This is a genomic window from Shewanella glacialimarina (assembly GCF_020511155.1).
Taxonomy (GTDB): Bacteria; Pseudomonadota; Gammaproteobacteria; order Enterobacterales; family Shewanellaceae; genus Shewanella; species Shewanella glacialimarina.
In genome coordinates, this window is record NZ_CP041216.1 from 57,672 (window position 1) to 115,342 (window position 57,671).

Annotated in this window: 54 protein-coding genes and 1 riboswitch (2 of these 55 cut by a window edge); of the genes, 39 read left to right on the forward strand and 15 right to left on the reverse strand. The window is 42.2% G+C overall.

The window, feature by feature from the left end; genetic code table 11:
• Nucleotides 1–1,175, reverse strand: partial view of a DUF885 domain-containing protein gene (locus tag FJ709_RS00230; protein WP_226412338.1) — the 5' portion only. The gene continues 646 nt to the left of window position 1, outside the view; 1,175 of the gene's 1,821 nt are visible here — the first part of the coding sequence; its start codon is at nucleotides 1,173–1,175; its stop codon lies beyond the left edge, outside the window.
• Nucleotides 1,176–1,399: 224 nt separating this feature from the next.
• Here FJ709_RS00230 and add point away from each other — a divergent pair, with 224 nt between their 5' ends.
• On the forward strand, nucleotides 1,400–2,395 hold the full coding sequence (gene add / locus FJ709_RS00235; protein ID WP_226412340.1) for an adenosine deaminase: 996 nt from the start codon (nucleotides 1,400–1,402) through the stop codon (nucleotides 2,393–2,395).
• 79 nt (nucleotides 2,396–2,474) lie between these two features.
• Here add and hemN read toward each other — a convergent pair whose 3' ends face one another.
• From hemN to FJ709_RS00250, 3 genes are all read right to left on the reverse strand, one after another.
• Entirely contained in the window at nucleotides 2,475–3,815 is a 1,341-nt protein-coding gene (hemN, locus tag FJ709_RS00240; protein WP_226412342.1) for an oxygen-independent coproporphyrinogen III oxidase, read from the reverse strand.
• A gap of 189 nt (nucleotides 3,816–4,004) precedes the next feature.
• Complete coding sequence (locus tag FJ709_RS00245) at nucleotides 4,005–4,775, reverse strand: NRDE family protein (RefSeq protein WP_226412344.1); 771 nt, start codon at nucleotides 4,773–4,775, stop codon at nucleotides 4,005–4,007.
• Between the two features lie 51 nt (nucleotides 4,776–4,826).
• Nucleotides 4,827–6,383, reverse strand: a complete 1,557-nt coding sequence (locus FJ709_RS00250; protein WP_226412346.1) for a metal transporter — start codon at nucleotides 6,381–6,383, stop codon at nucleotides 4,827–4,829.
• A gap of 272 nt (nucleotides 6,384–6,655) precedes the next feature.
• Between FJ709_RS00250 and FJ709_RS00255 the strand changes: the two genes are divergently transcribed.
• From FJ709_RS00255 to FJ709_RS00265, 3 genes are all read left to right on the forward strand, one after another.
• Complete coding sequence (locus FJ709_RS00255) at nucleotides 6,656–7,252, forward strand: YhgN family NAAT transporter (protein WP_226412348.1); 597 nt, start codon at nucleotides 6,656–6,658, stop codon at nucleotides 7,250–7,252.
• 260 nt (nucleotides 7,253–7,512) lie between these two features.
• Nucleotides 7,513–7,824: a hypothetical protein gene (locus tag FJ709_RS00260; RefSeq protein WP_226412350.1), complete on the forward strand. Its 312-nt coding sequence runs from the start codon at nucleotides 7,513–7,515 to the stop codon at nucleotides 7,822–7,824.
• 12 nt (nucleotides 7,825–7,836) lie between these two features.
• A complete protein-coding gene (locus FJ709_RS00265) occupies nucleotides 7,837–10,671 on the forward strand; it encodes an immune inhibitor A domain-containing protein (RefSeq protein ID WP_226412352.1) in 2,835 nt (944 codons plus the stop codon).
• 38 nt (nucleotides 10,672–10,709) lie between these two features.
• Here FJ709_RS00265 and FJ709_RS00270 read toward each other — a convergent pair whose 3' ends face one another.
• The gene (locus FJ709_RS00270) at nucleotides 10,710–11,285 is read right to left on the reverse strand and encodes a chorismate--pyruvate lyase family protein (protein ID WP_226412354.1); all 576 of its coding nucleotides are present in this window, start codon (nucleotides 11,283–11,285) and stop codon (nucleotides 10,710–10,712) included.
• Between the two features lie 110 nt (nucleotides 11,286–11,395).
• Between FJ709_RS00270 and FJ709_RS00275 the strand changes: the two genes are divergently transcribed.
• Both FJ709_RS00275 and rlmF read left to right on the forward strand, forming a co-directional pair.
• Nucleotides 11,396–11,794 (forward strand): flagellar basal body-associated protein FliL, encoded by a 399-nt coding sequence (locus FJ709_RS00275; protein WP_226412356.1) that lies wholly within the window; start codon nucleotides 11,396–11,398, stop codon nucleotides 11,792–11,794.
• Nucleotides 11,794–12,816: a 23S rRNA (adenine(1618)-N(6))-methyltransferase RlmF gene (gene rlmF / locus FJ709_RS00280; RefSeq protein WP_404829986.1), complete on the forward strand. Its 1,023-nt coding sequence runs from the start codon at nucleotides 11,794–11,796 to the stop codon at nucleotides 12,814–12,816. Before FJ709_RS00275 ends, rlmF begins: the two co-directional genes overlap by 1 nt.
• 106 nt (nucleotides 12,817–12,922) lie before the next feature.
• Here rlmF and FJ709_RS00285 read toward each other — a convergent pair whose 3' ends face one another.
• Nucleotides 12,923–13,771: a formate dehydrogenase accessory sulfurtransferase FdhD gene (locus FJ709_RS00285; protein WP_226412360.1), complete on the reverse strand. Its 849-nt coding sequence runs from the start codon at nucleotides 13,769–13,771 to the stop codon at nucleotides 12,923–12,925.
• A 379-nt stretch (nucleotides 13,772–14,150) separates the two neighbouring features.
• On the opposite strand from FJ709_RS00285, the gene FJ709_RS00290 reads away from it, so the two are divergent.
• The 9 genes from FJ709_RS00290 to FJ709_RS00330 all read left to right on the forward strand — a co-directional run bounded on the left by FJ709_RS00290 (nucleotide 14,151) and on the right by FJ709_RS00330 (nucleotide 23,700).
• Complete coding sequence (locus FJ709_RS00290) at nucleotides 14,151–14,618, forward strand: DUF3305 domain-containing protein (RefSeq protein WP_226412362.1); 468 nt, start codon at nucleotides 14,151–14,153, stop codon at nucleotides 14,616–14,618.
• Complete coding sequence (locus tag FJ709_RS00295; protein ID WP_226412364.1) at nucleotides 14,615–15,310, forward strand: DUF3306 domain-containing protein; 696 nt, start codon at nucleotides 14,615–14,617, stop codon at nucleotides 15,308–15,310. Before FJ709_RS00290 ends, FJ709_RS00295 begins: the two co-directional genes overlap by 4 nt.
• Nucleotides 15,311–15,404: 94 nt before the next feature.
• Complete coding sequence (locus tag FJ709_RS00300; protein ID WP_226412366.1) at nucleotides 15,405–17,087, forward strand: 4Fe-4S binding protein; 1,683 nt, start codon at nucleotides 15,405–15,407, stop codon at nucleotides 17,085–17,087.
• A gap of 10 nt (nucleotides 17,088–17,097) precedes the next feature.
• On the forward strand, nucleotides 17,098–17,763 hold the full coding sequence (locus FJ709_RS00305; protein WP_226412368.1) for a TorD/DmsD family molecular chaperone: 666 nt from the start codon (nucleotides 17,098–17,100) through the stop codon (nucleotides 17,761–17,763).
• A gap of 75 nt (nucleotides 17,764–17,838) precedes the next feature.
• Nucleotides 17,839–18,033, forward strand: a complete 195-nt coding sequence (locus tag FJ709_RS00310; RefSeq protein WP_226412370.1) for a formate dehydrogenase — start codon at nucleotides 17,839–17,841, stop codon at nucleotides 18,031–18,033.
• 18 nt (nucleotides 18,034–18,051) lie between these two features.
• A complete protein-coding gene (locus tag FJ709_RS00315) occupies nucleotides 18,052–20,901 on the forward strand; it encodes a formate dehydrogenase subunit alpha (protein ID WP_226412372.1) in 2,850 nt (949 codons plus the stop codon).
• Nucleotides 20,902–20,923: 22 nt separating this feature from the next.
• The gene (fdh3B, locus tag FJ709_RS00320; RefSeq protein ID WP_226412374.1) at nucleotides 20,924–21,520 is read left to right on the forward strand and encodes a formate dehydrogenase FDH3 subunit beta; all 597 of its coding nucleotides are present in this window, start codon (nucleotides 20,924–20,926) and stop codon (nucleotides 21,518–21,520) included.
• A 47-nt stretch (nucleotides 21,521–21,567) separates the two neighbouring features.
• The gene (locus FJ709_RS00325; protein ID WP_226412376.1) at nucleotides 21,568–22,581 is read left to right on the forward strand and encodes a formate dehydrogenase subunit gamma; all 1,014 of its coding nucleotides are present in this window, start codon (nucleotides 21,568–21,570) and stop codon (nucleotides 22,579–22,581) included.
• Between the two features lie 192 nt (nucleotides 22,582–22,773).
• Nucleotides 22,774–23,700 (forward strand): hypothetical protein, encoded by a 927-nt coding sequence (locus tag FJ709_RS00330; protein ID WP_226412378.1) that lies wholly within the window; start codon nucleotides 22,774–22,776, stop codon nucleotides 23,698–23,700.
• A gap of 103 nt (nucleotides 23,701–23,803) precedes the next feature.
• On the opposite strand, the gene FJ709_RS00335 is transcribed toward FJ709_RS00330, so the two are convergent.
• Nucleotides 23,804–24,967 carry an iron-containing alcohol dehydrogenase gene (locus FJ709_RS00335; RefSeq protein WP_226412380.1) on the reverse strand — a complete coding sequence of 388 codons (1,164 nt, stop codon included), beginning with the start codon at nucleotides 24,965–24,967 and terminating at the stop codon, nucleotides 23,804–23,806.
• A gap of 279 nt (nucleotides 24,968–25,246) precedes the next feature.
• Here FJ709_RS00335 and FJ709_RS00340 point away from each other — a divergent pair, with 279 nt between their 5' ends.
• Together FJ709_RS00340 and yqfB are read left to right on the forward strand one after the other, a co-directional pair.
• Nucleotides 25,247–26,116 (forward strand): AraC family transcriptional regulator, encoded by an 870-nt coding sequence (locus FJ709_RS00340; protein ID WP_226412382.1) that lies wholly within the window; start codon nucleotides 25,247–25,249, stop codon nucleotides 26,114–26,116.
• A gap of 33 nt (nucleotides 26,117–26,149) precedes the next feature.
• Nucleotides 26,150–26,506: a N(4)-acetylcytidine aminohydrolase gene (gene yqfB, locus FJ709_RS00345; protein WP_226412384.1), complete on the forward strand. Its 357-nt coding sequence runs from the start codon at nucleotides 26,150–26,152 to the stop codon at nucleotides 26,504–26,506.
• Nucleotides 26,507–26,865: 359 nt separating this feature from the next.
• Here the strand turns inward: yqfB and FJ709_RS00350 are convergent, their stop codons facing one another.
• The gene (locus FJ709_RS00350) at nucleotides 26,866–27,153 is read right to left on the reverse strand and encodes a hypothetical protein (protein ID WP_226412386.1); all 288 of its coding nucleotides are present in this window, start codon (nucleotides 27,151–27,153) and stop codon (nucleotides 26,866–26,868) included.
• 358 nt (nucleotides 27,154–27,511) lie between these two features.
• On the opposite strand from FJ709_RS00350, the gene FJ709_RS00355 reads away from it, so the two are divergent.
• The 7 genes from FJ709_RS00355 (at nucleotide 27,512) to FJ709_RS00385 (ending at nucleotide 36,518) form a co-directional block, all read left to right on the forward strand.
• A complete protein-coding gene (locus FJ709_RS00355; protein WP_404829987.1) occupies nucleotides 27,512–28,378 on the forward strand; it encodes a substrate-binding periplasmic protein in 867 nt (288 codons plus the stop codon).
• A gap of 518 nt (nucleotides 28,379–28,896) precedes the next feature.
• Nucleotides 28,897–30,417 carry a PKD domain-containing protein gene (locus tag FJ709_RS00360; protein ID WP_226412388.1) on the forward strand — a complete coding sequence of 507 codons (1,521 nt, stop codon included), beginning with the start codon at nucleotides 28,897–28,899 and terminating at the stop codon, nucleotides 30,415–30,417.
• Between the two features lie 353 nt (nucleotides 30,418–30,770).
• Nucleotides 30,771–32,108 carry a coproporphyrinogen III oxidase family protein gene (locus tag FJ709_RS00365; protein ID WP_226412390.1) on the forward strand — a complete coding sequence of 446 codons (1,338 nt, stop codon included), beginning with the start codon at nucleotides 30,771–30,773 and terminating at the stop codon, nucleotides 32,106–32,108.
• Nucleotides 32,109–32,237: 129 nt separating this feature from the next.
• Nucleotides 32,238–34,229 (forward strand): hypothetical protein, encoded by a 1,992-nt coding sequence (locus tag FJ709_RS00370; protein WP_226412392.1) that lies wholly within the window; start codon nucleotides 32,238–32,240, stop codon nucleotides 34,227–34,229.
• Between the two features lie 107 nt (nucleotides 34,230–34,336).
• On the forward strand, nucleotides 34,337–35,182 hold the full coding sequence (locus FJ709_RS00375) for a PfkB family carbohydrate kinase (protein ID WP_226412393.1): 846 nt from the start codon (nucleotides 34,337–34,339) through the stop codon (nucleotides 35,180–35,182).
• A gap of 241 nt (nucleotides 35,183–35,423) precedes the next feature.
• The gene (locus tag FJ709_RS00380) at nucleotides 35,424–36,116 is read left to right on the forward strand and encodes an MOSC domain-containing protein (protein ID WP_226412395.1); all 693 of its coding nucleotides are present in this window, start codon (nucleotides 35,424–35,426) and stop codon (nucleotides 36,114–36,116) included.
• Between the two features lie 18 nt (nucleotides 36,117–36,134).
• A complete protein-coding gene (locus tag FJ709_RS00385) occupies nucleotides 36,135–36,518 on the forward strand; it encodes a DUF4870 domain-containing protein (protein ID WP_226412397.1) in 384 nt (127 codons plus the stop codon).
• 74 nt (nucleotides 36,519–36,592) lie between these two features.
• Here FJ709_RS00385 and FJ709_RS00390 read toward each other — a convergent pair whose 3' ends face one another.
• Nucleotides 36,593–38,509, reverse strand: a complete 1,917-nt coding sequence (locus tag FJ709_RS00390; protein WP_226412399.1) for a methyl-accepting chemotaxis protein — start codon at nucleotides 38,507–38,509, stop codon at nucleotides 36,593–36,595.
• A gap of 136 nt (nucleotides 38,510–38,645) precedes the next feature.
• Nucleotides 38,646–40,295: an electron transfer flavoprotein-ubiquinone oxidoreductase gene (locus FJ709_RS00395; protein WP_226412401.1), complete on the reverse strand. Its 1,650-nt coding sequence runs from the start codon at nucleotides 40,293–40,295 to the stop codon at nucleotides 38,646–38,648.
• 239 nt (nucleotides 40,296–40,534) lie between these two features.
• A riboswitch (molybdenum cofactor riboswitch) is annotated at nucleotides 40,535–40,668 on the forward strand.
• Between FJ709_RS00395 and moaA the strand changes: the two genes are divergently transcribed.
• From moaA to FJ709_RS00460, 13 genes are all read left to right on the forward strand, one after another.
• Nucleotides 40,656–41,636, forward strand: coding sequence for a GTP 3',8-cyclase MoaA (gene moaA / locus FJ709_RS00400; RefSeq protein WP_226412403.1), 981 nt, complete (start codon nucleotides 40,656–40,658; stop codon nucleotides 41,634–41,636). (Overlaps the previous riboswitch by 13 nt.)
• Nucleotides 41,637–41,689: 53 nt before the next feature.
• Nucleotides 41,690–42,166: a cyclic pyranopterin monophosphate synthase MoaC gene (gene moaC / locus FJ709_RS00405; RefSeq protein WP_226412405.1), complete on the forward strand. Its 477-nt coding sequence runs from the start codon at nucleotides 41,690–41,692 to the stop codon at nucleotides 42,164–42,166.
• Nucleotides 42,167–42,296: 130 nt separating this feature from the next.
• Entirely contained in the window at nucleotides 42,297–42,545 is a 249-nt protein-coding gene (gene moaD, locus FJ709_RS00410) for a molybdopterin synthase sulfur carrier subunit (RefSeq protein ID WP_226412407.1), read from the forward strand.
• A 1-nt stretch (nucleotide 42,546) separates the two neighbouring features.
• The gene (gene moaE / locus FJ709_RS00415) at nucleotides 42,547–43,011 is read left to right on the forward strand and encodes a molybdopterin synthase catalytic subunit MoaE (protein WP_226412409.1); all 465 of its coding nucleotides are present in this window, start codon (nucleotides 42,547–42,549) and stop codon (nucleotides 43,009–43,011) included.
• A complete protein-coding gene (gene modA, locus FJ709_RS00420) occupies nucleotides 42,996–43,925 on the forward strand; it encodes a molybdate ABC transporter substrate-binding protein (RefSeq protein ID WP_226412411.1) in 930 nt (309 codons plus the stop codon). Before moaE ends, modA begins: the two co-directional genes overlap by 16 nt.
• Nucleotide 43,926: 1 nt before the next feature.
• Nucleotides 43,927–44,607, forward strand: a complete 681-nt coding sequence (modB, locus tag FJ709_RS00425; RefSeq protein ID WP_226412413.1) for a molybdate ABC transporter permease subunit — start codon at nucleotides 43,927–43,929, stop codon at nucleotides 44,605–44,607.
• Nucleotides 44,588–45,694: an ABC transporter ATP-binding protein gene (locus FJ709_RS00430; protein ID WP_226412416.1), complete on the forward strand. Its 1,107-nt coding sequence runs from the start codon at nucleotides 44,588–44,590 to the stop codon at nucleotides 45,692–45,694. The genes modB and FJ709_RS00430 overlap by 20 nt, the downstream gene beginning before the upstream one ends.
• A 170-nt stretch (nucleotides 45,695–45,864) precedes the next feature.
• Entirely contained in the window at nucleotides 45,865–46,386 is a 522-nt protein-coding gene (locus FJ709_RS00435; RefSeq protein WP_226412418.1) for a hypothetical protein, read from the forward strand.
• Nucleotides 46,387–46,400: 14 nt separating this feature from the next.
• Nucleotides 46,401–47,078 carry a response regulator transcription factor gene (locus FJ709_RS00440; protein WP_226415785.1) on the forward strand — a complete coding sequence of 226 codons (678 nt, stop codon included), beginning with the start codon at nucleotides 46,401–46,403 and terminating at the stop codon, nucleotides 47,076–47,078.
• A gap of 67 nt (nucleotides 47,079–47,145) precedes the next feature.
• Nucleotides 47,146–48,387, forward strand: a complete 1,242-nt coding sequence (locus tag FJ709_RS00445) for a sensor histidine kinase (RefSeq protein ID WP_404830031.1) — start codon at nucleotides 47,146–47,148, stop codon at nucleotides 48,385–48,387.
• Nucleotides 48,388–48,408: 21 nt separating this feature from the next.
• Nucleotides 48,409–49,086, forward strand: coding sequence for a TIGR01621 family pseudouridine synthase (locus FJ709_RS00450; protein ID WP_226415789.1), 678 nt, complete (start codon nucleotides 48,409–48,411; stop codon nucleotides 49,084–49,086).
• Nucleotides 49,087–49,229: 143 nt separating this feature from the next.
• Nucleotides 49,230–49,397 carry a YqaE/Pmp3 family membrane protein gene (locus FJ709_RS00455; RefSeq protein WP_226412420.1) on the forward strand — a complete coding sequence of 56 codons (168 nt, stop codon included), beginning with the start codon at nucleotides 49,230–49,232 and terminating at the stop codon, nucleotides 49,395–49,397.
• A gap of 193 nt (nucleotides 49,398–49,590) precedes the next feature.
• On the forward strand, nucleotides 49,591–49,776 hold the full coding sequence (locus FJ709_RS00460) for a DUF2986 domain-containing protein (RefSeq protein ID WP_226412422.1): 186 nt from the start codon (nucleotides 49,591–49,593) through the stop codon (nucleotides 49,774–49,776).
• A gap of 4 nt (nucleotides 49,777–49,780) precedes the next feature.
• Here FJ709_RS00460 and moeB read toward each other — a convergent pair whose 3' ends face one another.
• Both moeB and moeA read right to left on the reverse strand, forming a co-directional pair.
• Nucleotides 49,781–50,593, reverse strand: a complete 813-nt coding sequence (gene moeB, locus FJ709_RS00465; RefSeq protein WP_226412424.1) for a molybdopterin-synthase adenylyltransferase MoeB — start codon at nucleotides 50,591–50,593, stop codon at nucleotides 49,781–49,783.
• 8 nt (nucleotides 50,594–50,601) lie between these two features.
• Nucleotides 50,602–51,855: a molybdopterin molybdotransferase MoeA gene (moeA, locus tag FJ709_RS00470; protein WP_226412426.1), complete on the reverse strand. Its 1,254-nt coding sequence runs from the start codon at nucleotides 51,853–51,855 to the stop codon at nucleotides 50,602–50,604.
• Nucleotides 51,856–51,972: 117 nt separating this feature from the next.
• Between moeA and FJ709_RS00475 the strand changes: the two genes are divergently transcribed.
• A complete protein-coding gene (locus FJ709_RS00475) occupies nucleotides 51,973–52,251 on the forward strand; it encodes a GIY-YIG nuclease family protein (RefSeq protein WP_226412428.1) in 279 nt (92 codons plus the stop codon).
• An 81-nt stretch (nucleotides 52,252–52,332) separates the two neighbouring features.
• Nucleotides 52,333–53,229, forward strand: a complete 897-nt coding sequence (locus tag FJ709_RS00480; protein ID WP_226412430.1) for a substrate-binding periplasmic protein — start codon at nucleotides 52,333–52,335, stop codon at nucleotides 53,227–53,229.
• Nucleotides 53,230–53,298: 69 nt separating this feature from the next.
• Here the strand turns inward: FJ709_RS00480 and FJ709_RS00485 are convergent, their stop codons facing one another.
• The 3 genes from FJ709_RS00485 to hslO form a co-directional block, all read right to left on the reverse strand.
• Nucleotides 53,299–55,119 (reverse strand): M14 family metallopeptidase, encoded by a 1,821-nt coding sequence (locus FJ709_RS00485; RefSeq protein WP_404829988.1) that lies wholly within the window; start codon nucleotides 55,117–55,119, stop codon nucleotides 53,299–53,301.
• A 311-nt stretch (nucleotides 55,120–55,430) separates the two neighbouring features.
• Nucleotides 55,431–56,993 (reverse strand): phosphoenolpyruvate carboxykinase, encoded by a 1,563-nt coding sequence (locus tag FJ709_RS00490; protein WP_264177976.1) that lies wholly within the window; start codon nucleotides 56,991–56,993, stop codon nucleotides 55,431–55,433.
• 234 nt (nucleotides 56,994–57,227) lie between these two features.
• A protein-coding gene (gene hslO, locus FJ709_RS00495; protein ID WP_226412434.1) for an Hsp33 family molecular chaperone HslO crosses the window boundary here: on the reverse strand, nucleotides 57,228–57,671 show its 3' portion. It continues 417 nt past the right edge of the window; 444 of the gene's 861 nt are visible here — the last part of the coding sequence; its start codon lies off the right edge, out of view — the gene reads right to left on this strand; its stop codon occupies nucleotides 57,228–57,230.

The following is a 57,671-nucleotide window of genomic DNA, read 5'->3' on the forward strand; positions in this document are numbered from 1 at the left end:
ATTTCAGCTGGCACAGGCGCAATCCCATAGGGTGTTCTAGGGAGTTTACCAAAATATTTAGGTAACATTGCATCGGCTTTTTTAGCAATATATGCCGCTTCTTTTAATAATTCTTCTGCGGTTTTAGGATAAAACTGTGGGTCAGTACGTAGAAAATGTAAAAACTCTGCAAATGTGCCTTTATAGCCAACGTTCGTAATCACTTGTTCCATTTCTGTTTTTATTCTGGCGACTTCTGCTAACCCAAGTTGATGTACTTCCTCTGCCGTCATTGGCAGCGTAGTGTAGTATTCCACTCGGTTTTGATAAAATGCAGGTCCATCAGGTAAGGCAGAAGCAGCGATTTGTTGCCTTGCATTGGGAATGTACTCTTGGGTCATGAAGTCGTAGAAATCTTGATAAACTGGCAACACTTTTTCTGAAATTGCTATTTTACCTTGTTGAGTGAGCTGCTTTTTCTGTGTTTCAGTAAAATGGCTCGGGAAGGTAGTAAACGGTTTGAAGTAACCACTTTGCTCAACGGGAACAATAAAGGCGCTAATGCTATCTTCAAAGCCGGTAAGTGTGACTTTTGCTGGTGTAATACCTGCCGCTAAACCTTGTTGTAACCAAAATGTTTGTTGTGCGAAATAGGTTGGCAGTGCGGCCAGTTTATCTAAGTAATGCTGATAATCATCTGCAGTGTTGAAAGGTGATGTTGCCATACTGGCAATGTAAGCATGGAAGCCGCTTTCAGCAGTGATAGGCAGATAATGATCTTTGAATGTATACATATCAACTTGGTTTTGTAGTTGGTCTTGCAAAATTTTAGCGTTGATGATTTCATCTTTTGATAACTTGCTATTATCAAGCGACTTTAACGTATTCAGAATTTGCTGTGTTTTTTTATTTTGTTCTGATAGTGACTCGGGTGATAAATCAGGCAGTTGTCCTGCGGTATTTTTGTTACCTAAGCTAGCAGCAAGTTCTGGTGAGTATGCTAAATTTAATTGCCATGCATTAGTAATTATTGAGTCTAAAGTAGCGTTGTGAGTGGGTGCTTTGATATTTTGTTTATTGTCTGTTGTTTGTTTTTGAGTGGTGTCGCCTAGATAATAATAGGCTTTTGAACCTGTGGTTGTTTTACATCCAGTGATAGAAAGTAATATCAATACAGGTAGAATGAGCTTACGCATATGAATCCCTTTAATAGACAATAAATTACAAATATCATTATTGCATCACAACATAACAATTCAACTTCAATCATGCTAGTTGATTCAACACAATTATTTGTTACCGATTGTGCATCTTTGATGATTTCTTGCGTCACTTTTTATTCATGCATGTTAAACTTCGGTCACTGGGTGTTCTAAAAATAGAAAACACATTTAGCCTAGAAAATTAATAGGGGTTACGGATGATAGATAAATCGATTCCGCTGGTTGATTTGCATCGCCATTTGGATGGAAATGTTCGTGTTCAAACCATATGGGAGCTCGGCCACAAACATGGCATAGTTCTGCCTGCTGATTCATTAGAAACCTTAGCGCCATTTGTGCAAATTCAAGGTAAAGAGAACAGCCTAGTCGCTTTTTTAAAGAAGCTCGATTGGATGGTTGCTGTGCTAGCTGATTTAGATGCGGTAAAGCGTGTCGCCTACGAAAACGTAGTAGATGCTAAAGTATCCGGCTTAGATTATGCCGAACTACGTTTTAGCCCGTATTACATGGCGATGAACCATAATCTACCTATCGAGGCCGTAGTTGAAGCTGTGATTGATGGCGTTGCTGCGGGCACTAAAGAGCACGACGTTAAAATCAACTTGATTGGCATTATGTCGCGCTCATTTGGCCAAGAAAAATGCCGTTTGGAGCTAGAAGGTTTACTGGCCCATAAAGATAAAATCGTCGCGATTGATTTAGCCGGCGATGAGTTAGGGTTTCCGGGGGATTTATTCACAGAACACTTCAAACGTGTTCGTGATGCTGGTTTACAGATCACTGCTCATGCTGGTGAAGCGGCAGGTCCTGAAAGCATGTGGCAAGCTATTGAAGTGTTAGGTGCGACTCGTATTGGCCATGGTGTTAATGCGATTCGTGATCCTAAATTGATGGAGTATCTGGCTAAGCATCGTATCGGTATTGAGTCATGCCCAACCAGTAACCTGCATACTTCGACTATTGCTGATTATGATTCTCATCCCTTTATGCAGTTCTTCAATTCTGGTGTGTTAATTGGTTTGAATACGGATGATCCAGGGGTAAGTAACATCGATATCAATCATGAATATCGTGTTGCTAAATCTGAAATGGGTTTGACGGATGAGCAATTATCGCAAGTTCAACGCAATGGCGTTGAAATGGCGTTTATGTCAGATAGTGAACGCAAAGCATTATATGCATCAAAAGCCTAATGCTTTTGATGTTGATTAAAAAAGCCAGCAAATGCTGGCTTTTTTGTTGTGACTCCTGCACATTTTTAAGCGTAAAGAATTAAATCACCCGAGAGAACTGTTGTTGACGTGCCTTTTGGCGATAATACACATCAAAACACATACAGATATTACGAATAAGCAAATGACCTGTAGGACTGACGGTTAAACGGCGATCTGTAATGTCGACTAGCTTGTCGTCTAAAAATGTCTGTAGCAACTTTAAATCTTCAGCGAAATAATTTTCAAACACGATATCGAATTTCTGCTCAATTTTTGCCATATCTAGGTCAAAGTGACAGATGATTTGCTTGATTACCGCACGACGAATTTCATCATCACGATTTAAGCTACAGCCTTTCCATAAGGCATGACCTTGTGCATCAATCGCTTCATAGTAAGGGCGGATATCTTTTTGGTTTTGGGCATAACAATCACCAATTTGGCTGATTGAAGATACACCTAAGCCAAGTAAGTCACACTCTTCTTGGGTGGTATAACCCTGGAAGTTACGGTGTAATTTACCGGCATTTTGCAGTTTAGCTAATTCATCATCGGGTTTAGCAAAGTGATCCATTCCGATAAACTGATAACCGGCGCCAGTTAACGACTCAATGGTTTGTTGCAGCATATTCAATTTTTGCTGTGGCGAAGGCATATCAACATCTTTAATTTTACGCTGCGCGGCAAAGCGCGACGGTAAATGCGCATAATTAAATACCGATAAACGGTCTGGTGATAGCTCAATTATGCGTGCAATGGTTTGTGCAAATGTTTCAGGCGTTTGTAATGGTAAGCCGTAAATTAAATCCACGTTTGTAGAAACAAAACCTAACTCTTTTGCTCTGGCGATAAAGTCGAAAATAAATTGCTCGTCCTGTTCACGATTCACCGCAACTTGAACGTCTTTATTGAAATCCTGTACACCAATTGAAACCCGGTTAAAACCAGCTTCTTTTAAGGTATCCAGCATGCTGAGTTCAATTTCACGCGGGTCAACTTCAATTGAATACTCACCAACCTCAGCGAAGGTAAAGTGTTGCTTAATTAATGCGGTTAAATACAATATTTGTTCTGGTTTCAAGAAGGTTGGTGTACCACCGCCCCAATGCATTTGGGTGACAGTGTAATGTTTAAATAACGGTGCGCGTTTAATAATTTCAGCCGCTAAATATTCAATATATTGATCGGCTTTGTGCGAATGACGAGTAATGACTTTATTACAACCGCAGTAATAACAAAGCTTGGCACAGAATGGAATATGAACATATAAAGATAGCTTATCGCTTTTACTGCCCTTAATCGCCGACAGTAAATTTTGTTCAGTGAAGCTGTCATCAAATTCTAATGCTGTCGGGTAAGACGTATAACGTGGACCGCTGTAGTTATATTTCTCGATCATTGACTGATCCCAACCAGTTTGTGTGGGCTGCTCCAAGACGTGTACTCCGATAGTAAATTAGCAATAGACGAATTATGCAGGTTTACCGGGTCAATAACTTTGATCTAGGTTGTAAATTTGATGTTTGAGTGTGATAGGCGCAACAATAACGTATTTTTTACAGCGGTAAATACTGGTAATTCATTTCATTTAACGAGTATTGCTTGATGCGATTTTAAAGTGTTGTTGACCTAAATTTCGCCCTTTGCCGTCAAATCGTGTTTCATAGAAATCGATATGGCCGTGTTTATCTTTGAGGATAATAGTGGTTGAACGGGTACCATATTGTGGGTGTTGAATAAAGATAGAAGATAAATGGCGCTCCCACTCTAAGTCTAGGCCTGTGTTAGGGAGTAAGTTGTCAGCAGGTTGCGTGGTATCTTGCATAAAGCGCTGTAATTCATTAATGCTAATGTTATCGGTTTGCGCAATATACGACTGCAAAGCTTGTTGACCTAACGCCATTTTGGGCCACACATCATCCATATCACCATTACAAACAGCATGAAAACCTTGAGTTAACTGTGTGGTAGCAGCGCTTCGACTATTGAAGCAATGAAGGGTATTTCTATGTTCAAAAATTAGGTTGAATGGATTGTAATTCTGGCTATGTTCTTGCAACCATTGCGAGGTTATAGGCGGGTGAGGAGATGTTAGTGCGTTGATAACCAGTTCACCCCTTGAACGCACTCCATCCCGAAGGTCTTGAGTGCGTAAATTCGTCAGGCCAGCAAATTGGCCTGCTTGATTTACACCAAGCCAGGTTCCACCGGCTTGTAAATCTTTACCCGCCAGTATGTTTTGATCTGGAGGCCAAAACTGTGCAGGTTGAGTGGCGCGATGATGAAACTCATCTCTATTAGCACAAATGATTAAAGGATATTGAGGATGGCTTTCGATAGCGAAAAATAAAATACACATAAATTTCTCCTGTCATTTTTGCTGTTGCTAGCCGTTAGCTGACTCTAATCATTAATGATGGTGATGAGAATGTCCACCGCGTTGTTTATTGCTATGCTGATGAGCGGGTTTAAGATTTGCGATCATGCGGCTTAAAAATTTTCTTGGACCTAAACGCAGTAAACTTGCGCCAAATAGTAAACTGACTACCACTAAGCTTAATATATTGATTGATTCAGGCAGTTGCAGCACATAACTAGAGGTTAACGTGACTTGGTCTGCCACAATAAAGGCGCTCAGTAACACTCCGCCCAGCATTAACCCTTGTTTCCAGGTCATTAATTTCAGCTGTGCGATATTGATAACGGGTGCCGCAAGTAAGCTAAATGCTACCGCGACCTGATTCCATCCGCTGTAAAATAACGCTAATGCTAAAATAGCCGCTCCTAGATTACAAAAACGCATCGGAATAAAGACGAGTAGCAGAATAAACACCTGCAATGCAGGGTTTTCTAGGGGGACTGATGGGTGACCAATTAAATTGGCTAATATTAAGCTTAATATGATCCAGGGTGCACTGCGGTCGACTAAATGAGCGAAGCCAAATCGCAATGCAGAGTCGGGTAATTGTAAATGCGGATCCGTTAATTGGATTTTACTCAACGTCAGTAAACCACCAATAACGGCTAAACCAATAATTTGATATAGCGCAAACCAGGGGCCTAATAACGCCAGAGTAATGACTAAGGACTCAGGACCAGCTAGTCTTTGTAACCATCGTAACGCGAGATTTTTATGCTGAGGTTGTAGTCCTAATTTGAATCTGAGCGCTGCAAATAAATAACTTAGTAGTAATACTGGCGAAATAGTTAATAGCCAACTAACAAACTGTTCTACACCGTGAGCGTGGTTATGGTCTGAATGTGCCTGGCTGCCAGTATCGAGTAACAGCAAAAGTGCTAATAAGCCTAAACCAAGCAGACTGCCGATTCCCGCCTGATATTGGTATTTGCCTTGTTTATCTGTGGAGTGTTCACCATGAGGCTGATGCAGCACCACATGCAAAATTGAACCTGTCACAAAAGCCTGTAAATAAACGGTATTTTCAATGCTTAATTGATGAAGTAGTTGTTCGCCAGCAAAATAACCTACCGCGGTTAATGCCATCATGGCAACCAAAACGACACTTGCCCAGCGAGTGCCAACCTGTGGTTTGAGTAACCACCAAATTGCTAATCCTACCGGTAGTCGATGTAATATTACCCCCAGAGCGAGCAGCGGAGAATTACCTTGCTGTTGCGACAACACCATAGCGCCACCGTCGGTGATGGTATGCAGCAGCAAACCCGCAATACCAAGAGTTAACGTTATGTTGTGGGTGATCTCTGAATAGCGATGGAAAATACGTTCACTTGCGGTGGGACCCCACAAGCCTAATACCACGAAAAGCAAGGTAATAAATCCACCGTGCTCCAACAGCTCTGGCAAAATATGGATGAGCACCAGCCCGCCTAAAGAGACGAATATAAAACCATCTAGACCTTTTTGTAATCCACTGCCAGAAGAAAAGTAGCGGTAAAATAAAGGGCCAAATAATAAAGCGATACAACTAGCGGCTAAATAGAGCATGGGTTCCAAGCATAAATTGACAAAAAACGCAGCAGTATAGCATTTTTGTACTCTTATGTAGCTAGCGTGCAAGCATAGATATGTAAATTTCAATGGCCTGAGATAAGGGAGTTAGGTTGTTGGGTTAGTGAATCAATAAGTTTCTGCTGCTTCAGGTGAGAAAAACTAATTCATTGGCTAAAAAATAATAACGCGTTCTCTAGCATCTATAAGTGACGGATTAGGTATACAATATGAGCTATTGTATTGGCTAACTGAATAGATTGTGACTTATGGATATTTTTTCTGCTGCGGTGATGTTGTTTCTAATTATGGATCCTTTAGGTAACCTGCCTATTTTTGCATCGATTCTACGCCACATTGATCCCAAGAAACGTCGCCGGGTATTAATTCGTGAATTGCTTATTGCGTTAGTGATCATGTTGCTGTTTTTGTATGCCGGTGAAGCCATTCTTAACTTTTTAAATCTGCGTTCAGAGTCGGTTAGCATTGCAGGTGGGATAATTTTATTTCTGATTGCGATAAAAATGATTTTTCCTCAGCCTGGCGGTGTCGTCGGCTTAGCGGCAGGTGAAGAGCCATTTATTGTGCCTATGGCTATACCACTTATGGCCGGACCATCTATTTTGGCAGCATTGATATTATTGGCTCATACAGATAGCAGTAGAATGACTGATTGGACTATAGCTCTCGTTTCCGCTTGGGGATTAAGCGCATTTATTCTGATGTTTTATAAAGTGTTCACCCGTGTGTTGGGCGAAAAAGGCTTAACTGCTGTAGAGCGTTTAATGGGGATGGTGCTGGTGATGATTTCAGTGCAAATGTTCTTAGATGGTATCTCAAGCTACATGAACACATTGGCGCAATAACCTATCGTTTTTAGTCACTTTCTTATTTAATCTTTTTCGTTTTAGATTTTCAACGGCAGCCGAATTGGCTGCCGTTTTTGATATTTCTACCAAAATTTAAATCGTTAACAATGCGGTATACCAGAGGCTACAGTAAAATAGATGATGTTTTACACACTCAAACTTATTTGAACATTAATTCATAAAAATGAGGGTCTTTTTGTTTGTACGCTAGCGGTAACAACTGTTAATCTTACGTGAATACTCTGGGGGTAAACCGAATGGAATTCACTAAAATTGCATTATTGCTAAGCATCGTATTGATGTTTGGTTGCCACGCTAATGAAGTAAATCAACAAGCAGAGAATATTACCTCAGCAAAAGTAAGCCATCCAACAACTGCGGTATGTGGTGCTATGCCACCTATTCGAGATAAATCAAAAATTGCCGATAATTTACGTAAACAAGGTTTGATAACCGCGTCCATGAACCAACAAGAAATTGACCAAGTGGTTGCAGATTACATCAGTAAACGTCAAAAACAGTTTGCTAAATGCCCCAAACCGCTGACACACAAGCCAAGCGATAACTAAGGAAAGATATCGATGAACAATACTATAAAATTACCGTTAGCAGCAGCGTTAGGCTTATTGCTGACGATAGGTGCTTCAGGCTCGATTGCTGCGCCGATAAAAGGCTCCCCAGCAGATGGTGGCGTGATTAATAAAGAACAAGTACTTTACTGGTTAATCAAGCGCGGCGAAGTCGCAGAAGATGCCAGTGAAGAGACTAAAAACTCAGCTGTTGAGGCATTTATTGCCCGTGGATTAAAGTCTTCATTTACGCCGTCTAAATTTGAGCTTAAGACTGAAGCTTCGATGAAAGCACGCAAAGCTAAGCAGGCTAGAATGGCGATACAGTCAGCTGTTATGTTGGCTGATGAAGATATCACTAAAACCGTTAAGGTATTAGGCGTGCTGGTGGACTTCCCAGACCTTCGCCATAATGATAATCGTCTAGCTAGTGCTGATACAGATATGTTCTATAGCAGCTATCCAGTATCACATTATCAAAACCTCCTTTTTTCAACTTCAGGCTTTACTGGCCCAGATGCTAATCCGGCTACATTACAATCTGCATACCAATATTTTAAAGCGGCATCAGGCCAGTCATTTACCTTCAGTGGCAACGTGATTAATTGGGTTACCGCTGACAACAGTGCCGCTTACTATGGCGGTAATGATAATGATGATAATGATAGCGCGGTGCCTGAACTGGTAAAAGAAGCGGTCGTTAAAGCGATTACCGGTATGTCGGATGCAGAGTTAGCGACTTATGATATTGAAGACCCATATGATTTAGACGGTGACGGTAATACCGATGAGGCCGATGGAATAATCGATCATATTATGCTGTTTCACTCTAGTGTGGGTGAGGAAGCGGGTGGTGGCGTGCTAGGTACCGATGCTATTTGGTCGCATCGTTTCTTTGTTAATACCGATACCGAGGGATACAAAATCCCTGGCCGGGACATGAAAATTTACGGTTATACGGTACAACCTATTGATGCTGCTACGGGCGTATGTACGCACGAGTTTGGCCATGATTTAGGGCTACCAGATGAATATGATACCAGTAATATAGGCGATGGTTCACCTGTGGGGTCCTGGTCATTAATGTCAGGTGGCAGCTGGACTGGCAATATTGCAGGTAGTCAACCAACAGGTTTTAGCCCTTATGCACGCTCTTATTTACAACAAAAATATAAGGGTAAATGGGTTAAAGAGCAGGAAGTGGCTCTATCAAGTATCGATGAATCAGGCTTAAGTGTTAATTTAGCCCATGCGGTTGATGCCAATAGTATAAACCAAATCTCGATCCCGTTACCTATTAGCTCTGTTGAGTTTACCGCGCCTTATGCGGGAGAGTACCAATATTACTCTGGTCAAGGTGATGAGATTAATCAACAAATGTCGTTTAATCTCACCCTGCCTAGTGCAACACCTTTATCGTTAGCTTTCCAAGCACATTGGAGTATAGAAGACGATTATGACTATATGCAGCTTAAAGTGAACGGTGTCGCTATTGCGGGTAATTACACTAAAGCCAGTAACCCACTTTACGGCTCGGTTAAGCATTATATTAGTGGTAAGTCGAGTGATATAGGCGCAGCTACTGGTGCAAACTCATGGGTGAAGCTGAGCTATGATTTAGCCGATTTTGCAGGGCAAAATGTTACTATTTCAATGCATTACATTACCGATGCGGCAGTCAGTGAAGCAGGCGTGGTGGTTGATGAGCTTGAACTGATTGGCGATGGTAGCCTGGTTTATAGCGATGACGCAGAAACCGCCTCTAAGATGACATTAAATGGTTTCAGTCGAGTTGATGATACTCGCCCAGGCAAAGCCAGTCGTTATATTGTGCAATTAAGAAGTCATCAAGGGATTGATAAAGGTCTAGTCAGCCATGGCTATATTCCGGGAGTATTAGTGTGGTTAGAAAACTTTAATCAGGCTGATAATAATGTTTCAAATCATCCAGGTGAAGGATTAATTGGTGTAATCGATGCCGATCAAAACTTGATTGGGCAGAGTGCGACAGATGCACAAATCCGAGATGCCGCGTTTAGCCAATTTGTTCAGTCAAGCTATCCAGGTGACAATCACTTATCTGCCAATAGCATGTTTGATGACAGTAACGATTACAGTGCCCCCCTTAAGCCTCATGCGGGGATCCAGTTAACCGAACTTGGCTTAACAATGGAAGTGACGGCGCAATCAGCCAATAGCACTTCTGCTACGGTAGAATTTAAGCGTTCAAGCACGATTGTATTACCTCCCAGCGCATTAAGCGGTGATATTGTTGCTAGCCTAAATGGAGCTACTGTAAGCTTTAATGCCAGCATAAATGGTGGTGATGGTAATTATCAATATACTTGGACTTTTGGTGATAATCTTGGTTCCAGCAGTGTGGTTGCACCTAGCTATACTTATGCCTTATCGGGTGATTATGTTGTGAAGTTAACGGTTACAGATGGTGAAGGAAATAAGCTAGAGGTTGCTAAAACCGTTAGAGTAGTGATTTTACCTACCGCAGCTTTCAGTGCTTCGGCGACAAACTTGGTGCTTAGCATAACCAATAATTCTAGTAATGGTTTTGGTGGTTTGACTTATGTCTGGCAGTTTGGTGATGGTAATAACAGCACTGCAACTAGCCCAACCCATATCTATGGTCAAGCAGGAACCTACACGATTACATTAGTGGTGACAGATACACTTGGTAATACTCAAACGGTGACTAAGGCGATAACAGTCTCGTCACCAGCGGTGATAACCCCACCAGTGGTTACTCCTCCAGCCGATTCTGGTGGCGGAGGTAGCTTAGGGTGGCTAAGTTTGTTGGCGTTAGCTTTCTGTGGTGCGCGCCGCAGAGTTTAATCTGAGTCATCACCCTAATCGCATGACAAAAATACCGCCTAATCTAGGCGGTATTTTTTTATTTTTTCCGCTGCAGCAGGTAAAAATATTTCGCTAACAATAAGCTCAGATGTGCCAATATGAAAGTACCGACGGCGGCCCCAAAGCGTGTCGTCAACCGGTTGAGATAAGCTGGTGGCAAGTTGCGCTAAACGGCCACAGGTTTCAAAAGCAGCCACTTCAATTTTTCCCGGTATGATCTCGTTATGGGTAAATAACAATTCACCTAATGGCCTGTTACCGAGGTGAATAAAGTCGTACGACGTATTATCTAATAATGCTTGTGGGATTAAGGTGCGGGCGAAAACCCAAGGAATATCGTCTAGACTGAGTAATACTTCACGCACCCAAACGGGTTCTGACTGACTTGGTAGCTCATTTGGTAAAGGAGACAACAAATGTTCACCTAAAACCGTAACGGAGAAGTTGTTACAATGTTTTTTTAATTTTTCGGTTAAACTGCCATTGGCTAATAACCAGTTTTTAAGCGGTGTGTGGGGAAGTGAGGCTGCTTTTTCAGGTGAATACCATAAAATTGATTCGCCATAAGGAAAGCTATTACTGGTCACATTCATCAAAAACTCGTTACAATATACCTAGACCCGAGCAGTTTACCATGCTCAACAAGATGAAATACATAAAAGCGGCTATCTGCTTATTAATCACTCAAGGAGAGCATCACACTATGCAAAAATTTGTTTCAGCATGCATGCTACTGCTGTTAGTTGCATTTAACGTCCAAAGTGCTGATGAAATCAGTGAAGAATATGCTTACTATGGCTTTGAGCCTGAAATCGTCACCAATTATATTTCTAATCGTAAGAAACTAGGTTTTGTTCGTATCAGTGTTGAATTAATGGTGAAAAATCCAGCTGACCTGGTAAGCATTGAGCGCCATGATCCATTATTGCGTGCAGCCATTGTAGAAATATTAGGTAATCAGGCGGAAGATAAGGTTAAATCATTATCAGGTCGTGATGAAATTCGCCGAGAATGCTATGAGATGGTCAATCGTCTATTAGAGAAAGAAACCGGCCGCTCGCTGGTGGTTAACTTACTGTTTACTAAATATCTGTACGATTAATGTCAGTGAAATCATCTATGCAGGGCAAAACTTGCCCTGCTAAATTTTCGACTAGCAAATCCGGTGATAGTAAGTCTCTTCACCCCCGTAATCTGCATAATCAGGGCTATGACTTTACCTCGTTGGTTGCTGTATTACCTAAATTGTCCCAGTTTGTCCGCCCCAATCCCTATGGTAATATCTCAATCGACTTTGCCAATCCCGAAGCAGTAAAAATCTTAAATGCCGCACTGCTTAAGCTGCATTATCATATCGATAAATGGAATATTCCTGCGGGTTTTCTGTGTCCCCCTATTCCAGGGCGGGTAGATTATTTGCATTATATTGCTGATTTATTAGCGGTAAAGGGCAAAGTACCAAAAGGAGCAAAAATACACGCACTTGATATTGGTACAGGAGCGAATGGCATTTATCCTTTGCTTGGTATTCAATGTTATGGCTGGCAATTTACCGCATCAGATATCGATGCAAAATCATTAAGTAATGTCGCAGCTATTTGCTCCCATAACCCTGCGTTAACCTCAAAGCTTAAATTGGTGCAACAAACTGATGCTAAGGCGATATTTAAAGGGGTGATTAACGCAAGTGATCGTATTGATATCACTTTATGTAATCCACCATTTCATCAATCTTTAGATGATGCCATGGCGGGAAGCCAACGAAAACTGTCGAATTTAGCCGCAAATCGCACTAAAAAGCATTCAGTTGTTAATGCTCAAGTGGGCAAGTCAGCATTAAATTTTGGTGGCCAAAAAGCCGAGTTATGGTGTGAAGGTGGCGAGATCCAGTTTTTGCGCAACATGATTACCGAAAGCTGCTTGTTTAAACATCAAGTGTTGTGGTTCAGTTCACTCGTGTCTAAGTCTGACAACCTTAAACCTTGCTATAAGCTGCTTGAAAAGTGCGGCGCAGAGACAATCAATACCATTGATATGCGCCAGGGTAATAAACAAACCCGTATTCTAGTGTGGAGTTATTTAAGCCCAACATTAAGAGAGCAATGGGCTAAATTTCGTTTATAACACCTACCTATTACGACTATTCGCACTATACTCGGCTAGTTGTCTAACCATCATCTAATGCGTGAGTCGGTCAAGGTTGAGATATTCAACGCTAAATTTTTTGCGCTTACTTCATATCAAAAACAATATTTTCTACCCCATGGTAAACCAAAAAGTGACGGCCTTTTGCTCTAGCAATGAGGGTTATACCCAATTGTTGAGCCAGCTCTAATCCCATTTGTGTTACACCGCTACGAGATAACAAAATGGGAATGCCCATTTTTGCCACTTTGATGATCATTTCTGATGTCAGCCTGCCAGTAGTGTAGAAAATTTTATCCTCACCGCTTTGTTGCTCCATCCACATGTCGCCAGCCAATGTATCAACGGCATTATGGCGGCCAACATCTTCGACAAACGCAAGAATTTTATCATCTTGGCAAATACCGCAACCATGCACTGCACCTGCATTTTTGTAAGTTTCGTTATAGGCGTTGATGTTGTTCAATAAGCTGTAAATGGTCGACTGCTTTAGTAATGGTGCAGATAAATGAATTTCATCTAAACCTTGTAAAAAACCGCCATAAACCGTGCCTTGCCCGCAGCCCGATGTCACCGTTTTTTCAGATAATTTAGCCGCTAAGTCATCGATGTTTTCCGTAGTGATCACCGCAGCAGAACTGACGTCCCAATCAACAATTACTGACTCGAGTAAGTGAATATCGCTGATAAATCCCTGGTTTTTTAGATAACCTACAGTCAGCGACTCCGGTTTGGCTCCCAATGTCATTAGCGTCACAATGGGTTGCCAATTTAAGTAGACCGTAAGCGGTCGCTCGCAAGCAACAAATTTATCTAATGCTTCACCCCGTTCGTTATATGCCACAACGGGCAAAGTGAGGGGGACTTCAGTTTGGGTTTTGATAAATTTGATAGCGGATTTACGGGCAGATAAGTGCTCAGTCGATTGGGTCATAAGCAAGGTTTACCTTGTAGGTTATTGGTTGCAATCATTTATCAAATACCGCAACCATAAACATATTGTTAGCAGCAATAATAAAAATCTATTGTTTAAGAATATCAATTTTTCTCATTTCGGCATGCAGATGTTTAGCGTTGCGTGATCCAGCGCATGTTTTGCTCAATCGAGCTATCAAAGCGTGTACTTATGTCCTACTTTTAAATGCAGCTAGGACAATTTGTCTACCTGTAGGCAGACTTTTGAGACCCACTTCAAACTTATCCCTATAAAACATATTGGCATCGTTATTGCTGTATACAGGATAACTATAGGGTATTTATCGCGCGCCACTGACATTAATTAAGTGTTAAGCAACACAAAGGTGAAGCACTGTATGCAACATACCGAAAGCGTTTGGCCAATGTATGTCTCGTTAAAAAAAGTGACCAAGCAAGTCGGTCGCTGGACAACTACATGCTGGGAAATGGACCAAATGGTGCCTGCTACTCAGCCCGCCCCTGAAGGCGCGATATTAATCTTACTTGAATTGCATCGCGATCAGCGCGGCAGTTATCGAATAAATCTTGATATGGACAATGCCATGATCTACATCGTTTGTGATGAACTTTCAGATGGGACTTGGATACCGGCAATGATTTCTGCGGATCAAAATGTTGGCGCAGCGTGTTTAGAGTCCGATACACCAGTATTTAATGTGTTGATGCCTAAAGCCATTGCATGTTGGATTGAAGCCTTTATTACCCGCCATGGTGAAGTTGAAATTAGTGCCCATCGTCGCAAGCATGTTAATCGTCGCAACAACGACGGCCCAAGTGCAAATCGCCCAGGAAAAATGCAATGAGTGGTTTATTAAGCCGTTGGAATCAGCGTCGTGAACAAGTTGCCAAAGAGGCGGAGCAGCCAGATATTGCTGAAAATGAATCGACTCAAGTCAGCCATCAAGTCATTAATGCCGGCGTGGCTAGCGATAAAAGCCATGCAGCGCCTCAAAATATCGAAACAGCGTTAGAGGCAGAAGAACACTTAAATCAAGCAGACTCAAATATTAATGTAGAAGACGCTAATGCACTTTCTGCGCAAGAGTTACCCGATCCTGATTCGATTGAGGTGGGTGGTAGCTTTGCTAGTTTTATGGCCCAAAATGTTGATCCAGCAACTAAAGCCGCGGCATTAAAAGCGCTTTGGAAGCAGCCGCAATATAGTCACATCGACGGTTTGCTTGAATATGCACTTGATTATACCAATCAACCCAAATTATCGGCTGAAGTGTCAGCAGAGCTTGCAAAGAAAATATTTAAACACGTTATTGAAAAAGAAGAATCACCCGAGGATGAAACGCTTGAAACCGCTCAGTTTGATGAGCTGAATGATTCAAGTGACCAAGAAACAGATAGGGTTAGTGCAGAAACTCAAGATATAAGCAGTACCGATTTGGACAATCTTGATGCTAATCAAGCATTAGTCTCAATGGAAGCGCAGTCTGATGAACAGCAATTCCATTCTTTTACTGGTGATGCGGTAAAAGTTAGCTAATGGGGGGGCGCTAATAATTAACGATTAGCAATCAATATCGCCAGATATTGCTAGTGAGAAAATAGCTCACTTAATAATAAAAATTAGGAACGCAATGAGTATGAGACAATCCCAGTTCGAGCTTAAGCAAGCTCGGCAACAAGTGATGGCGAATACCCAAATTCTGCAGAATTTGATCCCACCTACGGTAAGTTACTCCACCCAAGGCCATGTGTTGTTCATCGGCCCTGAAGATTTAGCTCGCCTTGCCGCAGACACGCTTCCCATGATGGCCAGTAGAGTCATTTTGGCTAATGAGTCTATTACCAGCCAAGATGAAAACTACCTTGAAAAGGTTATTAATGCCGCCGAGGGTGTTGAGAGCTTTTACAATAAACTCAAAAGCATTAAAGGTTTTTTAGGACAATTTCAAGTCAGTGTAGAAGCCGATGACGGAGGCATTGCTGAGTTGAGTGCTGTGGCGATTCGCCAAGCACATTTTGACATTATTGTAGATTTAAGTTCAGCGCCCTGTATTAACCTTGAATTACTTCCCGCAGGTTATTTCTATGTCGGTGCAGACGTTCAGAAATTAGCTGACGCCATTGAACAAATTCCAGATTTAGTCGGTGAGTTTGATAAGCCCCGTTACGTTAAGGTGAATGCCGATATTTGCGCGCACAATCGCAATGGGATTAATGGTTGTAACCGCTGTTTAAATTTTTGTCCTGCCGATGCTATAAGCAGTATTAAACAAAAAATCGAAATCGACCCCTATCTTTGTCATGGCGCGGGCAGTTGTACCAATTTATGCCCAACGGGGGCCATTAGTTATGACTTGCCCACACCTAAATCGCTACATACCTACCTTGAAAAGTTAATCAGCCGTTATCGGACTCAAGCTCAAGTCGCGCCAGTGATTTTATTCCATGACAATATAGCGGGTAGCGAACTGATCGCCGATACCTTATCGGGAGATGTACTGCCCATCGCAATGGAAGAGATTTCCGTTGCCAGTATTGACCACTGGCTCGCCGCTTTGGCTCATGGAGCACGTGAAGTATTGATTTTACATACCGATGCTACAGCGCCGACATTAACTCAAATGATGCAGGGCGAACTTAGTTTAGCCAACCGTATATTAGATGAGATGGGCCAACCACAGCGCTTACGCCTTATTTCTGCAACTGACCTTACTGAGCTTGAGCAATCGTTGGCTACGAGTATGACCTGGCCGATTATTGTGCCTATGGTCCTAGCGGTCAATGCTGATAGTCACAATGCCAAACGGGACATTTTGTACCAAGCCATTGATCATCTCAACAGCCAAGCGGGTGCGATTCAAACTCAACTAACCCTAGCCAATGTGCCGTATGGTCAAGTAAAGGTGAATGTTGATAAGTGCACTTTATGTATGTCGTGTGTGTCTATCTGCCCAACACAGGCATTAAAAGATGGCGGTAACATACCGGCATTACGTTTTGTCGAGCAAGATTGTGTCCAGTGCGGACTATGTGAAAGTGCCTGTCCTGAAAGCGTGATTAGTTTAGCGCCACAAGTTAACTTTGATAGAGACAGCCGCCAAGGGCTGACAACATTAAAAGAAGAAGCCCCTTTTGAATGTATTACCTGTGGTAGCGCTTTTGCTACTCAATCAATGGTACGCAAAATGGTTGAAATGGTCGGTGCGCACAGTGCATTTAGTGCCAATATTGAACGTTTAAAAATGTGTGGCGACTGCCGCGTAAAAGACATGTTTGAAGACATTCTTCAAGATCCAGAAAAGCAATTGCGATAAGAGATCTGCTATGACCAAAATAGAAAGAGAAATCAGCGAAAACGATCAATTAAGAGCCGATATTTATCAGCTATTAGCCGCATTGTTGCGTCGTCATCCTAATGCAGAGTTATTACAGTTTTTAGCTGATTTAGACGTAGACGCCGAGGAAGGCAATGCGATGAATCAAGCATGGATCGCTTTAAAAACGGTAGCGAAAAGTAGTGATGTAGAAACACTAGAAAATGAATACTTTAGTATTTTCTTGGGCGTAGGCAGTGGTGAAATTATCCCTTACGGCAGCTGGTTTATGACCGGTTCACTAATGGATAAGCCATTGGCATTACTGCGTACCGATTTGATGCAGATGGGGTTTGAGCGCGAAGAAAATGTCAAAGAGCCGGAAGATCATGTAGCCGCATTGTGCGAAGTGATGGGTGTATTGATTTTAGAAGCGCCAGGCTATCGCCAATTGGCATTTTATCAACGTCATATCGGTTCATGGATTAATCGCTTCTGTGAAGCATTAGCGAAAACGCCTAGCGCAAAGTTCTACATACCCGTAGCACAGTTAGCCAAAGCGTTTTTTGAAGCTGAAGTAAACGAATTTGACCAACTGAGTTTAGATATACCGGTGAACTGCCCAGGTAGTAAAGAGCTTGAGCCGGTTACTGATGGAGTCGTGCAAGTAAACTAATGACTTGATGGCACTCGCCATGATGTAAGTCATTTATGCTCTAAGCAATTAGGGTGATTTAAACAAGGAGAAACTATGAAGAAGCAAGCTTCCGACATGGGACGCCGTCAAATGCTAAAAGCCTTAGCGTTAGGTAGCGTAGCAGGCGCGGTTGCCAGTGTGAGTGCGCCAGCATTAGCGGCCTCACCCAAAGCAACAGACGAGCCAACAAGCAACAACTACAGAGAAACAGAGCATATTCGTAACTACTATGCCTCGTTAAGTAAATAACTAATAGGAGAGGGTGAAATGCGATTAACCCGTAAATCTGACACGGTCGCAAAAGCTGAAAAGCCAGGCCTAGGTCTTAACAGACGTCAGTTTCTCAAGTCGGCCAGTTTGGCGACAGGTGGAATTGCAGCAGCGTCGATGTTAGGTGCCGGCATGATGCGTAAAGCTGAAGCCAAAGATGTACCACATAACGCGCCAACTGAGGTCGTACGTACCATTTGTTCTCACTGTTCAGTGGGTTGTGGTGTCTATGCTGAAGTTCAAAATGGGGTGTGGACTGGTCAAGAACCAGCATTTGATCATCCATTTAATCAAGGTGGTCACTGTGCTAAAGGTGCTGCATTACGTGAGCACGGACACGGTGAGAAACGACTTAAATATCCAATGAAGCTGGAAGGTGGAAAATGGAAGCGTTTATCGTGGGAGCAAGCCATTGAAGAAGTTGGCCAGAAAGCACTCGATATACGTGCTGAATCAGGTCCAGATTCTATTTACTTCATGGGTAGCGCGAAATTTTCGAACGAGCAAGCTTATTTATATCGCAAATTCGCGGCAATGTGGGGCACTAATAATGTCGATCACTCTGCACGTATTTGTCACTCTACCACGGTAGCCGGTGTTGCAAACACTTGGGGCTACGGTGCGCAAACAAACTCGTTTAACGATATCCGTAACTCAAAATGCATGATGTTTATCGGCTCAAACCCATGTGAAGCGCATCCAGTTGCGATGCAGCACATATTAATTGGTAAAGAGCGCGGTGCAAAAATCATTGTTGTTGATCCACGCTTTACCCGCACTGCGGCTAAATCTGATGAATTTGTTCATATTCGTCCAGGTACTGACATTCCATTTATATATGGTTTGCTATGGCACATCTTCGAAAACGGTTGGCAAGATGAAAGCTTCATCTCTCAACGTGTATACGGTATGGAACGTATCAAAGAAGAAGTGAAAAAGTACCCGCCAGAAGAAGTTGAGCATGTTGTTGGTGTACCAAAAGCACAAATGTACCGTGTGGCTAAAATGATGGCTGAAACCAAGCCTGGTACTATTGTTTGGTGTATGGGAGGTACTCAGCATCATATTGGTAATGCCAACACGCGCGCATATTGTATTCTTCAATTAGCCCTAGGTAATATGGGTGTTGAAGGCGGCGGAACTAACATTTTCCGTGGTCACGATAACGTACAGGGTGCGACTGACTTTGGTTTGCTATTTGATAACTTACCGGGATATTACGGCTTAACCTCTGGCGCATGGGATCACTGGGCAGGTGTATGGGATCTTGAGCCAACTTGGGTCAAGGACCGTTTTGACCAAGGTGAATACTTAGGTCAATCGCCACAAACATCAGCAGGTATTCCTTGTTCGCGTTGGCACGATGGTGTGTTAGAAGATAAAACCAAAATTGCCCAAAAAGACAATATTCGTCTGGCATTTTTCTGGGGACAGTCTGTTAATACAGAAACTCGCGGCCGTGAAGTGCGTGAAGCATTAAACAAGATGGATACCGTGGTTGTTGTCGATCCATTCCCAACTATGGCGGGTGTCATGCACCAACGTCAAGATGGGGTATATCTATTACCCGCGTCTACTCAGTTTGAAACCTACGGTTCAGTATCTGCTTCAAACCGTTCATTACAGTGGCGAGACAAAGTGATTGAGCCATTATTTGAGTCATTACCTGATCACGTGATCATGTATAAATTGGCCAAAAAATGGGGCGTTGCTGAGCAGTTCTGTAAGCACATTGAAGTGAAAAATGATGAGCCTGTTATTGAAGACGTGACTCGCGAATTTAACAAAGGTATGTGGACCATTGGTTATACTGGCCAAAGCCCAGAGCGTTTGAAAATGCACCAGAAAAACTGGGGTACATTTGATGTTGATACACTAGAAGCACCTGGTGGTCCTGCGCGCGGTGAAACCTACGGCCTGCCTTGGCCTTGCTGGGGGACACCTGAACAGAAACATCCTGGTACGCAAATTTTGTACCGCACAGGACGTGAAGTGAAAGACGGTGGTGGTAACTTCCGTGCCCGTTATGGTGTTGAACATGAAGGCAATAATATTCTTGCTGAAGGTTCATTCTCTAAAGGTGCTGAAATTGAAGACGGTTACCCAGAGTTTACCGCCGACATGCTTAAACAGCTTGGTTGGTGGGATGACTTAACCGCAGAAGAGAAAAAGCTTGCTGAAGGAAAAAACTGGAAAACAGATCTTTCTGGTGGTATCCAACGAGTAGCAATCAAACATGGTTGTATCCCTTATGGTAATGCGAAAGCTCGTTGTATTGTGTGGAATTTTCCAGACGATATTCCGTTACATCGTGAACCCTTATATACCCCTCGTCGTGATTTGGTGGCTAAGTACCCCACCTATGATGATCGTATGGTTGCACGCCTGCCAACCCTTTATAAAACAATTCAAGACAAAGACTTTGCTAAAGACTATCCATTAGCTCTGACCTCTGGTCGTTTGGTTGAATATGAGGGTGGCGGTGAAGAAACCCGTTCAAACCCATGGCTTGCTGAATTACAGCAAGAAATGTTCATCGAAATCAGCCCTGCTGATGCAGCCGATCGCGGTATTCGTGATGGTGATGATGTGTTTGTTCACGGACCAGAAGGCGCGAAAATCACCGTTAAAGCAATGGTGACCCCTCGTGTGATTGAAGGCGAATGTTTCATGCCTTATCACTTTGCTGGTGTGTTTGAAGGCGAAAGCCTAGAGAAAAACTATCCAGAAGGCACAGTGCCTTACGTGATAGGTGAATCAGCAAACACTATTTTAACTTATGGCTATGACGTTGTGACTCAGATGCAAGAAACTAAGTCCAGTTTATGTCAGATAAGCAAAGCCTAACTTGATGAGGAGATAAGCCATTATGGCAGTCATGAAATTTTTGTGTGACACCAAGCGCTGCATCGAGTGTAACGGTTGCGTCACAGCATGTAAAAACGAGAACGACTCTGCTTTAGAGTGGGGTATTCAACGTCGCCGCGTGGTGACAATTAACGATGGTCTACCTGGTGAAGCGTCAATTTCAGTGGCATGTATGCACTGTACCGATGCGCCTTGTATGGCTGTTTGTCCGGCAGATTGTTTCTACCGTACTGAAGACGGCATTGTGCTTCACGACAAAGATACCTGTATCGGTTGTGGCTATTGCTTCTACGCTTGCCCATTTGGTGCGCCGCAGTTCCCTAAAAAGACCGCATTTGGCAGCCGCGGTAAAATGGACAAATGTACTTTCTGTGCGGGTGGCCCAGAAGAAACACATTCAGATGCTGAGCGTCAAAAGTACGGTGCAAACCGTATTGCTGAAGGCAAGCTACCAATGTGTGCTGAGCTATGTTCAACAAAAGCACTGCTTGCGGGTGATGCTGGTGTGGTATCTGACATTTATCGTCAGCGTATGGCATCGCGAGGTAATCCAAATGTGATTTGGGGTTACAACCCAAAAACAGGCGAGATGATCTAAACCCACTGGATGGGCTGCACATTATTGCGGCCCAATGAGGAGTGACAATGTTAAACACATCGTTAAACAAATCACTGCAGATATTGTTTGCGTTGCTAATGTTGGTGATAGGTATCAGTTTGGTTATGCCAAATGCTTATGCTGCTGATGATCAATCATCTAAGCAACAGGCGGCAAAAACCAGCGATGCAGATCTCTGGCGTGCAGTGAAAGCAGGTGAACCGGGATATACTACCGATACTGGCTTAGAAGCTAATGTGTTAATTAACAAAGCTGGTAATGAAGGCAAAGAGCTACGCAATACTTACCTCAAACCCGCAATTACTTTAGCTGTGTTAGGTGTATTTTCTGCGTTCTTAGTGTTTTACTTGGTAAATGGTCCATCAAAATTATCCCATGGTTTTTCAGGAAAATTGCTAGAAAGATGGACAAAAGCTGATATTTTGCTGCATTGGATTATGGCAGTTACTTGCTTAACCCTTATGCTAACAGGCATTTTTATTATGCTTGGTCGCCACTTTATCGCGCCATATGTGGGTGAAGGTTTATGGGCAGGAATTATTGCCACCAGTAAATTTATCCATGACTGGTCAGGACCGATTTTTATCGTGTCTTGGTTGATGTGTGTTATCAAGTGGATGCCATTACAAACCTTTAAATTATATGATTTAAAATGGTTTTTAGTGGTCGGTGGTTACATTAATTTTGGTCCGTTTAAAGGCAAACATCCAGACAGTGGATTTGCTAATGCGGGTGAGAAAATGTGGTTTTGGACCTTAGTTATCTTTGGTTTATTGCTCAGCATTAGCGGATTAATGTTAGTACTGCCTAATCTTGATTTACCACGTGAAGCCTCTATCGTTGCGTTACTAGTACATGGTGTCAGCGCCGCCGTTCTCATCGCTTTTACCATAGTACATATATGGATGGCGACAGTACTTAGTGAAGGTGGCATGGAGTCTATGGTGTCAGGGTACTGTGATGAAAACTGGGCAATCCAGCACCACAACTTGTGGTATGACGAAATCAAAGCAAATGGGTCATTGAAGTACAAAAAATAAGGTTAACAGGCACTGTTTAGATGCTGCTGTGTTAATGTTATTTGACAAAAACACCTTACTGGGCAACCAGTAAGGTGTTTTTTTATGTATATGTAGTCTAATCTTGTTATGTAATGGAGCTAGCATTTACCATTATCTGAGCTCGGTATTATTTAAAATAAATATCCCTGTTTTGAAAATGAGAGAATTTAAATGGACTTTAATTTACAGCGTGTTGGGAAGTTGTTATTTTTTTGTAGCTTGTGTGGCTTTATGTTTGCCCCATTGGCCGTTGCTGCAGATAAATTCATCATCAATCATTCGGATTCAGCTCGCGATCATCGCTATCAATACCCCTATGAACTGTTAGCATTAATTATTAAAGAGACCCAAGCTGATTTTGGTGATGCTTCTATCGACGAGGCTAACGTGGTGATGAGTCGCAATCGGATATTGAGGTCACTAAAAGAGGGCGAAGCTATCAATGTTATGGCAGAGGCATCAAATCAGCAGTGGAATACTGACCTAATTGCAGTCCCGATCCCTATCCGTAAGGGAATTCAAGGGTTAAGAGTGTTTATTATCAAAAATGAAAATAAGCATCTGCTGGCTAATATTGATTCACTCGCACAATTGATGACGCTGCAAACAGGCTCGGGTAGCCAGTGGTCAACAAGATTCGCGATGAAACAGGCGGGATTTGATGTGGTTGAAAGCCCTCAATATGATAGTTTATTCCATATGCTGTCAATAAATCGTTTTGTCACCTTTGGGCGAGGCGTTAATGAGGCATATAAAGAAGTTGAAATTTTCCACAATCTTTATCCTGAGCTTATTGTTGACGAACACATTCTGCTAAATATTCCGCTAGCAACTTACTTTTATGTATCACCAGCAACACCAAGGTTGGCAGAAAGAATTCAGGTAGGTTTACTGAGACTTATTGAAAATGGTCAGTTTGATCAACTGTTTTATCAATGGCACTGTCAATCTTTAATGCAGGGCCAATTGCACAAGCGGCGGGTGTTTAAAATTACTAACCCTTTGGTTAAGGAATCACAAATGGTATCGATTACGGGGGAGGATTTTTTATTTAACCCTGGTGTAGACGTACAATCAATCTGCCAAAAATATCTTTAGACATCTTTCTCAATAATAAAACAGAGAGTCAGGTTTAAGTGACTCTCTGGAGCATTTTTATGTGTTTATTATCAGTGAGCTAATAAATTTTTAACTTAGACAGTTACCAAGCCATGTCTAGAATTTGACGGCTCACGGCTAAGTCAACTTTGCCTGATTCAGATAAGGCAGTCATACCGTGTGCTTCTAGTGCATTAATAACCGTGTCGATTTGTGCCTTTTCAACACCGTGATCACGTAAGCGAGTTTTTAAGCCAACCTGTTGGAAGAAAGCTTCCGTTTTTACAATCGCTTGTTCAACGCGGCTATCTTCATCACCTTCGGTAATGTCCCATACACGTTCTGCATACTGTAATAACTTAGCCTGTTTTTGAGTTTTCAATACACGCCAAACTGACGGTAATACCACGGCTAAGGTTTGCGCATGGTCAATGTTAAATATCGCCGTAAGCTCATGGCCTATCATGTGGGTTGTCCAATCAAATGGCACACCCACACCAATCATACCGTTCAAGGCTGACGTGGCACTCCACATTAAGTTAGCGCGCGCTTCATAATTGGTAGGCTCTTCCACTGTAATAGGACCAATTTCAATTAAGGTACGCATAATGCCTTCAGCGGTGCGATCTTGCACTCGGGCATCAACAGGATAAGTCGCATATTGCTCAAGCACATGCACAAAGGCATCTACCACACCATTAGCCACTTGAATTTTAGGTAAGCTAAAGGTTAACTCTGGGTCTAGCATTGCAAATGTAGGATAAACACTTGGGTGATTCACCGGGAATTTGCCGCCTTTATAGCTTACAACTGCAAAGGCATTCATTTCTGAACCCGTAGCAGGCAAAGTCGCAATCACGCCTAATGGAATCACTTTATCTTCAGCAACAGGTACTGGCGCAAAACCATGATGAAGTAGGCTAGCAGTGTCACCTTCAAACTGGATAGCTAGGGCAATAAACTTAGTGCCGTCCATCACTGAACCGCCGCCAACAGCCAATAAAAAGTCGATGTTTTCTTTACGTGCCACTTCAACCGCTTGCATTAATGTGTCGTACTTAGGGTTGGCTTCAATACCACCAAATTCCACTACAGTACGATTGCCTAGTGCTGCTTTTACTTTGTCTAGCGTCCCGAAACGGACAACGCTGCCACCGCCATAGGTGATAAGCACTTTGGCATTAGCGGGTACCAGTTGGTCTAATTCTGCAATACGGTCTTTACCGAAAACAACATGGGTAGGATTACGATAATTAAAATTCAGCATGTGATGTTACCTTAATTTTTCGAACCAATAAAAAGGGTGCTGGTTCGTGAGTTCAATAAATTGCCCGCGTTAATCAAAATCATTAACGGCTTATTGGCGCGATAAAGTTGATGGGGTAATGATAGGCTTCTGGCCTAAAATAAACAGACACATAACTATCAGCTTTATGCCTATTCCTACCTTATTTACTGTTAAAGTATGTTTTAGTGGTTTTTTTAATGCATTTTCCTGCTTTATTGGTAAAGTATTTTCAATGGGGTAAAAGGCAGGGCAATCGATATGACAGACACCGCAATATTAATGGCACAACTAGCACCTAAAGAAGGGGTTAATAAAACCCATTTAGCAGGGGTGCATGTATTTAGGGGCTCACAGTATGGCGCGCGCGGGCCTATGTGTTACTCGCAAGGCATGTTGTTTGTGGGCCAAGGTAAGAAACGGCTTTATTTAGATAATCAAACCTTTGACTATGACAGCGAGAATGCGTTAGTCATGACGGTGCCGCTACCGGTTGAATGTGAAACCTTTGCCAGCCCAGAAGAACCGGTTTTGGTATTAATGGTCGATATTGATTTGGTGCAACTGAATCACATTATTCGCTTGATGGATGAGCACAATCAAATACCCAAAAATTTGAATGAGTCGCGTCAATCGGGATATTTTGTGGCACCGACCACAGAAGAGATGGACTGTAGTGTGTTTAGACTATTACAGGCATTACAATCACCACTAGAAGCCAACGTGATGGGTGAAGCATTAGTGCTTGAGCTGTTATATCGGTTACTTGAAAGCCCGAATGCCGCACCGTTATATGCATTATCGCTTAGCCACACTCGCTTAGCGCGAGTAGAGAAGGCGTTAAGCTATATTCACCGACATTATGGTGAGTCAGTTGAGGTAGACACCTTAGCGGGATTGGTGAACATGAGTCCGTCGGCATTTCATCGTTGCTTTAAAGAGGTGACCGCATCGTCGCCTATTCAGTATTTAAAGAAAATCAGACTCACCCGAGCCAAAGAGTTATTACAAGCACAAAAACTGAAAGTAAAAGATGTGGCAACCCAGGTGGGCTATGAAAGTAGTACGCAATTTAGCCGTGAGTTTAAACGTTACTTTTCCCAAAGCCCTGGTGAGTGTGCACGGCTGTAACTCAATTATAATCGCGCAATTAAGGCAATAACTATGTCGAAAATCATGTCGAAAACAATGTCAAAAATCATGGCACCAACAAGCATCACTTTTTTTGAGTATTTAACCCCGCTGGTGGCCTCAGGTAAAAAAATCATTACCATTCGGGATGAATCTGAACGTCATTATGTACCCGGTACGCAAGTGGAAGTATTCACCTTAGAAACCCATCAAAAGGTGTGTGATATTACTATTTTGTCAGTTGAGCCGTTAGCCTTTGATGACATTAATGAGTTTCATGCGCAGCAAGAAAGTCTGCCTTTAGATGAGTTAAAACAGATTATTCAACAGGTTTACCCAAACCAACAGTCATTGTTTATGATTTCATTTGAGCTGGTTGAGGTGAGTTGATTGGTGCGCCAATCTGAGCCAAATTTTGTGCGGTCATATTCATATTTACCTTGAACCTACAAAATGCTGAACAGCAATCACTCTGATTAGTGTAACTAGCCCAATACTTCATCGGTACTTATTGCCCGCCACTGCGATGTTCAGGATGAACGGAATGTCGCGATCACATGGATGTGAAAGAGCGACCTTACGTGCAGATTATCCAGCGAGACGCCACAAGCACGTCCATGTGGGCTTTGGATACTCGCTGGCTCATCTGCACCTGAATTTTTGTCTCTTCGATTTAGCTTCATTGATGATTGTGGGAAAAAGCGATACAAAACAAGATCAAAGCTGAGCAGTTAACTGATCTCATTGCTTTATTTCTTACTAATAGCTGATTTTAATAAATCAAAAATAGCCACACTTGAGATTGAATCTTCTACTTTTATTTCCTGAGAATTTAAGCCAAAAAACTTTTTAGTAAGCTCTTCTTTTACTTTATTTCTTGTATCTTCAGGTAATTTTTCTAAATATGGGTCTAAAGAGGCGAGTTCTAGTTCCGAACGTCTATTATGATTTTCGAGTAACCTATGTTTTGCAGATTCTTTAGCAGCGTATGCAGCTGGAATTGCTAGCGCTAGAGCTGCAAACTGGCAGTTAAACATGGATGTTGTTTAAAATCGTTGAGCTTACAGGGACGTACTTGCAGCGTGTCACAGAAGTGCTTACACATAAGGTTGCTCCTTCACATGGTCAGTGATGTTCCCGACATCACACTGACATTTCCCATATCCCTATGGGTCAGATATGAAAGAGCGACCCATTTCAAACTTAATACTCAAGCATTCAGGCGCTTAGCCAATACCGCAGTTCTCTGAGCCTAACGTTAACAAAATTAAAGTATGCTAATTTAATAAGACCTCTTATAGTTAGGTGTAATCATGATTGGATAAGTTAGGTAACGGCAGAAAAAATCGCTGAAGCAGGGCTAGTGTCCACCATCATTTAGAGGTTAATAATAAAATGAATAATGAGAGCAATCGGCTCTTCCCACAACCGCACATGTTAACATTAGCTTATATAAAGGCTAAGTGTTTAAGTACTATTGGCTTGATTTTGCTTTATTTATTTACTGGCAGCATACAAGCCAAAGATCTTGAAATCGGTGTCAGCTTTTCAATTCCCCCTTATGTCATTCAAGAAACTAACAGCGGTCTAGAACTCGAATTGCTCAAAAGTGCCCTTGCCGTTAAAGGCCATAGCGTCAACATTCAATACCTGCCCCTAGCGCGTACCTTTCATGCACTTAAAGAAGGCAAACTCGATGGCATCATTAATACTAAACAAAACATGCTCGAAGGCGTGTTTTATTCAGATGTTGTCATTCGTTTTCAAAATTGTGCCATTAGTCTTAAAGAGAAGCATTTCAACTTAGAGAAAGTCACCGATTTACAAGACAAGAGCATTGTCGCTTTTCAGCGAGCCTCTATGCTTTTAGGTAAAGACTTTACTAACATGGCCGCACTTAACAGCCAATATAGCGAACAGGCGAAGCAAATACTTCAAGTGAAAATGCTGATGAAACAGAGAATAGATGTGGCCGTGATGGATAAGAATATCTTTATTTATTACCTAAGGCAGTCCTATCTCACAGGCAAGCTCACTAAAGAAGAAGTACAACAAGAGGTGATTTGCCATAAAGTATTTGCCCCTACGTCCTACCGATTTGCATTTTTACACGCCGATATTCGCGATGACTTTAATTTTGGCCTAGCGCAAATAAAACAAGACGGCACTCGACTCGCCATTGAGAACAAATTCCAGCAAATGCTATCGCTCACCTTAGATGACAATGTCACCATACGCTTAGCTGCTTCACCGGCCCACTAGCTGTAAAAAGCTGAGTCTAATGGTTATTCAATAATTAGTGGACTGAGTAAACTTTATCGGTAAGTTGATCGGCACGTGTTATTGAATGGCTTTTTCCCTACATGGCGTGCTTGATGATTGTGCTCGAGATTTGCCAATTCTGTTGTTACTTTTTTGTTGGCTAAGTCACAGCAGATCATAACTGCAATCTAAGGTGTTGCCTGCCTTAGGCTCATCTGCACCTGAGTTGTTGCTTCTTCGATTGAGCAGCATTGATGATTGTTGCAAAGAGCAATACAAAACAAGGTAAAAGCAGATCGGTTACCTGATTTTTTATAAAGTTTATCCCGCCCCCGCTAAATTTTCTTGTCAGTACTGATAGCAAACAAGTCACTAGTCCTGCGCGAGAGTTGAATTAATATCCTAACTTTAATAGGTTAACTTATTTAATAAAATGTAACATTTTACGTTTTGTTATAGGAAGGGAATGACATAGGATGGATGTGAGGATGAAAATTAAACAATAACAAGGATGTGTAATGAAAATGAAATCTTATCTAGTATTCCCTTTTATGGCATTTAGCATGGTTGCTTGTGGTGGCGGCTCTGGTGATAGTAGTTCAACAACGCCTATAGAAAACAATAGTGCACCAACAGCTATAGCCTCAATAGATAGTACCTTAATGAGCATTGGCGACACGGTATTAATTCGAGGAGATCAAAGTAGCGACCCAGATAGTGATAATTTAAGTTACCAGTGGCAGGTTATTGATCCACAAGGTGTTGTCTTGGCTTTAAATGATGCTAAGAGTAAGCAACTGAGCTTTAATCTGACGATGGCTGGAGAATACCAAATCAGCTTGACTGTAAGCGATGGGAAAGGCGCAATTGATAAGGCTAGCTTAGTATTACAAGTTGGAGGGGATAAAGCGATTACAGCCATTATTACTTCTGCAAGTACGGTAAAGCAGGGTAATAAAGTGACGCTTTCAGGTGAAAGCAGTCAGCTAAAAACTGACACTCGCTTTAGTTGGAGTTTATTAGAGAAGCCTACTGCTAGCGTAGCGACACTGACCAGTACAGACGCAGTAGAAACATATTTTACCGCCGACAAGTTGGGTGAGTATAAAGTGCAGTTGCGCTTGAAAGATCAAGATAACAATACCGATGTAGTCCAGCGTGTTATCACAGCTACAGGGGTTACCAGTAACACCGCTCCCGTGGCATCTATTACAGCTGCGAGTACTGTACTGAAAGTGAATGAGGAACTGGCGCTTTCTGCTGCTCAAAGTACGGATGCTGATGGCGATAGTTTAAGTTTTAGCTGGCAAATTATTCAAAAGCCGGACAATGCCAACGTCAAACTTGATCAGGCAGCAACGCAGCTAGCGAAGTTTACCGCGAGTACTTTAGGTGAATACCATGTCGAGCTGACGGTCAGTGATGGCAAACTACAAGATAAAAAAACACTGGTATTGCAGGTAACGGCGGTCAATCGAGCCCCAGTTGTGAGCATTAATCTCAATTCTAGCTCACCTAAACAAGGTGAAACCATTAACTTGCAAGGTGTGGGAGTTGACCCTGACAATGATAGCTTAAGTTATCACTGGATCTTAGTCTCTAAACCTAGCGATAGCAGCGCCGAATTTACCAGTACTAATCAGCAGAATACTCAATTATACCTTGATGCCAAAGGGGATTATCTTGTGTCTTTGACTGCTACTGATAATAAACTAACCTCAGAGCCAGCAACCCAAATGATCCGCGCTGCTGTTAACCATCCGCCGGTCATTACTGAGGTTATATATAATACTCACGTTGTTGCAGGCTATCCTACTCAGCTAGAAGTGCTGGCGACGGATCCCGAAGGACAACCTCTAACTTTTGAATGGCGCTTGGTGGAAAAAGATCCTGGTACAGAAGGCACATTTAGCGCGCCAACTCAATCAGTGACCGATTTTACGCCGGATTTACCTGGTTGGTATACCCTAGAAGTCAGCGTCAGTGATGGTATTCAAACATCTCTACTTCCGAGTACATTTCTGATCATTGCACAGTAGTATTACTCGTATAAATGTTGGTTTTATCATTTACACAATGCTGGTTTATATAACCAGCATTGTGGATGCTTCACATCATCTAATATCGGCACATAAGCCTGCCGTAAGCTATTAATTGCTGACAAACACACTTTGGGTGTTCAATACATTAATCAAATCTAAAACATGACCTGCTTAACAAATCGTCCCTGAAAATCCTGCTAGTTTACTTTTTAGTTTACATAGCATCGTCTACCTCACATTTTATCTATATCTAAAGTGGTATTTTTAGATTCCGCTTGCAGGATGTGTCTTTTATCGCTTTGTAATCATTGATTTTGCTCGCAAAAAATAGCACTCATTTAGGATTATTTATGTCTCCAATTATTCAACCAGCATCTAATGGGTTGATTCAGCCTTATCAGTCGAATATTACCATTCCGAACTGGATGGTGAGCTCGATGGAAAAGGTGATGCAGTTTTATGTCGATAAAAATTTGCGCCTAGATACCATTTCAACCGACCGTATGCCTAAACCTGTGGAAGGGCGCAAGTACATGCTGTACGCCCATATCCCGTTTTGTCATACCCTGTGTTCTTTTTGTACTTTTCATCGTTTTTTATTCCGCGAAGATAAAGCGCGGGAATACTTTGTTGCGCTGCGCAAAGAAATGCAGATGGCCAAAGATTTAGGTTATCAATTTAGCTCTATGTATATTGGCGGCGGTACCACTACGGTATTGGAAGATGAATTAGCCCGTACCATTGAACATGCTAAAACCTTGTTTCCTGATATTAAAGAAGTGTCGTGTGAGTCAGACCCACAGCATTTAGCTAATCCTGAGTTTAGGCAACTGAAAGGCTTAGTGGACCGTATGTCGATAGGGGTGCAAAGCTTTGATGACGGTATTTTAAAAATGACTGACCGTTTAGATAAGTTTGGTTCAGGCCAGCAAACTTTTGACCGTATTATGGCGGCAAAAGAGTTATTTCCGATCATTAATGTCGATTTGATTTTTGGTTTTCGCGGCCAAACCGATGAGGTTATTCAGTCAGATTTAGAGATGGCCTCTCGATTAGACCCAAGACAAATTACCACATACCCATTAATGATCACCCATCAAACCCGTAAAAGTGTTAAAAGCACGCTGGCAGCGCCACAGGGTGAAATGATTAATCAATACCGTCAGATCCTCAACAAATTAACCGGCCAATATACCCAATTGTCAGCCTGGGCGTTTGGCAAAGCCAATGATGAAGGGTTTGATGAGTATGTAATTGATCATGATGAGTATTTAGGTGTGGGGTCTGGGTCATTTAGTTTTTTAAACGATACTTTATATGTGAATACTTTCTCACTGAAAAAATACCAAGAGCGTATTGCTCAGGGTCGAATGGCTGTAGAGCAGCAAAAGTTTTATAAAAAGAAAGAAGTGATGCAATACCGTTTTTTATTGGGCATGTTTTCAGGCCGGTTATCACGTAAATATTTCCGCGATGAATTTGGGGTTAATTTAGACACTGCATTATTCAAAGAGATGAGTTCAATGAAAGCAATGGGCGCGATTAAGAATGACCCAGTAAACCCAGATAAACTGATTGTGACCGATAACGGCAAAATGATGGGGTTACTGATGATGAAAGAGTTTTATTCGGGTATGGATAATGTCAGAGCGCAACTGCGCAAGCCATTAACCGACTTAGATATGTAGTTTTCTCTAAGATTGACGCATTAGCGTAAATATTTCATTAACACGGCTATGTCACTATTCTTTAACAAATAAAACTCAGTTATGATGCTCGCTTCTGCTACTTAGGTTTTATTTGTTCAAAGGATAGTTATGAGCCAGTTTTCAAAGGGATTTGCATTAGGTGCATTGGTACTTTTATTAGCGGGTTGCGGCGGTGGATCTGATTCTTCGCCTGCAATTACGCCACCACCAGTGACGCCACCAGTCACTCCGCTTCCAACCTTTAAAGTTCAAGATGATCCCGTAAACACATCGACTATGGCCTTGAGTGTGGCAGAAAGCTTTATTCAGGTTGGCACATTTGCTAATACCATTATCAAACAAGCTAGTTTTAACGATTTAGGTATCGACAAAAGTTGTAATAACGGCGGTATTTCCACAAGAACAATCAATGATATTGATGGCAGTAACACAATTTCAGCAGCTGATGTTATTTCTATTGATTACCGTGATTGCTACATCCCCTCTCTAAATAGCACTATTTCAGGCGTAGTTGCCGTTAAAATCGTTAGCCTTAATTCTGACGATGGTAAAACACTCGCAGAAGTTAATTTATCGGATGTTGAGTTTGACGGAGAAACCCTTCTTCAGTTCAAAGGGGTTTTGGGTACCGAAATTCAAAAGCTCGCTGATAGTCAAAAAACCACAGTTAAAAATATAGGTAGTGTATCGCTTATTGTTGATCGCAATGCTGATCTGAAAATGAACTTTGTTAATACGGCGATTACCCGTTCTGAGCAGCTTTCAGACGCGACCTATAGCATTAGCGGGGCGGGGAAAATTGAATTACCCGTGGCGGCAGTGAGTTTTTCTTTTGCATTTAAAGAACCTTTAGTTGGGCACTTTTCTGAGTATCCTCATAAGGGCTTGATGCATGTTTTTACTTCAAATACCGATATTGTTGAGACCAGCAGTAACTTTGTGACCAACTCTGAATCTATGAATGTTAAATCGGGTTCTGACATTTACAGTATTTCTTGGAGCTATGCTGTTGAAGGTTCCTTGTGGTGGTTTTCGGGTGGCGCAAATAACTACGTAAACGCCTACCGTTCAGACAACTTTGATTTTGTTGGCGTGTTAAATAGCGATTTGCTGACCGAGTTTCCTGCCAGTGGTGGAACTGTTCAATTTCTTATGTCTAGACCGGTGAAGTCTGGGGCTTATACCACCACATTCAATACGACTAACTGGCCTTATCAGAACATTGCCGCAACCGTGTCAGTTGCGGGTGCAATTGTTAGTATTACACCTAAGACGCCATTAGCAGCAGGTAGAGAATATGAAATTGATTCATTCGAATTAGTTAGCACTCAAGATGTGACTCGATATGTATACCGAATTTCTGGCATTCATATTAATGATGCAATATTGATGAGCCTGGACAAAGGGACAGGCTTGTATCAGGCGGACGACTTCCCCACTTTAGATGCATCTAAATCGGTGATGAATAAAGGCACAAAACTTAATTTCAAATGGATTGATGTCAATAATGTAGGTCTTGTATTTGCCGATAAATCAGCGAGTAAGACGACATTTTCTGCTCCCGCAGGGCATGCTAATGATATTTCAGTACGCCTTGAAATTGATAATGGTCAGGGCTATGCAATTTCATCAGATTTTACAATAAAGTACTTTACTCCTAGCGATACAGTGCTTCATTTTGTTAGCTCAACGGGTGATTATATTGGTGGCGGACAAACGTTGACTTTAGATACATCAGAAGCATTATTTAACGTTTCTAGCAATGGCTCGGAAAATGAAGATCACCTTTCGGTCAGTATTCGTACTAATACGTGGTGGACTTTAGATATTGCCGCGCCCAAAGGTGAGAAGTTAGCACTAAAAAAATATGAAAACGCAACACGCTATCCATTCCAATCACCTGTTACCGCGGGGTTAAGTTTTACCGGCGACGGTAGAGGCTGTAACAATAGCCTAGGTAGTTTTGAAATATTAGAATTGGTATATGATGCCAATAATAATGTGGAGAAATTAGCGGTGAATTTCCAACAAAGTTGTGAAAACACCAATCCACTATTAATTGGGTTATTGCGCGTTAATTCTTCCGCTAAGTTGAATTAATTTTTAAAATTGTTTTAGCTCAATCAATTATTACGGCAACTTAGGTTGCCGTTTTTTTTATAACGGGTACTCTTAAACGACCTCAATTATGTGATTGTGCATTCATCATGGCTAATATTTTATTACTGGCAAACATCAACTGTGACCGAATTCTTCGGCTTGATAAACCGCTACAAACCGGTGGCCGTTTTCATTATCAAGATGGTGGGCTCCGGCTCGGTGGCGGCGGGGCTAATACGGGGTTAGGGTTGGTTTGGGCGCAGCATACTGTGTCGTTAGTAAGCCAAGTGGGCACGGATGATATTGGCGATTGGATTGTGGCACAAGCCAGCACCCAGGGGTTAGATTGTAGAATGGTGCAACGTTTTGTCGGTAACACCTGTGAAATGCTATTGGTGATGACACCCGATGGCGAACGTACCATTATCAGGCCGCAGCGACCAACTTTTGAATTAGCTAAGCAGCCTAATTGGGCAAAGTGGGATGCGTTTTACATTAATACGTCTGCAATTGGTGCTGATACATGGGCGTTGGCTGCTATGAAGCAATCTAAAGTGCTGGTGGTGGCGCAGCTAGCCAAAGATCAGCGACCAAGGCCTTGTCACGTATTGATAGCTTCTATTACCGATATGCAAGGACGTTGCGGCCAGGATTTGTGGGCGTTTGCTCAGTCGATCAGTGGCGAGCATTTACAGTCTTTTATTGTTACCGACGGCGAAAAGGGCGCGACGGTTTATACGCAAAGCGGTCAGCAACATGTTCCAGCTGTGCCAACTGATGTCGTCGATACAACGGGAGCGGGTGATAACTATGCTGCTGGTGTTATTCATGGTTTATGTAATGGCCATAGTATTAGCGCAGCAATGGCCGAAGGTGCTAGGTGGGCTGCCTTTGCCGTTGCGACTCCGAGTTCTGTGCCCGGGGATAAGCTAAAAAACTATCTGTTCAGTTAATATCTGCTTAGTTAATGTATGTCATTTGTTTGTCATCAAAGCAGGGTAAAGTTATTCATGTTGAAGAGCTAGTTTACTCTTTAATGTCTTAAGCGTTTTTTTGTTCTGACTCTATCTCATAGAGCCTGAACTCCCCACTTGATATATTCAGCCTTACCCGTTTCATTGGTGAGGCTTTTTTTTTACATTTTATTTAGGTATGTTGATGTTTCAAAGCAGATCTTGTTCAAGGATGTACTGAGTGAAAAATCGCATAGTTAATCAAATATCGGCACTTTATTTAGGTGACGAAGTACAAATGCACAACGGTGTAGCCAGTTGTATTAACCAGAAGTATGCTGTTAATAAACTGACGGTTCAGTTTGACCGAGTTCTCGGTAATGGTGAAGCAGACCCTAAACATCATGGCGGTTTAGATCGAGTCTTACATCATTTTCCCCGTGAACATTATGGCCAATATCGTCGTTGGGACATGATGTCATCGTTTAAAGATGCGCCAGCAATGGGAGAAAATATCAGTACTGTTGGCTTGAATGAATCCCAGGTGAATATCGGCGATATTATTCAAATTGGTGATGTAACTTTGCAAGTCACTCAACCGCGCTCACCTTGTTTTAAGCTTAATCTTCAATTTGGTCATGCCGAGTTTGCCCTTGCAATGCAAAAAAGCAAAATGTGTGGCTGGTTTTATAGGGTGCTATCAGAAGGTGATATTGCCAGTGATGACGCTATATATCTTGTCGATCGTTTATCTGATATTAGTATTGCCAATGCGATGAAAATTTATTTTTTGCCAGAGTTTGATGCCCAACAATATCAACAGCTTTTACAATGCCCTGGATTAGCGCAATCCTGGGTGGACTCGCTAACTCGTCGTATCAGTAATCAATCGATTGAAGATTGGCAGATGCGCTTGTATGGTAAGGCGGAATAATTACTTTAAGGAAATATCATGGAAGATTTACAACCCAGCAACCAATCTAGTCATCAGTCAAGTAATGATAAGCAAGCTCGGGATATGGGCGTATTGGTACATGCGTCAAGTTTTGCCGGTTATGTGATACCAATGGGCAGCATTTTAGGGCCATTAATTGTTTGGTTAATGAAGCGGGATGAGTTCGAATTTGCCAATCAGTGTGGCAAAAACTGCTTAAACTTTAAAATCAGTTTGTTTATTTATGTCTGTATTTCAGTGGTGTTAATGTTTGTCGGCATAGGATTTCTTTTGCTAGCAGCGTTGGCCCTGTTAGATATCATTTGCACCATTATCGCCATTATGAAAGCGACGGAAGGTGTGGCGTATCAATACCCGTTAACGATTAAATTTTTAAAATAAGCTTTGTCACGCAATAAAAAATGCCGCGAGCTCAGAAGAGTTATCACGGCATTTTTATCAGTGCGGTTAACGTTTTACACTTTAAAGCGTGCCACTAAAGTATCTAGGCGGGTGGCAAGTTGATTAAGTGATTGACTCGCCTGTGCAGCAGCTTGTGCTGTTTGTGCTGTACGTTGAGTAATATCGTTAATTTCGGTCACGTTGCGATTAATATCTTCAACCACAGTTGATTGTTCTTCCGTGGCGGCAGCAACTTGAATATTCATATCGCTAATTAAGGCAATTTGCTGGCTAATACCGCTAAGTGAGTTACTCGCATCATCAACGGCTTGCACCCCTTCGCGTGAGCGATTACGTGACTGCTCCATCGCACTAACAGCTCGGCTTGCTTCAGACTGTAACTTATCAATCATGGTTTGTACTTCGTTAGTCGATGCCGCTGTTCGTGACGCAAGGTTTCTAACCTCATCGGCAACAACCGCAAAACCTCGACCCGCTTCACCTGCGCGCGCAGCTTCAATCGCGGCATTTAACGCAAGTAAGTTGGTTTGTTCTGAAATGGCGCGAATAACATCTAAAATACCGCCAATCGACTTGGTATGAGTAGCCAGTGACTCGATCACTTCACCTACTTGACCTACATCTTTAGACAATTGATTAATGGTATTACGGGCACGAGTAACAACTTGTTGCCCTTCAGCTGATTCAGTATCGGCTTCTCTTGCGGTAACCGCTGCTTGCGCTGCGTTACTGGCAATTTCATTAACCGTGGCACCCATTTCATTTATGGCAGTCACTACCATAATGGTGCGGTCTTTCTGAAGTTTGCTGTCTTCTAATGTTTGATGCGCTTGATTTGATACATCAATAGCCGATTTACCCAGCTGCTCGCTGGTTTGAGCTACTTCGATAACAGAATCTTGAATTTTACTGATAAAACTATTAAAGCCGCGAGCTAGCTGGGCTATTTCATCATCGCCATTAACGGGTAGGCGCTGACGTAAATCACCTTCACCTTCACCAATATTGCGAAATAGCTCCGCCACCTGGGTGATCGGACGACTTACTGAACCGGCTACAGCAATAGCGATAGCGATAAATATTGCCGCAATAATAATAGTCGAAATCAAAATTTGATATGACGATTCTTGGATTAATGCAAAAACCTCAGCTTCAGGTACCTGAGCCACTAAATACCAGCCCATAGAAGATATATAGCTACTGGCAATTAACATATCTTGATTATCAACAGCCGCTTTAACAAGGTTAAAATCGTTCTTATTGAGCAGCTTTTGGATGTCGGCATTGGGGTATAACTGATTTAAGGTCTTACCTTTTTGATTCTTATCATTATATAGCTTCACCTGACCTTCAGCATCGACTAAATAAACAAAGCCTGTATCTTCAATTTTGAACGAGGCTAACAAATTAACCATGTCATCAAGTGACTTTGCTAAACCGACTAAGCCGCGGCCATTTGGCTGTTGGTAGTTAATGAACAGTTTGACGTCACCATTATCTTCGGTAAAAACATTGAGCATCCGCTCCTGGCCACTGTTTTTATAGTCAAAAAACCAGCCATCTTGTTGTTGATTCAATACACGTAAAAAGCCGTCTTGGGTGTAGTATGCTGCGGTTTCTCTGTCCGCAAAAGAGGCCTGGGCAAGATCATATTGTTGGGTAATGCTTTTTAGTTGTGCGACGACATCGCCTTCTTCACTTGCAGGGCGGCCTCGCTCTAACCATTTGAGTAACATTTTACTACTGGCAAGTTGTTCAGCTGCATTCATCAATGTGCTGATATCCAACTCAACCTTGTTACGCATTTGCATTAATATGCTGGGCATTTCTGAATTAAGCATACGCTGTTCAACCACATTTTTGGCACTGCGTTGGCTCATTACGCCCACTAGAATGGTTGAAAGCAGAACCGCAAGTGTCACGGTAAGTAATATCTTTTGTTTGATGGTCAATTGGCTAAAAAAATTCATGTCATATGCCTTGTTACAGTTGTCACTCTATATCGGACTGAAGCGGGAAAACTTAAACAAGCTTAGCCCAATAGATAAAAAAAACGCACCAATTATAGTGCGTTTATTAAAATTAAAGGCAATAAGTAAACATCAATCACATATTTGGATAGTTTGGACCACCGCCGCCCTCAGGGGTTACCCAAGTAATGTTTTGGCTTGGGTCTTTAATGTCGCAGGTTTTACAATGAATACAGTTTTGGCCATTGATAACAAATTTTTTGTCCCCCGCTTCCTCAACAACTTCATACACACCTGCGGGGCAATAACGCTGCGCCGGTTCATCAAACTTGGCTAAATTCACCGAAATAGGAATGCTTTGGTCTTTTAAGCGCAAGTGGCAAGGTTGATCTTCTTCATGATAAGTATTAGATAAATAAACTGACGATAATTTATCAAAACTTAACTTGCCATCAGGTTTTGGATAATCGATTTTATTATAATCGCTTGCGAGTCCCATAGTGGCATAATCAGGTGTGGTATCTCTAAATGTTACTGGGAACTTGCCACCAAACCAATTCTGGTCGATAAAGTTAAATGCGCCGCCAATAAGAGTGCCAAACTTATGCAGAGCAGGGCCAAAGTTACGTGATTGATGTAACTCCTCGTGCAGCCAACTTTTTTCAAAGCGAGTTTGGAAACAGTCTAAATCTTTGCCACCGATTAATCCCGCAAGTAAGCCTTCACCTAAGGTTTCAGCCGCTAAAATACCACTTTTAATGGCGGTATGAGTGCCTTTGATTTTGGAAAAGTTTAACGTACCCGCGTTACAACCAATGATAAGGCCGCCTGGGAAGCTCATTTTAGGTAACGAATTTAAGCCGCCTTTGGCAATGGCACGTGCACCATAGGTAAGTCGCTCACCACCTGCTAAATATTGCGAGATAACCGGGTGTGTTTTATAACGCTGAAACTCATCAAATGGACTGAGGTGCGGGTTTTTGTAGTTTAGATCAACAATCAAACCAACCGCCACTTGATTATCTTCCATGTGATACAAGAAACCACCACCTGATGAGCCATTGTTTAGCGGCCAGCCACCTGTGTGAACCACTTTACCTTGCTGATGTTGTTCAGCTGGAACTTTCCAAATCTCTTTAAATCCTAAGCCATAATGTTGTGGTGTTTTACCATTATCTAAATGGAACTTTTCGATCAGTTGTTTACCTAAATGACCACGACAACCTTCAGAAAAAACAGTGTATTTGGCGTGTAACTCCATACCTGGCATAAAGCTATCTTTGGGTTGGCCATTTTCGCCAACGCCCATGTCGCCAATTAAAATACCTTTTACGCTGTTATCTTCGTTAAACAGTAATTCGCTTGCGGCGAAGCCGGGGAAAATTTCGACGCCCATAGCTTCAGCGCGCTCAGCTAACCAGCGAGCTAAATTACCGACACTAATAATATAGTTACCGGAATTATGCATGGTTTTTGGCACTAAACTATTTGGGATAAGACGAGACTGAGTCTCGGAACTAAGTAGGTAAATATCGTCATCAGTGACTTTGGTTTTCATCGGTGAATCAGTATCACGCCAGTCATTAAACAACTCGTCTAACACTTCGGGTTGAAAAACTGCGCCAGATAAAATGTGGGCACCGACTTCTGAGCCCTTTTCAACCACACAAACAGTGATCTCTTTTTCAGCATCTTTTGATATTTGCATTAGACGACATGCGGTTGCTAAACCTGCAGGACCCGCTCCGACGATTACTACGTCGAATTCCATTGATTCGCGTTCCATCTTCTCACCTTTAAATTGCCCGCCGTATAACGGGTTTATTGTTATTATTGTGTATGATTACGACAACTAAACGATCGTTTATCCTGTTGCTTACCTTACCGCAATTTTATCTTGCAGCCCAGTATTTCAATCTATTTGATCATAGTGAGCAGAGTCACAAATCGCTAATGCAATTATCACTATTATCGACAAATACAGCAAAAGGGGTATTTGTGGTTAGTATTTTAGGCCTATAATCAATAACGACGGTTCTCCGAGCTTTTTATCCTACGTCTATCGATATGGATATTTAGCCGTGGTAATAATGCCACCGGGGTGGGCAAAGAAATGCACTCACCTCCCACACTTGGAAAGGTTAACATGTCCCAACTACAAGACAGTTTTGGTCGAAAATTTCACTATTTGCGCATGTCAGTCACTGATGTGTGTAATTTCAAATGCACCTATTGTTTACCAGATGGCTATCGCCCCGATGGTAAACCAAGCTTTTTGACGTTATCAGAGATAGAAAATCTGGTGGCGGCTTTTGGCGAAGTCGGTACGCAAAAAATTCGTATCACTGGCGGTGAGCCTACTCTGCGTAAAGACTTTACCGACATTGTGCGCATCGTTGCTGATAATCCAAACATTCACACTGTTGCCACCACCACCAATGGCTATCGTTTAGAAAAAAATGCTAAGCAATGGTATGACGCAGGTTTAAGACGCATTAATGTGTCGGTAGATAGTTTAGACCCGCGAATGTTTTATCAAATCACTGGTGAAAACAAGTTTGATGAAGTGATGCGCGGTATTGATGCTGCGTTAGAAGCGGGATTTGAGCGAGTTAAAGTCAACGCTGTATTACTGAAAGATTTAAACAGCAAAGATTTACCGCGCTTTTTACACTGGATTAAAAGCACTCCGATTGATTTACGTTTTATTGAGTTAATGGAAACCGGTTTAGGCCATGACTATTTTAAAGCACATCATTTAGCGGGTAGTGATATTAAGGCGCGCTTGATGGCAGAAGGCTGGCTACATGATCGCTCGGCCGTTGACGATGGCCCTGCGCAAAACTTTAGCCGTCCAGATTACCAAGGCCGAATTGGTTTGATCATGCCTTATGCAAAAGATTTTTGTGCAAGCTGTAATCGTCTTCGGGTATCGGCGAAAGGTAAACTGCATTTATGTTTATTCACTGAAAGCGGCCTAGATTTACGTGATCTATTACAACATGCCGATCAACGTTCCGAGTTAATTGAACGTCTTCATGGTCAACTTGCTCAAAAAGAACAAACCCATTATTTGCACCAAGGGATCACCGGTGTTACCCAGCACTTAGCATCTATTGGTGGCTAGTGGAAATGGGTGCTAGTTGAACTTTTCTGTTATCTAATTTAAAGGCTGTATACATGAGCAACCCATTTACCCATATTAATGCTGACGGCAATGCCCACATGGTCGATGTGACCGAGAAAGCAGTGACTGAACGAGAAGCTCGCGCTGAAGCATTTATCGAAATGGCCCCCGCAACCCTTGAAATGATCATGAGCGGCAGCCACCATAAAGGAGACGTGTTTGCTACAGCACGTATTGCCGGTATTCAAGCGGCTAAAAAAACCGCTGACTTAATTCCTTTATGTCACCCATTAATGCTAACCAAAGTGGAAGTTGAGTTAGTCGCTGAACCTGAATTTAATCGAGTGCGCATTAATAGTTTATGTAAGTTGTCCGGTAAAACCGGCGTTGAAATGGAAGCATTAACTGCGGCATCAGTGGCGGCATTAACCATTTACGATATGTGTAAAGCTGTGCAAAAAGATATGGTGATTTCACAGGTTAGATTACTGGAAAAGCGTGGTGGAAAATCTGGCCACTTTAAAGCCTAAATCTTGTTGGTATCACATGATGAGTTAACCCCAGCATTGTTGAAATCCCCATATTGTTATTAAATCCGCTATTGTTATAAAACCCAGTATTACCCAACGTTAATCGATATTGATAAGTGAACATAAGATTATGATCCAAGTATTATTTTTTGCTCAGGTACGTGAATTATTAGGTACCGCCAAATTAGATTTTCCTGCAGAGGGTATCACCACCGCAGAATCTTTGAGACTTGCTTTAGCAGCACAAGATGACAAGTGGGCTAAAGTGATGGCGTCAGATAAATTACTGGTTGCTGTTAATCAAACCATTAGTCATTGGGATACCGTAGTTGCTGACGGTGATGAAGTGGCCTTCTTTCCGCCTGTTACAGGGGGCTAATATGACCCAGCAAGCTAAAGTGCAAGTTCAAACAGCAGACTTTAATGTCGCTGATGAATATAACCTACTTGCCAGTGATAATAGCGACGGCGCCGTAGTGACTTTTGTGGGTAAAGTACGAGATTTTAATGACGGTAATCCGGTTACAGATCTCACGTTAGAGCATTACCCTGGTATGACAGAAGCCGTGCTAATGCAAATTGCTCAGCAAGCAAAAGAGCGTTGGCCGCTTAATTATGTCACCATTATCCACCGTGTTGGCACTCTGTCTTTAGGTGAGCAGATCGTGTTTATCGGTGTGACCAGTGCCCATCGCAAAGCGGCTTTTACAGCGTGCGAATTTTTGATTGATTTTTTAAAGACAAAAGCGCCTTTTTGGAAACTTGAGGCTGGCAGTAATGGCAGCAATTGGGTTGATGCCCGTGACAGTGATGAGCAAGCCGCTAAAATGTGGCAAAAAGACTAGCGGATAAAGTGATCACAATGGACAACACCAAGCAAAAAAATATATTCAGTCGGTGTATTTTGACTTTGTCACCGTCTTGGCTAGGTAAAAAATGGTTGCTGTATTTTGGGCTGCTGCTTACATTCAACAGCTTGACGGTATTGGCTATTAATGCCGTCGATAGCCCCGCGATTGCTGTGGCGGCCAACGTTAAATTTGCGATGGATGATATTGCCAAGCAGTTTAGTCAAGATACGGGGCTTTCGGTGAGATTAAGTTATGGCTCGTCAGGTAATTTTGTATCGCAAATTTTGCATGGTGCTCCATTTGAGTTGCTGCTCAGTGCCGATGAGCTGTATCCAAACAAGTTAGTTGAAGCAGGTGTCACTCAAGATGCTGGCCACATTTATGCTATGGGCCGCTTAGCCTTAGCTGCCCCTAAAAACTCCCCGCTAAAGCTTGATAAACAATTACTTGGATTAGCCTCCTTAATTGAGTCTGGTCAATTACGACGCTTTGCGATTGCTAACCCGGTGCATGCCCCTTATGGCGAAAGCGCTAAGCAAGTGCTAATTAAAAAAGGCTTATGGCAGGCCATTGAACCGCATATCATTCTAGGTGAAAACGCTTCTCAAGCGGCGCAATTTGCCGTTAGTGGTTCAACTCAGGGCGGTATAGTGCCATTGTCATTAGTATTAACCCCTAATTTTGAACGTATAGGTCAATATGCTGCCATTGCTGATGAGCTTTATCAGCCAATTAATCAACGTATGGTATTAATGAAAACCGCCTCTAGCACTGCACAACAATTTTATACCTATATGTTATCAAGTTCAGCGCAGCAAATTTTATTACAATATGGTTTTAAAGTACCTGAGGCATCATCCTCACAAAGTAGTATAATCTCACCATCAAATACGATGGAGCCAGATTAATATGGATTGGCAAGCGCTGTGGCTGTCGGTCAAACTCAGCAGTGTAACTGTGTTATTTCTTATTCCATTGGCATTGTTTGTTGGACGGGCTTTGGCTTATCGCCAGTTTCGTGGCAAGTCATGGGTTGAAGCCTTGATCATGGTGCCCTTAGTGTTACCGCCAACCGTGGTGGGATACTATTTGCTGGTGGGTATGGGTAATCAAAGTGTAATAGGCCAATGGGTTGAACAGCTGTTTGGTCAGCAGTTGGTGTTCCATTTTTCAGGTTTGGTGATTGCTTCTATATTGGTCAATATTCCCTTCGCTGTACAACCCATTCAACGTGCGTTTGAAACGATTCCCACAGACGTTCGAGATGCGGCGGACTGTTGTGGAATGAGCAGGCTCACCTTATTTTTTAAAGTGGAGCTACCTATGGTATGGCCTGGGGTGTTAACCGCTTTAGTGCTGTGTTTTTCCCACGTATTAGGTGAGTTTGGTGTGGTGTTGATGCTGGGTGGCAACATAGCCGGGGAAACAAAAACTATTTCTATTGCCATATATGACAGCGTGCAAGCTTTTGATTTTGATGGTGCAGGTACCATGTCTTTAGTGCTGTTATTATTTGCAATTAGCGCCTTAGCATTAACCACCAGTTTATCAAGGCGATTAGGAGGTCATCTTGGCAGCTCCGGTCGCTGATTTACATTGTGATTTATCGCAACTGCTACCCATTCCCTTAGAAGCCCATTTTTGCTGTAAAGCGGGAGAGGTCTTAGCGGTTGTTGGCCCTTCTGGCGGCGGAAAAACAACGTTATTACGCATGATTGCTGGCTTGAGTAAGCCGGAGTCGGGCAAGATAACTTATGGCGAGCAAGTATGGTTTGATAGCCAACAAAAGGTTTATAAAACGCCACAACAGAGACATATTGGTTATGTTCCCCAGCACTTTGGCTTATTTCCGCACCTTAGTGCGATCCAAAATGTGATGGCGGGATTAGATCATGTTCCTAAATCAAAGCGTAAACAGCGGGCATTAGATTGGTTGGAGCGAGTTAATCTTGAGGGATTACCCGATCGTCTACCTGCGAACCTGTCAGGGGGACAACGTCAACGTGTTGCGTTAGCAAGAGCGTTAGCCCGTGAGCCAGCGGTATTACTATTAGACGAGCCTTTTTCTGCTGTCGATAGAGAAACCCGCGAAAGACTGTATATTGAACTGGCCAGATTAAAATCTCAATTAGCGATTCCAGTGATCATGGTGACCCATGATATTCATGAAGCGCAGTTATTGGCTGACCGAATGATTTTGATTAGCCAGGGGCAAATGCTACAGCAAGGTAAGCCTTTTGAAGTGTTATCTCATCCGCGTAATGAAGCCGTTGCCAGGCAAATGGGATTACGTAATATTTTTGATGCAAAAGTCATCGCCCAAGAGTCGGGGCGAAATATGACCTGGCTGGCTTTTGGCGAGCATCAAATAGCGATTGAAAACGCACCTAAAATGACTATTGGACAACAAGTGCGCTGGGTGATCCCTAATCAGGGTATTCGATTTAATGCCATTACCAGCGGTCGCTTATGTAAAAGTATTAATAAATTAGATGTTGAAATAGAATCTTTACTGGTTATGGGTGAATCTGTTCGGGTTATTGCCCGTATTGCCGGTGTCGAGCAAGTCATTAATGCGGATATCCCGACGCACTTATGCGATAAACTCGCATTAGTTCAAGGTCAGAAAACCACAGTGGCATTGAAGTCTGATCAAATCCAAATTTTACAAACTTAAACTTAGAGCCTGTGGATTGCCATTTTATGCTGTTTGAATAGCCCTAAAGGCCTTGAAAGCTAAAGCATCGCTTGCTTGCATGATCAATTATTAATCTTACATTTCTTGGGTCTTTAGTAGGACTTAGGTAAAGTATCACGGTACGCATTCTTTTATATTCGAGGCTTAAAATGGTTCGGCTGCTCTTTGCACTGTACTTGTTCCCTTTTGTGTCGATGGCCACACCATCAATACAATCATTACTTTCCCAAGAAGGCTTGTTAACGCCAATTTCTGTGATGGAACATTGGGAGCAACAGGACAAGGGAACCTTGTGTGGCTTTGGCCTCAATATTGAAGATGACCAACTCGTGTATCTGCTGTCTGCGATTAACACTGAATCGAAACGGCTTTATCAATTTGAATTTAGTGCCCAAAATGGTGCGCTGCTTGAAGAAGCCAGCGAGCCCTATGAGGGGCGCGACATTGAACTACTTCATGCAGTTAGTTTGATGCGTGAAAAAAATATTTCTTTTTCTTCTTTGGTGAGCTTAGCTACGCTTAATCAAAGCGGCTTTTTATTGCAGGCTGATTTAGACCACGACCTATCAATTAGCTATCTTGAATTACAAATGCTCAGTAACGAAGCCAAAAAAATCATCGCTTTCGATATTGAGAATCTCCGTCCATTACCACTACTTAAATGGGATTAATTGCGACTATGACTATGCGTATTTTGATCGTTGAAGATGATGCCACAACATTGAAATATGTGGCAGAAGGGTTTACCGCGCAACAGTATAGTGTTGATAGTGCAACAGATGGCCAAGAAGGGCTAACACTGGCTAAACATAATCAATATGATTTAATTGTGTTAGACCGAATGTTGCCCAAGCTTGATGGCTTGACCTTGTTGTCTGCGCTGCGTACTAGCGGTAATAAAACACCGGTGTTAATTTTATCTGCCTTAAGCCACGTTGATGAGCGAATTAAAGGCTTGCGAGCGGGGGGGGATGATTACATGACCAAACCCTTTGCATTTGCTGAGCTATTGGTGCGCGCAGAAAAGCTAGCCCAACGAAATGTAGTTGCACCAACGACCACCGATCTCGAGGTCGGCGGCCTTAAAATGGAGTTGTTAACCCGTAACGTTACCTTAGATGGTAAAGAGTTAATGCTGCAACCTAAAGAATTTCAATTGCTTAAGTATTTAATGGAACACCCTAACCAGATAATTAGCCGTACTTTATTGTTTGAAGCAGTTTGGGACTATCATTTTGATCCCCGCACCAATGTGATTGATGTGCATATTGCTAAGCTGCGTCGTAAGTTTGAAGAACTGGGACACGGTGAGTTAATTGAAACAATAAGAGGTGCTGGATATCGTCTTTGCAAAGGGCATTAAGCCTTACCAAAGTAGCGCTTGGCGCATCACATTAATTTTCTCTACTTTAGTGACAATTTTAATTGTGATGCTGATTTCTAGCTTATACAGACAACTGATTATCGAGCAAGAAAATCAAGTCGATAATCATCTAGCTGCTGAGATGCAACGTTATCAGCAATTAGCTTTGACCGTTAATCGGCGTAGCTTTGCAGCTCAAATTCAAGCATCTGATCCCAAAACTGCCTTAATTGCCTGGAAAAATAGCGTCGATATGGTCGGCGCATTAACTTTTTTACCTGACAACATGCCTCTGTTACCCGAAACGCGCCAGTTTCCCATTTTTACCGGCGGGCCTGATAAGCTACACATTTTGACCGGCGGCTTGGCCATGACCAATTACGGCCCGGTATTAATTGCGACTCGAACGGATCAATTAGCGATGTTAATTGAAAAGTTTGTTAATGCGGCATTTTGGGCAGTCGCTTTCACATTGGGCTTAACTTTGGCGTTGGGGTATATTTTTTCTAAGGCTATTTTGCGTCGATTAGTGCAATACAATCAGCTTAGTGAACAAATTGAAGCGGGGCATTATGACACGCGATTACCTGTCTCACGCCAGCAAGACGAGTTTGATATGTTGGCGCAGCAGTTTAACCGGGTGTTAGATACCTTAGAGCAAAACTTACGTGCCGTCCGGGGCGTAACCGACAATATTGCCCATGACCTGCGTACACCGCTGTCTCATTTACGCATAGGTATTGAGCAGCTTGCTGACAAACCTCAATCTGAGCTTGCCGATGCTCGCGCAGAGTTGCTAGAAGAGTTAGATGACTGCTTGGCCACCTTTGATGCCATGTTGTCATTAACACGAATTGAAGAAGGTCAGCAGTTACTTGATTTACAGCCGGTGCATTTACAAGAAATTTGCCAGGATTTATATGAAATGGCAGATGTGTTAGCTGAAGCCAAAGAACAACAGTTCACCATTGATTTGCGTCAAGACGTTGTGATACAAGGGGATAAACACTTGCTGTTTCAGGCATTGTTTAATTTGGTCGATAATGCGATAAAATATTCACCAGAAGGCGCTAAAATTCATATAGAACAGCATGGTAAGTGGATTAAAATTGCCGACAATGGCCCAGGTATCGCTGATGAAGATAAAGAACGCGTCTTTGAAAGACTCGTCAGACTTGACCCTAGCCGTCATTTTAAAGGCACTGGTTTAGGTTTATCTATGGTTAAAGCTATTTTATCGCGTCATCAAGCCAGTATTGAAATGTCGGATAATCACCCTGGATTATTAGTTAGTATCCATTTTAAATAAGCGAACTGTTGCGGTATGAGCATGTATCAAGTTATTAGCCAACAAGATGACTTTATTATTATCAATAAAGCCCCCAATGTGCATTTTCATAGCCAAGACGGCTCTGCCGGTGTTGTTGCCCAAGCTGAGATTGATCTCGGTATAAAACTCTTTGCGGTGCACCGTTTAGATACCCCAACATCAGGGCTACTCATCCTCGCTAAAAATCCCGAAGCCGCTAACCGTTTTACGCAGATGTTTACCGCTCATCAAATTCAAAAATACTACTTAGCAATCGCCAATGGAAAACCTAAAAAGAAGCAAGGTTGGGTGATTGGTGATATGGCTAAAGCGCGCCGCAGTATGTATAAACTGTTACGCAGTAAAGATAATCCGGCTATTACTCAGTTTTATTCAACTTCAGTTGGGGCGGGTATACGGGCTTATTTGCTTAAGCCTCACAGTGGTAAAACCCATCAACTCAGAGTGGCGTTAGCCAGTATTGGTGTACCCATATTAGGTGATAGCCTTTATGGTGAAGCTATTGATGATCGTTGTTACTTGCATGCTTACCAATTAAATTTTTGTTATTTGGGGCAAGAATATCAATTTACACAAGTGCCACATCAAGGTCAGCAGTTCCTCGCACCAGCGATGCAAACTTGCCTGCTAAATGAGTGGTTATTGCCAGCGGAACTTGACTGGCCGCAAAAGCCTTAGGCTTTAGCTATTCATTGTTAGTGCATTTACAGCGCCTAGTGAGCGCAATGTGCCTTGAGTTGTTTTTTGATGTAGTAAACCCGTTGCCACATGTGTAAGCTAATACGGTAAATTAATTTATCAAAATCAGGACATAACACTTTATGGATACCAACAAATTATTACTGGTAATTATTGCTATATTGTTGCCGCCAGTTGGCGTTTTTTTGAAAAAAGGCGCAGGTAAGGATTTATTGATTAATATCTTGCTGTGTATTTTCTTCTTTGTACCAGGCTTAATTCATGCGTTATGGGTTGTGTTACAAGATTAATAACAGCGTTGTAATAGCCTAACCATATCGAGTCTAGCCGTATTTTTGAGGTAACTTAACGCGTTAAGTTTACTTGAATTAAGATGTTACGGCTTTGATGATTAATACTCGCTAGCAGTATACTCAGCAAGTGCCTTTTGACTTGAGTGAGTATCAAGTTATTGTTTAAAAACTATTTAAAAGTTAAATCACCATGAACCGAAAAAAGAAAATCAACCAAACTCTTAAAGCTAAAGCCAAAAAAGCCAATCAAAAACTACATACTGCGAATAAACCACAGTATGTGTCTAAAGCTGAACGGGCGTTATTAGACCAACAATCTAATCTGACCAATACAGATGCGACTTTACCTATAACTGACAGTGATATTACAGTTTAAACCGCTATTTAAGTTTGTTGGTTGGTGAACCGCACACCTCACAATGAGGCTGTTTAGTCAGTTTCATTGCGCGAAACTCCATCGTCATCGCATCGATCATCAATATTCTACCCACTAAGTGTTGCCCCATTGCAGTAATCACTTTTATTGCTTCGGTTGCTTGAATACACCCCACCAAACCGACTACTGGAGCTAGAATGCCTGACTCTACGCAGGTTAGGTGTTGCTCGCCAAAAAGTTGGCTGTAGCAATGATAGCAAGGTGTATTGGGTTGATAGTCAAATACTGTCACCGTGCCTTCCATTCTAATCGCCGCCGCAGAAACAAGCGGTATTTGGTGCTGTAAGCAACTGTGGTTAAGTTGTTCGCGCACCATCACATTATCGGTGCAATCTAATACCAGGCTATGGGTAGAAACGAGCGTGTTGATTTGCTGATCATCGAGTAAAGCGTTAATCGCATTAACGGTAATCAGTGGGTTGAGTTGAGTTAACGTTTGTTTGGCAGAGTGAACTTTAGCCTGACCAATATTGGCATCCTGGTGCAAAACCTGGCGTTGTAAGTTAGACAATTCAACTGTGTCAAAATCGACCAGTGTAATCTCACCAATACCTGCAACAGCAAGATACTGGCTTGCGGCACAACCTAATCCGCCAGCGCCTATAATCAGTACCTTAGCTAATTTAAGTTTTTCTTGGCCATCAATATCCATTGCTTTAATCGATATTTGGCGACTGTAACGCAGCATTTCGTTGTCTGACAATATCTCGTCGTGATACAAATTAGCACTGATAGCGTTATCTTCGGATTGGCTCATATCAACTCCTAAGTTAACACATGACTAAAGGGTTCTACTGTGACCATAGATCCTGCTTCTGTATCACCTTGGAATTGAGCTAGGTTGATAAAGCAGTTAGCAATACTCATTGACGTTAACATACCAGAGCCTTGCCCACCGGTAGTAGATACTTCTAGTTCACCTTGGGTGTTTTGAGTTAATACACCACGTTGATATTCAACACGCCCCGGGTGTTTGCGAATAGGGGTGAGTAATTTTGCCTGATAAGTTAGCGGTGTTTTATGGGGTAAACCCTGCATTTTATTTAAGATAGGCCACACCAATTTATAGAAAGTGACCATAGATGAAACCGGATTGCCGGGTAAGCCACAAAACACAGCCTTACCTAACTTACCAAAAGCAAAAGGTTTACCGGGTTTTATCGCCAGTCTCCAGAAGGTGATTTGACCTTCTTCGGATAGAATTTGTTTAGTGTAATCCGCATCACCCACCGACACCCCACCAGAGGTTATTACCATGTCGGCACATTCGGCAGCATCTCTAAATGCAGCGCGAATCGCTTCTTTATCATCTTCAATTACGCCTAAGTCTATCCATTCGACATTCGCTTTGGCCATGAGTCCCTGAATCGAATAGCGATTTGAATCATAAATTTGTCCTGGCGCAAGCTCTGTACCAACCGGACGAAGTTCATCGCCAGTAGAAAAGAAGGCGACTTTTATAACGCGTTTCACTCTGACTTTACTGATGCCTATTGTTGCCAACACGCCCATTTCGGCGGCTCTAATTTGTGTGCCGCTAAATAATACTTTGGTACCAGAAAGCAGTTCTTCGCCGCGATATCGTACATTTGCCCCATGCTTGCCTGGGTGGGTAATAGTAATGGCTTCACCATTAGTCACCGCCTTTTCCTGCATTTGCACGGTATCGTAACCCTGTGGCACAGGTGCACCTGTCATGATCCGAATACACGTATTTGCAGTGACTTTACCGCTATAAGGGTGACCAGCAAATGAGCTGCCAACTAAAGTGAGTGTGGTTTCTGACTTATTTGGTGTTAAGTCCGCAAATCGCATTGCGTAACCGTCCATCGCAGAATTATTAAAAGGAGGTAAATCTAAACCTGACGCAAGATCTTCTGCTAATACTCGTCCGATAGAGTGTGATAACTCAACTACTTCAGAGTCTTCAGTGGCTTCAACTTGTTCAAGTAGCTGTACCATAGCGTCATCTGGGTGTAATAACGTAGGTTGAGCACAAGGGTCTTGAGTTGCTATCATCAGATATTCCTTTAAAAGCAGGGTTGTCATCACCAAGTGGTGAGAAGATAAAATTGTCGGTTAGTATGCCATGATAATCGTAGTGTTTTATGATCCAACTTAAGGTTTTTAGCAAATATGCAGCAAAAAAAATCAGCAAAATATTGGTTTTTATACATAATTAAGTGTGCCAATGGGCATTTATACACAGGGATAACCACTGATGTCGCTCGACGTTTCTCTGAGCATCAGTCATCAGGCCCTTTGGCTGCAAAGTACCTTAAAGGTAAAGGTCCACTAACATTGGTGTATCAAGAGTCATTGAGCTGCCGCAGCAGTGCGACCAAGCGTGAAATTGAAGTAAAAAAATTGCCAAGACTTAAAAAATTAGACTTAATTAAAAGCAGTGCATATTAATATACGCGTGAACGAGTAAGATGGTTCGCTAGTTTTAGGCGATCTCAATGTTTATTAATACTTATTTCGAGTAATTTGCTTATGATTTTTTATCGGCTAGCGACAGCATTTTTTTTACTAACAAGCCCGCTTTATGCGCTGGCACAAGACACTATTCGAACAGAATCTGCACAATCAGCAGATAACCTAAGCCATATTTATTACCAAGATTTATTACTTAAGGTGTTGCAAAGCACTGAAGCTGATTTTGGCAAGGTTGATGTGGTTACCGTAGATATTAACGTGTCACAGTCGAGGGGCTTTCAATTACTTGATCGCGATATGTTAGATGTGTTTTGGGCAGGGACTAATGTTGAGCGAGAGCAACAGTACGGCGCAATAGCTATTCCCCTTATCGGTGGGCTGTTAGGTATTCGAGTCCCTGTTATCGATAAGGCTAATCTCACGTTATTTGAATCAATTAAGACAGCAGAGCAATTAAAAAAGCTCAAAGCTTGTCAGGGGTCTCAGTGGCCTGATTCAGATATATTAGAGTTTAATGGCTACAATGTTGAACGTATTATTAGTTTTAATTTAATGTATTCAATGTTAAAGCAGGGGCGCTGTGATTATTTCCCCCGAGGGCTCAATGAGGTCTATGCTGAATTGAGCGCGCCTAGTAATCAAGGATTGATAGCATATGAGCCTCTTTTATTGCGCTATCCATTACCTATGTATTTCTTCGTCAGTAAGCAAAATGAACAATTAAAGCAGCGGCTTAGTTTGGGGTTAAATCGTCTTATTGATAGTGGTGAGTTGGCTACTTTTATTAAGCAACACCCGACTACAGCGGATATTTTCCCACTAAGTCGTTTTAGTCACTCACATATTCTTGAATTAACTAACCCTCATTTACCTGAAACAACGCCTTTAGATGACAACAGATTATGGTGGCGTATTCCTGCGTCAACTGGAGGTGACATTGAGCGTGGACACTAAATCATCTAGTCTCATATAACATTGATAAAAATATCGCCATCGATGTTTTCGATGGCGATATTTTCGTGTTTATTGGACTTCTCTTAAGACTGGATACACTTGATATTGTTGATCGTAATATGGGCTGCGCTCATAAAACCAACGCAATCTTGCATCACTGTCACTGGCAAAGCTTTCATCTTGTAATGCCTGCTCAAATTCAGCTTTTAATTGTGAATTTTGTGCGAGCATTTTTACCGCTAAAGGCTCAACTGCATAATCTTCAATGTATTCAGTACGAGTAAAAATGGTGTTGAAAAATCCCCAGAAGAATAATGAATCCTCAGCCTGTGGCTCAAGCAACAATATGGCTAAGTTGCCAAGTGGTTGTGCGGTATTAATTTTAATTGTACCAGCATCGAGTGTGACTTTGACTGTGTCACTGATGGTATCGGCCATTACTGTTTGACGACTTTCATAATCCTGTTGGCCAAATTTAGGGTGCTCAAAGCGATACTGCTCGGCGGTGATCGTTATCGGCTTAGTTAGCGTTGTCATCTCGATACCGTGTAATGCTAATTTTTCAATCACGGCAGTCCATTGTGACGGAATATAATAGGCGTTAGGGCGGGTCACCCGGATGTCAGCTTTAGTATTTCCCACAACAGGCAGGTCTTTATAAAGTTTAGGCTCTCCAGTCCAGCGCACGACATTTGCGCCGCTGATAGCACTTTTTTCAAGCTTGTAATCAATACCTTTAAAGTCCCATGCTGCTTGGGGCTGATCTTTCCAGGTTAACACTATATTACTGGCAAGCCGTTGTTGATCCTGACGAATAGCCGCCGATAAGGTTTTACTGTGTTCTCCTACCGTTTTTAAGGTTTGCTCTAACATCACATAGGTGCCTAAAACGCGTTGTTTAAACGGTTTTAAGCTGTGATTTTCAATTAAGATTGTCGGTAAATGTCGTGCGTCACCATAACCATTTGAAAAACGAGGGCTTGGGTTCCAGTAAGACACACCTTTGTGCATGTCGGTATTGTCATTGGCAAATATCAGTTTACCTGGAATATGATCATTGGCTGACAAAGCTGATTCAATTTCTGGTCTATAAGTGCTATCCAGCCATGCAAATATCTTCGGGCTAGCACCTTGCTTAACGTTATAGCCAAAGGTGACATCATATTGATAGTCAATGCCGTCGGTGACATGCACATCAATATACAAGTCAGGTTGCCATTGGTTAATGACGCTTAACACATGCTGCATTTCAGGCGCATCTGCTTTGACGTAATCTCGGTTTAAATTAAGATTTGTCGCTGTTGTGCGCCAGCCCATATTGATGGGGCCGCGTTGATTAACGCGACTATATTGGCTGCTTCGCTCATGGGCATCAACCGACAGAATAGGAATAAAAAGCAGGTTTGTATTGTCTAATAAGGCTTTTTTGTTGCCATGGGCTATGTCGCGCAGCAACATCATGCCGGCATCTTTACCGTCTATTTCACCAGAATGAATACCTGCTTGTACCAGCACAGTGGGTTTATTGTTTTCGCTTAATTGATCAGAGGTTGCTGCGCCGTTTTGAGAGGCGATAATCATCCAAATATCTCGCCCTTGCGGACTTTTGCCTATACTGACTTTTTTAAGCATTGGGCTACTTTGCACAAGTTTGTCAAACCAGCTGACTGTGTCGGCATAACTGGGGCTGCTAAGATAATTTTGTTGTTCAAATGGCGTTACCCATGGGTGATCACTTGCCACCAACAATGACTCACTCTTACCTTGCCATGCATGAATTGGTGGCAAAATAGCATCATTAATAAACTGTGCATTTGAGTGTGTATCGGCAAAACATGCTGTCGACAATAACATCGCGGCAATACTGGTTGATAAGGCTAATCTGTGCATCGTGGCTCGCTTAATATTATTCTTATGAGTGTAATGTGAGGTCGAAATATTACTTATCATAGCAATGTTTTAGGCGAAATAACCTAGATGTTAAAGCTTGTTACAAAGTTATTAACTTGGCTAATCAGGGGCACTCGTAGCGGTTGGTGATAATTAACCCAATAGCCTATTTAATAGGGTAATTCAGATGATGTTAATCAGGATAGGTTGTTGGTGAGACAGGTTTAAACGGGTAGCGAAAGGGTAAAAAATAAGCCCTAACTAGGTTAGGGCTTATTGGCGGTTAAAGTAGTAACCTAAAGCAAGGGGAGTTAAGCTTTAGGTCCAGCATTTTTAATCGCATCTGACACATCGTATTTAACAAAGTTTGCCGCAAACTCTTCGGCGATTTGCTGAGCATACTTATTGTATTCAGCTTTATCTGCCCAAGTGTTAACTGGGTTAAGTAGTTTGCTATCAACGCCGGTAATTGCAACGGGTACCGCTAAATTCAATTTGTCGATATGAACTGTTTCAACATCTTTTAGTTCACCGCTAACAATAGCATCAACAATGGCACGCGTTGTTGGTATGTCAAAACGCTTACCAACACCATGTGGACCACCTGTCCAACCGGTATTAACTAGATACACTCGGCTACCGAATGACTCGATACGCTTCATTAATAGTTCAGCGTACACGCCTGCTGGGCGAGGGAAGAAAGGCGCACCAAAACAGGTTGAAAACGTTGACTGAATCGCAGCAGTAGAGCCCATTTCAGTTGAACCCACTTTAGCCGTGTAACCAGACAAGAAGTGATAGGCAGCTTGTTCTTTGGTCAGTATTGAAACCGGCGGTAATACACCAGAGACGTCACAGGTTAAAAACACCACTGAGTTTGGCTCTGCGCCACAGTTTTCTTCTTTACGTTGGGCAATATGCTCAAGTGGATAAGCTGCGCGGCTATTTTCGGTTAAGCTGGTATCTGAATAGTCAGGCACGCGGTTAGCATCTAACACGACGTTTTCAAGCACTGTACCAAAACGAATAGCATCCCAAATAACAGGTTCATTCTTTTGGCTTAAATCGATACATTTAGCGTAGCAACCGCCTTCAATGTTAAACACGCCACCCGGTGCCCAGCCATGTTCGTCGTCACCAATTAAGAAACGTTTTGGATCGGCTGACAAGGTAGTTTTTCCTGTGCCTGATAAACCAAAAAATAAAGTGGTATCGCCATCATGACCGACGTTTGCCGAGCAGTGCATTGGCAACACGCCTTTGGCTGGTAGTAGGAAGTTTTGTACCGAGAACATCGACTTCTTCATTTCACCGGCGTATTTAAGACCTGCTAATAAAACTTTACGCTCTGCAAAGTTAAGGATAACCGTTGCTTCAGAGTTGGTACCATCACGCTCTGGCACACAAACAAAGCCTGGCGCATTGATTATTTGCCAAACGTCTTTGTTGCCACGGTTAAAGGTTTTTGGCGTGATAAATAAATTACGTGCGAATATCTGGTGCCATGCATATTCGGTAGTGACTTTTATCGGTAAATAATGGTCATCATCTGCGCCCACCTCAAGTTCAGACATAAACAATTCTTTATCTGCAAGGTAAGCTTCTACACGGCCCCATAACGCATCAAATTTTCCAGCATCAAATGGGCGGTTAACTTTGCCCCATTCAATTTCACTTTCTGAGCCTGATTCTTTAACAATAAAACGATCGTTAGGTGAACGTCCTGTTCTTTCGCCCGTTTTTGCCACTAATGCACCGTTTGCGGTAAGTTGACCTTCGCCACGAAGAAGCGCTATTTCAACAAGTTGCGCAGTTGTCGGATTAAGGTGAACGCGGTTTGATACATCCGCCATAGTGTAAATCTCCAATTTTATAGGTCGTTTTCGCTCTAAAGCATAAGAAAGAGGTTTTCTGAAAGACTATTATTATATGTCTATGCCGTTCAGATGCTTGATTGTAACGTATGTTGTAAGCGGGGTAACGAACAGTTTGGTAATTTTTTTGAAAGTTTTTCGGGTTTGTCTATTTTTTACTGAGAACAAAGACTAAAAAAGGCGCATTTAGCGCCTTTTTTGTGAAACCCTTTCAGCTTTTTGGACGTGGTGAGGTTACTGTGCTGTGTCGTGGGTTGGGCTTATGGCATAAATGGAGGCGATGTCGATCCGGTCAAAGGTGTACATTACTGAGCAGTATTCGCAGTTCATATCAATTTTACCTTCCTCGGCTAAAATCTGCTCCACTTCAGTCTGTGGAATGGTACGAATAGCTGCTGAGGTGCGTTCGCGTGAACAACTGCATTTAAATGTCACATTTACAGGATCAAATAAACGCACTTCTTCTTGATGATATAAGCGATGTAGCACTTGTTCTGCGTCAAGGGTAAACATTTCATCAGCTTTAATTGTGGCAGTAATTGCTGATAAGTGCTCATAGTCTTCATTTTCAGCTGATTTAGAGGGTAATACCTGTAACAACATTCCCGCTGCTTGTTGACCGTTAGCGAAAAGCTGGATTTGAGTAGGTAGCTGCTCTGACTGGTTAAAGTACTCTTC

Excerpts from the sequence above, each read along its gene's own strand:
- add (WP_226412340.1), top strand. The coding sequence starts at position 1,400 with ATGATAGATAAATCGATTCCGCTGGTTGATTTGCATCGCCATTTGGAT.
- hemN (WP_226412342.1), bottom strand. The coding sequence starts at position 3,815 with ATGATCGAGAAATATAACTACAGCGGTCCACGTTATACGTCTTACCCG.
- FJ709_RS00245 (WP_226412344.1), bottom strand. The coding sequence starts at position 4,775 with ATGTGTATTTTATTTTTCGCTATCGAAAGCCATCCTCAATATCCTTTA.
- FJ709_RS00250 (WP_226412346.1), bottom strand. The coding sequence starts at position 6,383 with ATGCTCTATTTAGCCGCTAGTTGTATCGCTTTATTATTTGGCCCTTTA.
- FJ709_RS00255 (WP_226412348.1), top strand. The coding sequence starts at position 6,656 with ATGGATATTTTTTCTGCTGCGGTGATGTTGTTTCTAATTATGGATCCT.
- FJ709_RS00260 (WP_226412350.1), top strand. The coding sequence starts at position 7,513 with ATGGAATTCACTAAAATTGCATTATTGCTAAGCATCGTATTGATGTTT.
- FJ709_RS00265 (WP_226412352.1), top strand. The coding sequence starts at position 7,837 with ATGAACAATACTATAAAATTACCGTTAGCAGCAGCGTTAGGCTTATTG.
- FJ709_RS00270 (WP_226412354.1), bottom strand. The coding sequence starts at position 11,285 with ATGAATGTGACCAGTAATAGCTTTCCTTATGGCGAATCAATTTTATGG.
- FJ709_RS00275 (WP_226412356.1), top strand. The coding sequence starts at position 11,396 with ATGCAAAAATTTGTTTCAGCATGCATGCTACTGCTGTTAGTTGCATTT.
- rlmF (WP_404829986.1), top strand. The coding sequence starts at position 11,794 with ATGTCAGTGAAATCATCTATGCAGGGCAAAACTTGCCCTGCTAAATTT.
- FJ709_RS00285 (WP_226412360.1), bottom strand. The coding sequence starts at position 13,771 with ATGACCCAATCGACTGAGCACTTATCTGCCCGTAAATCCGCTATCAAA.
- FJ709_RS00290 (WP_226412362.1), top strand. The coding sequence starts at position 14,151 with ATGCAACATACCGAAAGCGTTTGGCCAATGTATGTCTCGTTAAAAAAA.
- FJ709_RS00295 (WP_226412364.1), top strand. The coding sequence starts at position 14,615 with ATGAGTGGTTTATTAAGCCGTTGGAATCAGCGTCGTGAACAAGTTGCC.
- FJ709_RS00300 (WP_226412366.1), top strand. The coding sequence starts at position 15,405 with ATGAGTATGAGACAATCCCAGTTCGAGCTTAAGCAAGCTCGGCAACAA.
- FJ709_RS00305 (WP_226412368.1), top strand. The coding sequence starts at position 17,098 with ATGACCAAAATAGAAAGAGAAATCAGCGAAAACGATCAATTAAGAGCC.
- FJ709_RS00310 (WP_226412370.1), top strand. The coding sequence starts at position 17,839 with ATGAAGAAGCAAGCTTCCGACATGGGACGCCGTCAAATGCTAAAAGCC.
- FJ709_RS00315 (WP_226412372.1), top strand. The coding sequence starts at position 18,052 with ATGCGATTAACCCGTAAATCTGACACGGTCGCAAAAGCTGAAAAGCCA.
- fdh3B (WP_226412374.1), top strand. The coding sequence starts at position 20,924 with ATGGCAGTCATGAAATTTTTGTGTGACACCAAGCGCTGCATCGAGTGT.
- FJ709_RS00325 (WP_226412376.1), top strand. The coding sequence starts at position 21,568 with ATGTTAAACACATCGTTAAACAAATCACTGCAGATATTGTTTGCGTTG.
- FJ709_RS00330 (WP_226412378.1), top strand. The coding sequence starts at position 22,774 with ATGGACTTTAATTTACAGCGTGTTGGGAAGTTGTTATTTTTTTGTAGC.
- FJ709_RS00335 (WP_226412380.1), bottom strand. The coding sequence starts at position 24,967 with ATGCTGAATTTTAATTATCGTAATCCTACCCATGTTGTTTTCGGTAAA.
- FJ709_RS00340 (WP_226412382.1), top strand. The coding sequence starts at position 25,247 with ATGACAGACACCGCAATATTAATGGCACAACTAGCACCTAAAGAAGGG.
- yqfB (WP_226412384.1), top strand. The coding sequence starts at position 26,150 with ATGTCGAAAATCATGTCGAAAACAATGTCAAAAATCATGGCACCAACA.
- FJ709_RS00350 (WP_226412386.1), bottom strand. The coding sequence starts at position 27,153 with ATGTTTAACTGCCAGTTTGCAGCTCTAGCGCTAGCAATTCCAGCTGCA.
- FJ709_RS00355 (WP_404829987.1), top strand. The coding sequence starts at position 27,512 with ATGAATAATGAGAGCAATCGGCTCTTCCCACAACCGCACATGTTAACA.
- FJ709_RS00360 (WP_226412388.1), top strand. The coding sequence starts at position 28,897 with ATGAAAATGAAATCTTATCTAGTATTCCCTTTTATGGCATTTAGCATG.
- FJ709_RS00365 (WP_226412390.1), top strand. The coding sequence starts at position 30,771 with ATGTCTCCAATTATTCAACCAGCATCTAATGGGTTGATTCAGCCTTAT.
- FJ709_RS00370 (WP_226412392.1), top strand. The coding sequence starts at position 32,238 with ATGAGCCAGTTTTCAAAGGGATTTGCATTAGGTGCATTGGTACTTTTA.
- FJ709_RS00375 (WP_226412393.1), top strand. The coding sequence starts at position 34,337 with ATGGCTAATATTTTATTACTGGCAAACATCAACTGTGACCGAATTCTT.
- FJ709_RS00385 (WP_226412397.1), top strand. The coding sequence starts at position 36,135 with ATGGAAGATTTACAACCCAGCAACCAATCTAGTCATCAGTCAAGTAAT.
- FJ709_RS00390 (WP_226412399.1), bottom strand. The coding sequence starts at position 38,509 with ATGAATTTTTTTAGCCAATTGACCATCAAACAAAAGATATTACTTACC.
- FJ709_RS00395 (WP_226412401.1), bottom strand. The coding sequence starts at position 40,295 with ATGGAACGCGAATCAATGGAATTCGACGTAGTAATCGTCGGAGCGGGT.
- moaA (WP_226412403.1), top strand. The coding sequence starts at position 40,656 with ATGTCCCAACTACAAGACAGTTTTGGTCGAAAATTTCACTATTTGCGC.
- moaC (WP_226412405.1), top strand. The coding sequence starts at position 41,690 with ATGAGCAACCCATTTACCCATATTAATGCTGACGGCAATGCCCACATG.
- moaD (WP_226412407.1), top strand. The coding sequence starts at position 42,297 with ATGATCCAAGTATTATTTTTTGCTCAGGTACGTGAATTATTAGGTACC.
- moaE (WP_226412409.1), top strand. The coding sequence starts at position 42,547 with ATGACCCAGCAAGCTAAAGTGCAAGTTCAAACAGCAGACTTTAATGTC.
- modB (WP_226412413.1), top strand. The coding sequence starts at position 43,927 with ATGGATTGGCAAGCGCTGTGGCTGTCGGTCAAACTCAGCAGTGTAACT.
- FJ709_RS00435 (WP_226412418.1), top strand. The coding sequence starts at position 45,865 with ATGGTTCGGCTGCTCTTTGCACTGTACTTGTTCCCTTTTGTGTCGATG.
- FJ709_RS00440 (WP_226415785.1), top strand. The coding sequence starts at position 46,401 with ATGCGTATTTTGATCGTTGAAGATGATGCCACAACATTGAAATATGTG.
- FJ709_RS00445 (WP_404830031.1), top strand. The coding sequence starts at position 47,146 with ATGCTGATTTCTAGCTTATACAGACAACTGATTATCGAGCAAGAAAAT.
- FJ709_RS00450 (WP_226415789.1), top strand. The coding sequence starts at position 48,409 with ATGTATCAAGTTATTAGCCAACAAGATGACTTTATTATTATCAATAAA.
- FJ709_RS00455 (WP_226412420.1), top strand. The coding sequence starts at position 49,230 with ATGGATACCAACAAATTATTACTGGTAATTATTGCTATATTGTTGCCG.
- FJ709_RS00460 (WP_226412422.1), top strand. The coding sequence starts at position 49,591 with ATGAACCGAAAAAAGAAAATCAACCAAACTCTTAAAGCTAAAGCCAAA.
- moeB (WP_226412424.1), bottom strand. The coding sequence starts at position 50,593 with ATGAGCCAATCCGAAGATAACGCTATCAGTGCTAATTTGTATCACGAC.
- moeA (WP_226412426.1), bottom strand. The coding sequence starts at position 51,855 with ATGATAGCAACTCAAGACCCTTGTGCTCAACCTACGTTATTACACCCA.
- FJ709_RS00475 (WP_226412428.1), top strand. The coding sequence starts at position 51,973 with ATGCAGCAAAAAAAATCAGCAAAATATTGGTTTTTATACATAATTAAG.
- FJ709_RS00480 (WP_226412430.1), top strand. The coding sequence starts at position 52,333 with ATGATTTTTTATCGGCTAGCGACAGCATTTTTTTTACTAACAAGCCCG.
- FJ709_RS00485 (WP_404829988.1), bottom strand. The coding sequence starts at position 55,119 with ATGCACAGATTAGCCTTATCAACCAGTATTGCCGCGATGTTATTGTCG.